At 64.0% G+C, this 56,888-nt stretch carries 48 protein-coding genes, 1 other RNA gene, 2 pseudogenes and 1 riboswitch (1 of these 52 running past the window's edge); of the genes and pseudogenes, 28 read left to right on the plus strand and 23 right to left on the minus strand.

Going from position 1 to position 56,888, the window contains the following annotated elements; genetic code table 11:
* The 3 genes and pseudogenes from XBLMG947_RS00135 to rfbD form a co-directional block, all read left to right on the plus strand.
* Positions 1 to 234: pseudogene (locus XBLMG947_RS00135) on the plus strand (glucose-1-phosphate thymidylyltransferase); the annotation flags it as partial.
* Positions 231 to 788 (plus strand): dTDP-4-dehydrorhamnose 3,5-epimerase, encoded by a 558-nt coding sequence (gene rfbC, locus XBLMG947_RS00140; protein ID WP_065465849.1) that lies wholly within the window; start codon positions 231 to 233, stop codon positions 786 to 788. The pseudogene XBLMG947_RS00135 and the gene rfbC, both read left to right, overlap by 4 nt.
* The gene (gene rfbD / locus XBLMG947_RS00145) at positions 785 to 1,693 is read left to right on the plus strand and encodes a dTDP-4-dehydrorhamnose reductase (protein WP_065465850.1); all 909 of its coding nucleotides are present in this window, start codon (positions 785 to 787) and stop codon (positions 1,691 to 1,693) included. Before rfbC ends, rfbD begins: the two co-directional genes overlap by 4 nt.
* A 116-nt stretch (positions 1,694 to 1,809) precedes the next feature.
* On the opposite strand, the gene XBLMG947_RS00150 is transcribed toward rfbD, so the two are convergent.
* Complete coding sequence (locus tag XBLMG947_RS00150; RefSeq protein ID WP_065465851.1) at positions 1,810 to 3,219, minus strand: mannose-1-phosphate guanylyltransferase/mannose-6-phosphate isomerase; 1,410 nt, start codon at positions 3,217 to 3,219, stop codon at positions 1,810 to 1,812.
* A gap of 46 nt (positions 3,220 to 3,265) precedes the next feature.
* Complete coding sequence (locus tag XBLMG947_RS00155) at positions 3,266 to 4,612, minus strand: phosphohexomutase domain-containing protein (protein ID WP_065465852.1); 1,347 nt, start codon at positions 4,610 to 4,612, stop codon at positions 3,266 to 3,268.
* 133 nt (positions 4,613 to 4,745) lie between these two features.
* Here XBLMG947_RS00155 and XBLMG947_RS00160 point away from each other — a divergent pair, with 133 nt between their 5' ends.
* Positions 4,746 to 5,477 carry a CoA transferase subunit A gene (locus XBLMG947_RS00160; RefSeq protein WP_065465853.1) on the plus strand — a complete coding sequence of 244 codons (732 nt, stop codon included), beginning with the start codon at positions 4,746 to 4,748 and terminating at the stop codon, positions 5,475 to 5,477.
* The gene (locus XBLMG947_RS00165) at positions 5,477 to 6,106 is read left to right on the plus strand and encodes a CoA transferase subunit B (RefSeq protein ID WP_065465854.1); all 630 of its coding nucleotides are present in this window, start codon (positions 5,477 to 5,479) and stop codon (positions 6,104 to 6,106) included. The genes XBLMG947_RS00160 and XBLMG947_RS00165 overlap by 1 nt, the downstream gene beginning before the upstream one ends.
* A gap of 58 nt (positions 6,107 to 6,164) precedes the next feature.
* Here the strand turns inward: XBLMG947_RS00165 and XBLMG947_RS00170 are convergent, their stop codons facing one another.
* Together XBLMG947_RS00170 and XBLMG947_RS00175 are read right to left on the minus strand one after the other, a co-directional pair.
* The gene (locus XBLMG947_RS00170) at positions 6,165 to 8,246 is read right to left on the minus strand and encodes a glycoside hydrolase family 99-like domain-containing protein (protein WP_065465855.1); all 2,082 of its coding nucleotides are present in this window, start codon (positions 8,244 to 8,246) and stop codon (positions 6,165 to 6,167) included.
* Positions 8,247 to 8,248: 2 nt separating this feature from the next.
* Positions 8,249 to 9,898, minus strand: coding sequence for an electron transfer flavoprotein-ubiquinone oxidoreductase (locus XBLMG947_RS00175; protein ID WP_065465856.1), 1,650 nt, complete (start codon positions 9,896 to 9,898; stop codon positions 8,249 to 8,251).
* 125 nt (positions 9,899 to 10,023) lie between these two features.
* Here XBLMG947_RS00175 and XBLMG947_RS00180 point away from each other — a divergent pair, with 125 nt between their 5' ends.
* Positions 10,024 to 10,623 (plus strand): alpha-ketoglutarate-dependent dioxygenase AlkB family protein, encoded by a 600-nt coding sequence (locus XBLMG947_RS00180; protein WP_065465857.1) that lies wholly within the window; start codon positions 10,024 to 10,026, stop codon positions 10,621 to 10,623.
* A gap of 958 nt (positions 10,624 to 11,581) precedes the next feature.
* On the opposite strand, the gene XBLMG947_RS00185 is transcribed toward XBLMG947_RS00180, so the two are convergent.
* The 4 genes from XBLMG947_RS00185 to XBLMG947_RS00200 all read right to left on the minus strand — a co-directional run bounded on the left by XBLMG947_RS00185 (position 11,582) and on the right by XBLMG947_RS00200 (position 15,192).
* The gene (locus XBLMG947_RS00185) at positions 11,582 to 12,226 is read right to left on the minus strand and encodes an ABC-type transport auxiliary lipoprotein family protein (RefSeq protein ID WP_065465858.1); all 645 of its coding nucleotides are present in this window, start codon (positions 12,224 to 12,226) and stop codon (positions 11,582 to 11,584) included.
* Positions 12,223 to 13,149 (minus strand): MlaD family protein, encoded by a 927-nt coding sequence (locus XBLMG947_RS00190; protein WP_005991785.1) that lies wholly within the window; start codon positions 13,147 to 13,149, stop codon positions 12,223 to 12,225. The genes XBLMG947_RS00185 and XBLMG947_RS00190 overlap by 4 nt, the downstream gene beginning before the upstream one ends.
* Positions 13,150 to 13,151: 2 nt before the next feature.
* Positions 13,152 to 13,994, minus strand: a complete 843-nt coding sequence (locus XBLMG947_RS00195) for an ABC transporter ATP-binding protein (RefSeq protein WP_065465859.1) — start codon at positions 13,992 to 13,994, stop codon at positions 13,152 to 13,154.
* 85 nt (positions 13,995 to 14,079) lie between these two features.
* A complete protein-coding gene (locus XBLMG947_RS00200; protein ID WP_065465860.1) occupies positions 14,080 to 15,192 on the minus strand; it encodes an MlaE family ABC transporter permease in 1,113 nt (370 codons plus the stop codon).
* 167 nt (positions 15,193 to 15,359) lie between these two features.
* Here XBLMG947_RS00200 and XBLMG947_RS00205 point away from each other — a divergent pair, with 167 nt between their 5' ends.
* Positions 15,360 to 16,619 (plus strand): threonine/serine exporter family protein, encoded by a 1,260-nt coding sequence (locus XBLMG947_RS00205; RefSeq protein ID WP_065465861.1) that lies wholly within the window; start codon positions 15,360 to 15,362, stop codon positions 16,617 to 16,619.
* A gap of 58 nt (positions 16,620 to 16,677) precedes the next feature.
* Here the strand turns inward: XBLMG947_RS00205 and XBLMG947_RS00210 are convergent, their stop codons facing one another.
* From XBLMG947_RS00210 to XBLMG947_RS00220, 3 genes are all read right to left on the minus strand, one after another.
* The gene (locus XBLMG947_RS00210; RefSeq protein ID WP_065465862.1) at positions 16,678 to 17,139 is read right to left on the minus strand and encodes an H-NS histone family protein; all 462 of its coding nucleotides are present in this window, start codon (positions 17,137 to 17,139) and stop codon (positions 16,678 to 16,680) included.
* 145 nt (positions 17,140 to 17,284) lie between these two features.
* Entirely contained in the window at positions 17,285 to 18,979 is a 1,695-nt protein-coding gene (locus XBLMG947_RS00215; RefSeq protein WP_065465863.1) for a proline--tRNA ligase, read from the minus strand.
* Positions 18,980 to 19,250: 271 nt separating this feature from the next.
* Positions 19,251 to 19,652 (minus strand): DUF4124 domain-containing protein, encoded by a 402-nt coding sequence (locus XBLMG947_RS00220; protein ID WP_065465864.1) that lies wholly within the window; start codon positions 19,650 to 19,652, stop codon positions 19,251 to 19,253.
* A gap of 132 nt (positions 19,653 to 19,784) precedes the next feature.
* Here XBLMG947_RS00220 and pssA point away from each other — a divergent pair, with 132 nt between their 5' ends.
* The 5 genes from pssA to XBLMG947_RS00245 all read left to right on the plus strand — a co-directional run bounded on the left by pssA (position 19,785) and on the right by XBLMG947_RS00245 (position 23,951).
* Positions 19,785 to 20,558, plus strand: coding sequence for a CDP-diacylglycerol--serine O-phosphatidyltransferase (gene pssA, locus XBLMG947_RS00225; protein WP_065465865.1), 774 nt, complete (start codon positions 19,785 to 19,787; stop codon positions 20,556 to 20,558).
* Between the two features lie 34 nt (positions 20,559 to 20,592).
* On the plus strand, positions 20,593 to 21,036 hold the full coding sequence (locus tag XBLMG947_RS00230; protein ID WP_181093088.1) for an alanine acetyltransferase: 444 nt from the start codon (positions 20,593 to 20,595) through the stop codon (positions 21,034 to 21,036).
* Positions 21,033 to 21,515, plus strand: coding sequence for a ribosomal protein S18-alanine N-acetyltransferase (gene rimI / locus XBLMG947_RS00235; protein WP_065465894.1), 483 nt, complete (start codon positions 21,033 to 21,035; stop codon positions 21,513 to 21,515). Before XBLMG947_RS00230 ends, rimI begins: the two co-directional genes overlap by 4 nt.
* A 162-nt stretch (positions 21,516 to 21,677) precedes the next feature.
* Positions 21,678 to 21,753: non-coding RNA, sX9 sRNA (locus XBLMG947_RS00240), on the plus strand.
* Positions 21,754 to 22,817: 1,064 nt separating this feature from the next.
* Positions 22,818 to 23,951 carry a pectate lyase family protein gene (locus XBLMG947_RS00245; protein ID WP_065465867.1) on the plus strand — a complete coding sequence of 378 codons (1,134 nt, stop codon included), beginning with the start codon at positions 22,818 to 22,820 and terminating at the stop codon, positions 23,949 to 23,951.
* 215 nt (positions 23,952 to 24,166) lie between these two features.
* Here the strand turns inward: XBLMG947_RS00245 and betA are convergent.
* From betA to XBLMG947_RS00280, 7 genes and pseudogenes are all read right to left on the minus strand, one after another.
* Positions 24,167 to 25,837 (minus strand): annotated as a pseudogene (betA, locus tag XBLMG947_RS00250) (choline dehydrogenase).
* A gap of 147 nt (positions 25,838 to 25,984) precedes the next feature.
* Entirely contained in the window at positions 25,985 to 27,457 is a 1,473-nt protein-coding gene (betB, locus tag XBLMG947_RS00255) for a betaine-aldehyde dehydrogenase (RefSeq protein WP_065465868.1), read from the minus strand.
* Positions 27,458 to 27,496: 39 nt separating this feature from the next.
* Positions 27,497 to 29,476 (minus strand): choline BCCT transporter BetT, encoded by a 1,980-nt coding sequence (gene betT / locus XBLMG947_RS00260; protein WP_065465869.1) that lies wholly within the window; start codon positions 29,474 to 29,476, stop codon positions 27,497 to 27,499.
* Positions 29,477 to 29,612: 136 nt separating this feature from the next.
* A complete protein-coding gene (locus XBLMG947_RS00265) occupies positions 29,613 to 30,350 on the minus strand; it encodes an endonuclease/exonuclease/phosphatase family protein (protein ID WP_083992765.1) in 738 nt (245 codons plus the stop codon).
* 49 nt (positions 30,351 to 30,399) lie between these two features.
* Entirely contained in the window at positions 30,400 to 31,215 is an 816-nt protein-coding gene (locus XBLMG947_RS00270) for a thiol:disulfide interchange protein DsbA/DsbL (protein WP_065465871.1), read from the minus strand.
* A 91-nt stretch (positions 31,216 to 31,306) separates the two neighbouring features.
* Positions 31,307 to 31,957, minus strand: coding sequence for a thiol:disulfide interchange protein DsbA/DsbL (locus XBLMG947_RS00275; protein ID WP_065465872.1), 651 nt, complete (start codon positions 31,955 to 31,957; stop codon positions 31,307 to 31,309).
* Between the two features lie 94 nt (positions 31,958 to 32,051).
* Positions 32,052 to 32,840 (minus strand): c-type cytochrome, encoded by a 789-nt coding sequence (locus XBLMG947_RS00280; protein WP_065465873.1) that lies wholly within the window; start codon positions 32,838 to 32,840, stop codon positions 32,052 to 32,054.
* Between the two features lie 144 nt (positions 32,841 to 32,984).
* Between XBLMG947_RS00280 and yihA the strand changes: the two genes are divergently transcribed.
* Positions 32,985 to 33,608, plus strand: coding sequence for a ribosome biogenesis GTP-binding protein YihA/YsxC (gene yihA, locus XBLMG947_RS00285; RefSeq protein WP_065465874.1), 624 nt, complete (start codon positions 32,985 to 32,987; stop codon positions 33,606 to 33,608).
* A gap of 436 nt (positions 33,609 to 34,044) precedes the next feature.
* Positions 34,045 to 35,409 (plus strand): glutamate--cysteine ligase, encoded by a 1,365-nt coding sequence (locus XBLMG947_RS00290; RefSeq protein WP_083992766.1) that lies wholly within the window; start codon positions 34,045 to 34,047, stop codon positions 35,407 to 35,409.
* 282 nt (positions 35,410 to 35,691) lie between these two features.
* Here XBLMG947_RS00290 and XBLMG947_RS00295 read toward each other — a convergent pair whose 3' ends face one another.
* Entirely contained in the window at positions 35,692 to 37,188 is a 1,497-nt protein-coding gene (locus XBLMG947_RS00295) for an ATP-binding protein (protein ID WP_065465876.1), read from the minus strand.
* The gene (locus XBLMG947_RS00300; RefSeq protein ID WP_083992767.1) at positions 37,185 to 37,904 is read right to left on the minus strand and encodes a response regulator; all 720 of its coding nucleotides are present in this window, start codon (positions 37,902 to 37,904) and stop codon (positions 37,185 to 37,187) included. The genes XBLMG947_RS00295 and XBLMG947_RS00300 overlap by 4 nt, the downstream gene beginning before the upstream one ends.
* 138 nt (positions 37,905 to 38,042) lie before the next feature.
* Between XBLMG947_RS00300 and XBLMG947_RS00305 the strand changes: the two genes are divergently transcribed.
* The 5 genes from XBLMG947_RS00305 to fghA all read left to right on the plus strand — a co-directional run bounded on the left by XBLMG947_RS00305 (position 38,043) and on the right by fghA (position 42,509).
* Positions 38,043 to 39,143, plus strand: a complete 1,101-nt coding sequence (locus XBLMG947_RS00305) for a glycosyltransferase (RefSeq protein WP_065465878.1) — start codon at positions 38,043 to 38,045, stop codon at positions 39,141 to 39,143.
* 383 nt (positions 39,144 to 39,526) lie between these two features.
* Entirely contained in the window at positions 39,527 to 39,802 is a 276-nt protein-coding gene (locus XBLMG947_RS00310) for a metal/formaldehyde-sensitive transcriptional repressor (protein WP_005911021.1), read from the plus strand.
* A gap of 64 nt (positions 39,803 to 39,866) precedes the next feature.
* Positions 39,867 to 40,976: an S-(hydroxymethyl)glutathione dehydrogenase/class III alcohol dehydrogenase gene (locus XBLMG947_RS00315; RefSeq protein ID WP_065465879.1), complete on the plus strand. Its 1,110-nt coding sequence runs from the start codon at positions 39,867 to 39,869 to the stop codon at positions 40,974 to 40,976.
* Between the two features lie 68 nt (positions 40,977 to 41,044).
* Positions 41,045 to 41,620: an S-(hydroxymethyl)glutathione synthase gene (gene gfa / locus XBLMG947_RS00320; RefSeq protein WP_065465880.1), complete on the plus strand. Its 576-nt coding sequence runs from the start codon at positions 41,045 to 41,047 to the stop codon at positions 41,618 to 41,620.
* Positions 41,621 to 41,678: 58 nt separating this feature from the next.
* Complete coding sequence (gene fghA / locus XBLMG947_RS00325; protein WP_065465881.1) at positions 41,679 to 42,509, plus strand: S-formylglutathione hydrolase; 831 nt, start codon at positions 41,679 to 41,681, stop codon at positions 42,507 to 42,509.
* 501 nt (positions 42,510 to 43,010) lie between these two features.
* Here fghA and XBLMG947_RS00330 read toward each other — a convergent pair.
* A complete protein-coding gene (locus tag XBLMG947_RS00330) occupies positions 43,011 to 43,349 on the minus strand; it encodes a hypothetical protein (protein WP_065465882.1) in 339 nt (112 codons plus the stop codon).
* A gap of 263 nt (positions 43,350 to 43,612) precedes the next feature.
* A complete protein-coding gene (ettA, locus tag XBLMG947_RS00335) occupies positions 43,613 to 45,274 on the minus strand; it encodes an energy-dependent translational throttle protein EttA (RefSeq protein ID WP_005997279.1) in 1,662 nt (553 codons plus the stop codon).
* Between the two features lie 226 nt (positions 45,275 to 45,500).
* Between ettA and XBLMG947_RS00340 the strand changes: the two genes are divergently transcribed.
* The 6 genes from XBLMG947_RS00340 (at position 45,501) to ribD (ending at position 53,185) form a co-directional block, all read left to right on the plus strand.
* On the plus strand, positions 45,501 to 46,007 hold the full coding sequence (locus XBLMG947_RS00340) for an RcnB family protein (protein WP_065465895.1): 507 nt from the start codon (positions 45,501 to 45,503) through the stop codon (positions 46,005 to 46,007).
* A 1,234-nt stretch (positions 46,008 to 47,241) separates the two neighbouring features.
* Positions 47,242 to 49,557 carry a TonB-dependent receptor gene (locus tag XBLMG947_RS00345; RefSeq protein WP_065465883.1) on the plus strand — a complete coding sequence of 772 codons (2,316 nt, stop codon included), beginning with the start codon at positions 47,242 to 47,244 and terminating at the stop codon, positions 49,555 to 49,557.
* Positions 49,558 to 49,732: 175 nt separating this feature from the next.
* Positions 49,733 to 50,986: a serine hydroxymethyltransferase gene (glyA, locus tag XBLMG947_RS00350; protein ID WP_065465884.1), complete on the plus strand. Its 1,254-nt coding sequence runs from the start codon at positions 49,733 to 49,735 to the stop codon at positions 50,984 to 50,986.
* A 102-nt stretch (positions 50,987 to 51,088) separates the two neighbouring features.
* The gene (gene nrdR, locus XBLMG947_RS00355) at positions 51,089 to 51,613 is read left to right on the plus strand and encodes a transcriptional regulator NrdR (protein WP_065465885.1); all 525 of its coding nucleotides are present in this window, start codon (positions 51,089 to 51,091) and stop codon (positions 51,611 to 51,613) included.
* 4 nt (positions 51,614 to 51,617) lie between these two features.
* On the plus strand, positions 51,618 to 52,094 hold the full coding sequence (locus XBLMG947_RS00360; RefSeq protein WP_065465886.1) for a GNAT family N-acetyltransferase: 477 nt from the start codon (positions 51,618 to 51,620) through the stop codon (positions 52,092 to 52,094).
* Positions 52,091 to 53,185 carry a bifunctional diaminohydroxyphosphoribosylaminopyrimidine deaminase/5-amino-6-(5-phosphoribosylamino)uracil reductase RibD gene (gene ribD, locus XBLMG947_RS00365; RefSeq protein WP_065465887.1) on the plus strand — a complete coding sequence of 365 codons (1,095 nt, stop codon included), beginning with the start codon at positions 52,091 to 52,093 and terminating at the stop codon, positions 53,183 to 53,185. The genes XBLMG947_RS00360 and ribD overlap by 4 nt, the downstream gene beginning before the upstream one ends.
* A 54-nt stretch (positions 53,186 to 53,239) precedes the next feature.
* Here ribD and XBLMG947_RS00370 read toward each other — a convergent pair whose 3' ends face one another.
* A complete protein-coding gene (locus XBLMG947_RS00370; protein ID WP_065465888.1) occupies positions 53,240 to 53,863 on the minus strand; it encodes an outer membrane beta-barrel protein in 624 nt (207 codons plus the stop codon).
* A 219-nt stretch (positions 53,864 to 54,082) separates the two neighbouring features.
* Positions 54,083 to 54,258: riboswitch (FMN riboswitch) on the plus strand.
* Positions 54,259 to 54,425: 167 nt separating this feature from the next.
* Here XBLMG947_RS00370 and XBLMG947_RS00375 point away from each other — a divergent pair.
* From XBLMG947_RS00375 to ribH, 3 genes are all read left to right on the plus strand, one after another.
* On the plus strand, positions 54,426 to 55,028 hold the full coding sequence (locus tag XBLMG947_RS00375) for a riboflavin synthase (RefSeq protein WP_065465889.1): 603 nt from the start codon (positions 54,426 to 54,428) through the stop codon (positions 55,026 to 55,028).
* Complete coding sequence (ribB, locus tag XBLMG947_RS00380) at positions 55,025 to 56,164, plus strand: 3,4-dihydroxy-2-butanone-4-phosphate synthase (protein WP_065465890.1); 1,140 nt, start codon at positions 55,025 to 55,027, stop codon at positions 56,162 to 56,164. Before XBLMG947_RS00375 ends, ribB begins: the two co-directional genes overlap by 4 nt.
* Before the next feature lie 299 nt (positions 56,165 to 56,463).
* Positions 56,464 to 56,888: the 5' portion of a 6,7-dimethyl-8-ribityllumazine synthase gene (gene ribH, locus XBLMG947_RS00385; RefSeq protein WP_065465891.1), read on the plus strand. It continues 40 nt past the right edge of the window; 425 of the gene's 465 nt are visible here — the first part of the coding sequence; it begins with the start codon at positions 56,464 to 56,466; its stop codon lies beyond the right edge, outside the window.

Raw genomic sequence — 56,888 nt, forward strand, 5'->3', positions numbered from 1 at the left:
GGGCGTGGCTATGCGTGGCTGGATACCGGGACGCATCAGTCGTTGCACGAAGCAGCCAATTTCATCGAGACCATCCAGATGCGGCAAGGTCTGCAGGTGTGTTGCCCGGAAGAAATCGCGTTTGGTCATGGCTGGATCGATGCCGAGCAACTGGAACGTCTGGCAGCACCGTTGCGAAAGAACGACTACGGCAAGTACCTGCACGAATTGGCGTTACGAGGAGTTGTTCCATGAAAGTGATTGAAACCAAGCTGTCTGGTTGCGTGGTGATCGAGCCGGCAGTGTTTGGCGATGAGCGTGGCTATTTCTTTGAAACATGGAATGCCGAGCGCTTTGGTCAGCACAACCTGCCGACCCGGTTCGTGCAGAGCAACGTTTCGACCTCTGTCAAGGGCGTGTTGCGAGGTCTGCATTACCAATGGCCGCGTCCGCAGGGCAAGCTGGTCAGCGTGCTCGAAGGCGAGGTCTACGACGTGGCCGTTGACGTACGTCATGGCTCGCCCACCTTCGGCCAGTGGGAGGCAGTGGTATTGAGCGCAGAAAACAAAAAGCAATTCTGGATTCCGGAAGGCTTTGCGCATGGCTTTGCGGTGCTGTCAGAGCGTGCGGTTTTCAGCTATCTGTGCACTGACGTCTACGTCAAGGAAGCCGATGCAGGCGTGCGTTGGGACGACGCGGCGATCGGGATCGACTGGCCGATCAGTGGCCCGGTGCTTTCCGCCAAGGATGCGGCTGCGCCGTTCCTGGCCGATGTGCCGGTCGAGCGCTTGCCGGTGTTTTCGCCGTGACCATCTTGGTGTTTGGCGCAAACGGGCAGGTCGGTACCGAATTGTTGCGCGCGCTTGCGGCAGATGGCGCGGTGACCGCGACCACGCGCAGTGGTCAATTGCCCGATGGCAGCGCTTGCGAAATTGCGGATTTCGACGCGCCGGACACGTTGCCCGGGTTGCTGGACCGCATCCATCCGACGGCTGTGGTCAATGCGGCTGCCTACACCGCGGTGGATCGTGCCGAGCAGGATCGCGACAGCGCACTGCGTGCAAATGGGCAATCTCCAGGTGTCATCGCGCAATGGTGTGCCGCGCACGCTGTGCCGTTGGTGCACTACTCCACCGATTACGTCTTCGACGGGCAGGGCACGGCGCCGTACCGCGAGGATGCACAGACCTCTCCACTCGGTGTATACGGCGAAACCAAGCTCGCTGGCGAGCAGGCGATTCGGGCGTCAGGCGCACAGCATCTGATCCTGCGCACTGCCTGGGTCTATGCCTCGCATGGCGCCAACTTCCTGCGCACGATGTTGCGGGTGGGTGCAGAGCGCGACGAGTTGCGGGTGGTAGCCGATCAGGTCGGAACACCGACGCCGGCGGCCTTGATCGCCGACGTCACTGCGCAGCTGCTGCGTCAGCGCACGCCCGATACGTCGGGTACCTGGCATCTCACCGCGGCTGGCCAGACCAGTTGGCATGGATTTGCCGAGGCCATCTTCGAAGAAGCGGTCAGTGCCGGTCTGCTGGAGCGTGCGCCGCGCGTGGTGCCGATCACGACGGCCGACTATCCGACACCGGCGAAGCGTCCGGCGTATTCGAGGTTGTCCATCGACAAACTGCAGAGCGATTTCGGTATCGAATTGCCCGAATGGCGCGTTGGTCTGCAGCGCGTGATTGCCGAGCTATCTGCGGTCAACAAGTAGCGCAACAACGACTCGATGATGACCGCATTGACTGCTGGCGCCTGACGCCAGGAATGCAAACAGCCGGGAATTCCCGGCTGTTTGGTCATGCAGTGCACTCTGTTACGAACGACCGATTACGCCCGGCCGTAGGTATCTTCGAAACGCACGATATCGTCTTCGCCCAGGTAGCTGCCGGACTGTACTTCGATCAGCTCCAGCGGCAACTTGCCCGGATTGCGCAGGCGATGCGTGACGCCCAACGGGATATAGGTACTCTGGTTTTCGGTCAGCAGCAGCACTTCTTCGCCACGCGTCACTTCGGCAGTGCCACTCACGACGATCCAGTGTTCGGCGCGGTGGTGGTGCATCTGCAGGCTCAGCACCGCACCGGGTTTGACGGTGATGCGCTTGACCTGGTGACGCTGGCCCATGTCGATGGAGTCGTATGCGCCCCACGGGCGATAGACCTTGCGGTGCCAGGTGGCCTCGGAGCGGCCAGCCGTCTTGATCTGGCTGACCACTTCCTTGACCTCCTGGATGCGGTCGCGGTGACCGACCAGCACGGCGTCCGGCGTCTCGACGACCACGACATCTTCCAGTCCGACCATGGCGATCAGGCGTGAGCCGTACGCATAGGTGTTCTGGCAATCGAGCTGGATGACATCGCCATGGTGTGCATTGCCTTGCGCATCCTGCTTGGAGACATCCAGCAGCGAGGACCACGAACCGACGTCGTTCCAACCTGCGTCCAACGGCACCACGACCGCGTCGGCAGTCTTTTCCATCACTGCGTAGTCGATCGAATCCGACGGGCTGGCTGCGAAGGCATCTTTGTCCAGACGGGTGAAATCGGCATCGCGCTTGCCGTTTTCCCACGCCTTCTGGCATGCATCGGCAATGGCGGGATGGAACTTGCGCAGTTCTTCCAGGTAACGCGACGCACGGAACAGGAACATGCCGCTGTTCCAGTAGTACTCGCCGCTTGCCAGATAGCCTTGCGCAGTCGCGAGGTCGGGCTTCTCGACGAAGCGCTCAACCGCGCTCGCACCAGTGCCAGCACCAGCGCTGGCCTTGATATAGCCATAGCCGGTTTCGGGTGCGGTCGGCTTGATGCCAAAGGTGACCAGTTTGCCCTGTGCTGCCGCTTCTGCGGCAACTTTTACTCCTGCCTGGAACGCGGCTTCGTTACCGATGACGTGGTCGGATGGCAGGACCAGCAACAGAGGGTCTGCGCCGTTGCGGGTCGCTTCGAGTGCTGCAACGGCAATTGCCGGCGCCGTGTTGCGTCCCTTTGGCTCCAGCAGGATCGCCGACGGCTTCACGCCCAACTGCTGCAACTGCTCGGCAGCCATGAAGCGGTGTTCTTCGTTGGCGACCACGATGGGGGAGTGGCCTGCGACCGGAGCCGCGCGCAGCCAGGTGGACTGCAACATGCTCTTGTCGCCAACCAGTGGCAGGAACTGCTTGGGGTAGGATTCGCGCGACAGCGGCCACAGGCGCGTGCCGGAGCCGCCGGACAAGATAATGGGTAGGACGTCGCTCATGGGCGGGGGAAACTCCAGTGCGTCAAAGTTGGGGGAGAATGGTAGATCAGCCGCGCAGCAAGGCGGAAATTTCCTGCGTACGCGTTTCCAGCAGTGCGGCGTCGCCGCGCGTTTCCACGTTCAGACGCAGCAGTGGCTCGGTATTGGAGCTGCGCAGGTTGAAACGCCATTCGCCAAAATCGGCGCTGATGCCGTCGGTGTCATCCAGCTCCGGCGACAGCGACGCATAGTGCTCCATCACCCGGGCAACTGACGCCTTCGCATCGGCCACCTTGAAGTTGATCTCGCCGCTGCAGGGAAATTTCTGCATGCGCGCTTCGACCAGGTCTGCCAGCGAGCGGCCGGATTGCGACACCAGCTCTGCGATCAGCAGCCACGGAATCATGCCGGAGTCGGCATAGGCGAACTTGCGGAAGTAGTGATGCGCGCTCATTTCGCCGCCATAGACGGCATTTTCGCTGCGCATCTTTTCCTTGATGAAGGCATGCCCGCTTTTGCACAGCACCGGAATGCCGCCGGCCTCTTCGACCTGCTCCACCGTGTTCCAGGTCAGACGCGGGTCGTGCACGACCTTGCCGCCCGGCTGCTTGGCCAAGATGGCCTGGGCGAGCAGGCCGACCAGGTAGTAGCCTTCGATGAAGCGACCGGTGTGATCGAAGAAGAAGCAACGATCGAAGTCGCCATCCCACGCAATGCCGAAATCGGCGCCGTGGTCCCTGACCGCCTTGGCGGTGGCGTCGCGGTTTTCCGGCAGCAGCGGGTTGGGAATGCCGTTGGGGAAGTTGCCATCGGGTTCATGGAACACGCGCACGAACTCGAACGGCAGATGCGGAGCGAGCAGATCGACGATCAGGCCGGCGCCGCCGTTGCCGGCATTGACTACGAGCTTGAGCGGCTTGAGCGTGCTGCGGTCCACGTAGCTGAGCAGGTGATCCAGGTACGCGGTCTTGTCGGTGCGGCTCTGCTCCGAGGCGGTGGGCTCGCCCGGCGCGGCGGTATCGGCGGCGACCGTGTCGCGGATGGCGAACAGGCCGGTGTCCGAGCTGATCGGCCGCGCTTGTTCGCGCACCAGCTTCATCCCGTTGTAGTCCATCGGGTTGTGACTGGCGGTGACCATCACGCCGCCGGCTGCCTTGAGGTAATCGGTCTGGAAATAGACCTCTTCGGTGCCGCACAGGCCGATATCGATCACTTCACGGCCGCTGGCGCGCAGGCCGGCTGAAAGCGCTTCCTGCAACGCCGGGCTGGCCAAGCGTACGTCGTGGCCCAGGACCACCGGCCCCTGATCCAGCTGCGCCGCCAGCGCCACGCCGATGCGGCGGGCCAAGTCCTCGTTGAGTTCATCCGGCACGCGGCCGCGAATGTCGTAGGCCTTGAAGGCGGGTAGCGTCATGGGCAAATCCTGAGATGGGGGACACCCGAGTTTAGCGGCTGCGCCGTGTCTTGGGTGTGGCGGAATTGCGACCGGGGACAGGGAACAGTCAGCGGATAGAATGGGCGCTTCACATCAGCGGGTGAGGGCGGTGATGCGCAGTGAAGGACGTGGTACGGCAGGCGGCAAACGCTACGCCGATACCAAGGCAGCGCTGAATGGGGTACTGGCGGACGGCCAGATCCTGGCGGTGGGGGGCTTTGGGTTGTGTGGCATTCCGGAGGCATTGATTGCAGCCGTGCGTGACAGTGGGGTTGGCGGGTTGACCGTGATCTCGAATAACGCGGGCGTCGATGGTTTCGGGCTTGGTCAATTATTGGCCACCCGGCAGATCCGCAAGATGATTTCGTCCTACGTGGGCGAAAACAAGGAATTCGAACGCCAATACCTGGCGGGCGAACTCGAGCTGGAGTTCAATCCGCAAGGCACCCTGGCCGAGCGTTTGCGCGCGGGCGGGGCGGGAATTCCCGCGTTCTACACCGCCACCGGCTACGGCACGATCGTGGCCGAGGGCAAGGAAACGCGCGAATTCGACGGCAAGCATTACGTGCTGGAAACCGCACTGCACGCCGATGTGGCGCTGATCAAGGCATGGCGCGCCGATACCGCGGGCAATCTGGTGTTCCGCAAGACGGCACGCAATTTCAATCCCGCCTGCGCCATGGCCGGGCGCGTGTGCATCGCCGAGGTCGAGGAAATCGTGGAGCTGGGCGTTATCGACCCGGATCAGGTGCATCTGCCTGGCATTTACGTAGACCGCTTGGTGCTCAACGCCACGCCGGAAAAACGCATCGAACAGCGCACCGTGCGCGAAGGACAGCCCTGATGGCCTGGACCAGAGACCAGATGGCCGCACGTGCGGCACGCGAACTGACCGATGGCGCCTACGTCAATCTGGGCATCGGCTTGCCGACGTTGGTCGCCAACCATATCCCCGAGGGCGTGGATGTCTGGCTGCAATCGGAGAACGGCCTGCTCGGCATTGGCCCGTTTCCTACCGGAGACGACGTGGATGCAGACCTGATCAACGCAGGAAAGCAGACCGTGACCGCGCGCGCCGGTGCCAGCTATTTCGGGAGCCACGATTCGTTCGCGATGATCCGTGGCGGCCACATCGACTTGGCGATTTTGGGCGCAATGCAGGTCACCGAGCGCGGCGACCTGGCCAACTGGATGGTGCCCGGCAAGATGGTCAAGGGCATGGGCGGCGCGATGGATCTGGTCGCCGGCGTCAAGCGCGTGGTGGTGCTGATGGAGCACGTCGCCAAGGACGGCAGCCATAAGATCCTGCGCGAATGCGACCTGCCGCTGACCGGGGTCGGCGTGGTGGACCGCATCATCACCGATCTCGCCGTGTTCGATGTCACAACAGAAGGGTTGGTGCTGGTGGAGGCCGCAGAGGGCGTGGAGTTGGAAGAGTTGCGCCGGAAGACCGGTGTTGAATTCGCTACCTAACCGAAAGACTATCTACGCAGCGACTAGCTCATGAGTAGCTAGCGACACGCACGGCGCCTCAGCGCGCCTTGCGTGCATAGCGGTAAGGCTCGGTTGCACCAGGTTGAGCGATTCCCTGCAGTTGTTCGATGGTTGCGACACGATTCCCGGAGTGGGTGACTGCAACCGCCAGGAAGCGTTCGATGGCATGGGCCAGCGTGCCATCGATCTGTCCCTGTTCGTTTTCGAATTCACTGGGATGCAAATGCGCATCCAATACCGGCCGCAGCGCTTCCAGCTTGACCCAGAACATGCTTCCCGATGCGAACACGCTGTGTTCGTTTATTGCGTCCGTGCCTGTGCGCACAGCGAGGTAATCGAGTGCATCGGCATTGCCGCCGATAAAGTCGCTGACAGGTAACAAGTGTTGCGCAGGCGCCGCAAGGCCGAGTAACGGATCGCCAGCGAATCCGCGCACGATTGCATCGACGTGCTGTGGTGCGAGCAATGCAGAGAGCATTTCACGCCGCCACCTATCTCCGTCCTCGCGATGGGTCGATTTTTTCGTATGCACTTTCAAGACCACTTGCTCGCCTTCGTCGAGCAATCGGTTGGCAACCTGCAAGAAAGGAAGAATATCGCGGCCACGATTTTCGAAGCCTTCCACCTGCGCCTGGAAACCGCGCTGCTGCAGGCGATGGCGAACCTGCGCCACCATGGTGATATCGGTAGTGACGACAAGCCGCAGCGATCGTCCGCACTGAGCAAGTGCGTCCAGGGCTTCGTCCAGCACATCGAGGTACCAGGCGTGCAAGACCACGCAGGCATCGTGTGGATCAGATCGGGTGACAACGTCTGCCGTGTGCAACAGCGCTTGCCGCGTCGCTTCCAGCCATGCGTACCCAAGGCGGGTATCGGGCTCGAGTACCGCACCTTCGGCCCACTCGTTCCACGCGTTGACGAACACCAGGCGGTGCGCAGGCGGCGCATTGTTCAGACGATGCCGCAGGGTACGCATGAGCCAGTCGCGATAGCGGCGTGGGGACGCATGCAGATAGATACGCCCCTTTCCCGAGCGCCGCGGTTCATTGTCCCAGCCGGGATTTACGCCCGGGTACAAGGTGTACTCGCGCAGCGGGCGCTGTTCCAGGTCGCGGGCGAGCTCTCGCCAGTCGAGTACATCGCCATTGAATGCTGGGTTTAGCAGACGCTGTCGCGCAGCCACCGAAGGTGGCGTGCTCATGTTCGGCGGGAATTCGACGGCAGCATCAAACCCGATGTCGCGCGGATCGGGACGTTCGAACCCCTGCACATAAGCAAGGTGGATCTCGCCGATTCCGTGATTGCGACACCAACCACGCCAGCGCTCGGTCGTCTGTGCGGGCTCGGGCAGCAAGTTTGGCCGGTACACCAACAGCACCGGGCGCCCTTCGATGCGCAGGTACTTCGGATTGCGCATGTAAGTTGCAACATGTGCGATAAAAGCCAGGTCGTCGTCCGCATCATGTGCTTGATCGATCAGGATATCGTCGCCGCGGCCATCCCAGCGGCGTGCCCACTTTTCATTGGCCCAGCAAAGACAGAACGGCAGAGTGATCGTGGCATCTTCGTGCCACTGGGTGATCGGCATTTCCAGCAGGGTCTTGCCAGCGAACCAATAGAAATAAAAACAAAAGGCGCCGAGACCATACTCTTGCGCAAGGCGCGCTTGCTCGCGCATGACATGGGGAGTGCGAAGGTCGTAGAAGCCCAGGTCTGCCGGTAATCTGGGCTGTTGATGGCCTTCGAACTGGGGGAGCGCCCGGCTGACGTTGCGCCATTCGGTGAAGCCTTTGCCCCACCACGCATCGTTTTCGGGGATTGGATGGAATTGCGGCAGATAAAACGCGATCAGCTTCGCAGGAAGCGTTTCAGGCAGGGCGGTGGTGCTATAGGGGACGTAGCCAATCGCCGCTTCGTCGCTGCGCACTGCTGGCCGTCGCGAGTTGCCATGGCGTAGACGGCCGCGCGCAGGCTCCGGTACCCAGTCTGCATGGCGATCCAGAAACCAGCCGCGCCAGCGGTCGCGCGTCGCGTCACTCAACGGGATCGCACGGAATCCTGCACGCAGCAGTCCGAAGACATAAGTGCGCAGCCGCGACTGCATTGAGCGACCAGACACACTCACAGATTCTGGTAGTTCGGACCCGAACCACCCTCCGGTGTGACCCAGGTGATGATTTCGTAGGGGTCCTTGATGTCGCAGGTCTTGCAGTGCACGCAGTTGGCGGCATTGACCTGCAGGCGCTTGCCGGAGGGGCTGGCGGTGTCTGCGACCATTTCGTAGACATTGGCCGGGCAGAAGCGGGTGCAGGGGTTGTCGTATTCTTCCACGCAACGGGTGGCGCACACATCGGTATCCAACACCTTCAGGTGGACGGGTTGGTCTTCATCGTGCTCGGTGGCGGCGAAATAGACGCCTTGCAAGCGATCGCGCGGTGCGAGTTCGCGGGTGACGTAGTCACGCTTGGGTTGCTCGTACTCGCCAAGCTTGTGCAACGCCGACCAGTCGGGTTTGTTCTTCAGCGTCCACGGTGAAGCACCCTTCAGCGCGGTTTCCCAGGCGGCGTTGAGCAGGCCGAACCACAGGCCCTTCTTGAAACCGGGCTTGATGTTGCGGACTTGCTTCAGCTCGGTCATGACGTCGGAGGCGCGCAGTTTGGCGTCGAAGCCTTGCGGGACCAGTTGCGACTGCACCAGGTGTTCGGCAGCCAGCATGCCGCTGCGGATCGCCTGATGGGTACCCTTGATCTTGGGCACGTTGAGCAGGCCGGCGGTATCTCCGATCAGCAGGGCGCCGGGCATTTCCACTTTCGGCAGCGATTGCCAGCCGCCGCTGACGAGTGCGCGAGCGCCTGCAGAAAGGATGCTGCCGCCTTCCAGCAACGGCTTGATCATCGGGTGATTCTTCCATTGCTGGAAGGCTTCCCACGGCTGGTAGGCAGGGTCGCTGTAGTCCAGACCGCTCACGTAACCCAGTGCGATCTGGTTGTTGTTCAAGTGATACACAAAGCTGCCGCCATAGGTGCGGTTGTCGGCCGGCCAGCCGATGGTGTGCACGATCTTGCCCGGCGTAACGCGGCCTTCGGGCACCTGCCATAGCTCCTTGATGCCGATCGAATAGCCCTGCGGGTCGCTGTCGGCGGTGAGGTCGAAGCGCTTCAGCAACCGCTTGGTCAGGTGTCCGCGTGCACCTTCTGCAAGCACGGTGACCTTGGCGCGGATGTCGATGCCGGCCGTATAGCCGGGCTTGTGCGAGCCGTCTTTGGCCACGCCCATGTCGCCGATACGCACGCCCACTACCTGGCCGCTATCGTCGTGCAGGGTGTCGGCGGCGGCAAAGCCGGGGTAAATTTCCACGCCCAGCGCTTCGGCCTGCGGAGCGAGCCAGGCGCACATCGCGCCCAGGCTGACGATGAAATTGCCATGGTTGCGCATACCCGGCGGCACCACCGGGAACTTGCGCGCGCTGTCCTTGCCGAGGAACCAGAATTCGTCGTCGGCGGCGGCCACGCAGATCGGCGGCGGGTTGTCGCGCCAGCCCGGCAGCAGCGCATCCAGCGGACCGGGTTCGATCACCGCGCCGGAGAGGATGTGCGCGCCGATGGTGCTGGATTTTTCGATCACGCACACGCTCAACTCGGGGTTGAGCTGCTTGAGCCGGATCGCAAACGACAGCCCGGCCGGACCGGCACCGACGGTGACGACGTCGTATTCCATCACATCACGTTCGACCGTCTCTGACGCTTGCGCGCCGATTCCCGCTTCCGACATTGCTCCACTCCCGTTGGCTCGATGGCTGGTGCGTATTTTCCGGGATTGCATGTGATGGCGGCAAATCGGCGCGATTCATCCGCTGCCGACGGCGCGGTCTGGGCACGCGTGCTAGCGTTTGGCCCATGAAGATCGAGGTGGCATTGCCGGGAGCGCAGATCAGCTGGCAGCGCGGATGGCTGGACGCGGCGCACGCCGATGCGTTGCTGCAGGCCCTGCTGGACCAGGTGCAGTGGGAGGTCCATCGCATCCGCATGTTCGGGCGGGTGGTGGATTCGCCGCGCCTGAGCAGCTGGATCGGTGATGCCGATGCCAGCTATCGCTACTCGGGCACGCAGTTTGCGCCGCAGCCGTGGCTTGAGGTGTTGCGGCCAGTGCGCGCCCGTCTGCAGGATGAAACCGGTTGCCCGTTCAACAGCGTGCTGGTGAACCGCTACCGTAGCGGCGCCGATGCGATGGGCTGGCATAGCGACGACGAGCCGGAGCTGGGCGCGCAACCGGTGATCGCATCGCTCAGCCTGGGCGCTGCGCGGCGCTTTGCGTTCAAGCATCGCGACGATGCGGCGCTGAAGCAGACGCTGGAACTGGGCCACGGCGATCTGCTGGTGATGGGCGGAGAGACCCAGCGCCATTACAAACACGCCTTGCCGCGCACCGTAAAGCCGGTCGGCGAGCGCATCAATTTGACCTTTCGTCAGATTGCGATGCGCGCGTCCCCGCGATAGGAGCGGCTAACAAAACGTCGCGAGCGGTCGCCTGCCGACGCGCGCAGGTCTTTTGTCAGCCTTATCGTGGTGGATGCAGTCAGAAGTCCGGGTCAAACGCTGAGTCTGTCGAGCGCGCGGTGCCCTCACCGCTCGCGGGACACGCCGTGAACCCGTCCATGGAGGCTCGGTGGCGGCATCCATGCCGCCACACGGTCCCGCAAGCGGCGAGGACACCGCACCAGACCGTTTGCCGGTGGTTTTATTGAAGAACAAAACCACCGCGTCGCGCGATTTCGGGGGGTGCTGCTTGCTGTGCCGGAACCCTGGGCACCGATCAACGCGACTGGTCCTTGCCCGCTCACCGTCGCGGGACCCTTGGCGGCATGGATGCCGCCAAGGAGCGTACAAGGACGTACTTGCAGCGTGTCCCGCGAGGGTGGGCGGGCAAGGGCCCTGCAGCAAGCTACAGACCAACCGCCCGACAGCTGCACCACCCGCGTTAGCCAATCATTTCAGGATGCCGAGATTTTGCGCGTTGCGTGCGCTGGCTATCTTCAAGCCTGGTGGGTCGAGCGCGCGGTGCCCTCACCGCTCGCGGGACACGCCGTGAATCCGTCCATGGAGGCTCGGTGGCGGCATCCATGCCGCCAACGGTCCCGCAAGCGGCGAGGACACCGCACCAGACCGTTGGCTGGTGGTTTTGCTAAAGAGCGAAATCACCGCGTCGCGCGGTTAGGAGTGGCTGGTTGCTCTGCCGAAACCCTGGGCACCGATCAACGCGACTGGTCTTTGCCCGCTCACCGTCTCGGGACCCTTGGCGGCATGGATGCCGCCAAGGAGCTTACAAGGACGTACTTGCAGCGTGTCCCGCGAGGGTGGGCGGGTAACGATCCGGCAGCCAGGTCGCAGATCAGCCACCCTGCAATAGATCGGTGTGAAGTAGTTTCGTTAGACGCTTTAAGTTTGTCGCTTGGGCTTACAACGAATGCGGCAAGTTCTGGCTGTCCTGCTGCCCGGTGATCAAGGTCCAGCCCACCAGTTCGGTGGTGACCTGCGTCATCGCCTGCTCGAAGGCTGCGGCGACCGCGGCGGTGTCGGTGCTGGTGGACGGGCGTGCGACCAGGAAGGTGCGCGAGGCGGCCACGCGTTGATCGGACGAATGCAGCAGCTTGGCGTTGAGTTCGATGGTGGCCGAGGGCACCGATTGGCCGGCGTAATCGGCTTCGAAGCGGCGCACGTCGATCGCCAGCTTGTAGTCCGAGCGGATCCCGGCGCCGATGCGCGCCACCGCGGCGATCTTGCCGGAGTCTTCGAACGCGCGCACCACGCTATCTTCCAGCATATCGGTAGCCGGTTGTGCCCAACCGGCGCCGTGATAGACCTGCAGCTCGCCCGGGGTGGGGCGCACGTTGATGCGCGGGCTGTCGATGAGGCGGGCTGCGCTCGGCTTGGCGACCGACAGCTGCCAGGTCACCTGCGGCCAGGTGGGATTGGGCGTGACGCGCACGGTGGGGGCATAGATCGTGGCCGGCTTCTTGTCGCTACCGGTCAGGACCGAGCAGCCGCCCAGCGCCAGTAACGAGAGGCACAGCAGGGGACGCAACAGGCGCATGGCAGTCATTTCGGTTCGAACTCCTTGGGTGCGTCGCGGCCGAGCAGGTAGCGCGCAGGGTTGTTGTCCAGTTTGTCGCTGACCCGGCGCAGGTCGCGGATCAGGCCGCGCAATTCGGTCAGTGTCGGTCCGAGCTGGCCCAGGCCGTCGTTGGCGAAGCTGTTGATGGCCGCGCGGTTCTCGCCAAGGATGTTGTCGGCGTTGCCGGCAGCCGAATCCAGCTTGACCAGCGTTGCATCCAGCTTGTTCAAGATGCCCGGCAGTTGCTGCACCAGATTCTGATCCAGCCGCTTGATGGTGCCGTTGGTGGTGGTCAGGGTGGTGTCGAGATTGCGCGCGGCATCGCGCGCGCTGACGATCAGCGCCTGCATGCCTTCGTCGCGATCGGCGATCCCGCCGCTGATTTTTTCCAGGTTCTGCAGCGTGGCCGAAATGCTGGCCACGTTCTTGTCCGAGAGCATCTCGTCCATGCGCTCGACGATGCGGTTGGCGGTGTCGGTGATGTTCTGCAGCGCCGAGGGCGTGGTCTGGATGATCGGCGCATCGCTCTTGTCGATGGTGGTCAGCGACGGCGCCTCGGGCGTGCCGCCGGAGAGCTGGATGATCGACGGGCCGGTCAGGCTGGTGATGGCGAGCTTGGCGCGGGTATCGCTCTTGATCGGCGTGGTGGAGTTGACCCGCACGTGTGCGACCACCTGGCGCGGATCGTTCGGCGCCAGGGTCAGCTCGGTGATCGAGCCGACCGCGATGCCGTTGTATTGCACCGGGCTGCCGACCGACAGGCCGGTGACGGCCTCGCGGAACACCACCCGGTATTGCTGCCAGGTGCGGTCGGACGAATATTTCGCGGCCCATAGCCCGAACAGCAGCAAGGCCAGGCCTGCCACGATGGTGAAGGCGCCGATCAGGACGTAATTGGCTTTGGTTTCCATGCTCAGGCGGTCTCGGTGGAGTCGGTCTTGGCCGCGCGCGCGGCGCGGGCGCGCGGACCGTGGAAATATTCCTGGATCCAGGGGTGGTCGATCTGCTCGACCTCGGCCAGCGGCGCGTTGGCGATCACCTTGCGATCGGCCAGCACCGCGATGCGGTCGCAGATGGCGTACAGCGTATCCAGGTCGTGGGTGATCAGGAACACGGTCAGGCCCAATGCCTGCTGCAGGGTGCGGATCAAACGGTCGAAGGCGGCCGCGCCGATCGGGTCCAGCCCGGCGGTGGGTTCGTCCAGGAACAGCAGCGGTGGGTCCAGTGCCAGCGCCCGCGCCAGACCGGCGCGCTTGCGCATGCCGCCGGACAATTGCGAGGGCAGTTTGTCCAGTGCATCGGCCGGCAGGCCGGCCAGCTTGATCTTCAGCAGCGCCAGCTCGAAATACCAGCGCTCCGGAAACTCGCCGTGGTGTTCTTTCAACGGCACCTGCACGTTTTCGCCGACGGTCATCGACGAAAACAGCGCACCGTCCTGGAACAGCACACCGGTATTGCGGGTGATGTGCTGGCGGTCGACAAAGCGCCCGGAGCGCGCGTCCGCCCCCAGCACCTGGATGCTGCCGGCGTCGGGTTCGCGCAGGCCCAGGATGCTGCGCATCAGAACCGACTTGCCGGTGCCCGAGCCGCCGACCACGCCCAGGATCTCGCCGCGACGCACGTCCAGGTCGAGCTCTTCGTGGACGACCTGACTACCGAACCGGTTGGTCAGCCCGCGCACGGAGATCGCCAACTGGTCGTCGTCGGCATCAGTCTCGGTGCCGGGATGGGGGATTGGGGATTGGGGATTGGTCAAAGCACCTTGCTCCCAGATAGCAGTGCAAGTGCGTTGCTCACGCTCTGCACGAATCCCAAATCCCGAATATCGAATCCCCGCCTCATCACCACCCCATCTTCATGAACCACAACGCCGCAATCGCATCGAGGATGATGACCAAGGAAATCGTCTGCACCACCGAGGAGGTGGTGCGCTCGCCCACCGACTGGGCGGTGCCGCTCACTTTGAGCCCTTCCAGGCAGCCGATCAGGCCGATCACCAGCGCAAACAGCGGCGCCTTGGACAGGCCGACCAGGAAATGCCGTAACTGGATGGTCTCATGCATGCGCGCCAGGTACATCTGCGGCGGGATGTCCAGGTCGAACGCGCCCACGGTGACGCCACCGGCCAGGCCGGCGATCATCGCGATGAAGGTCAGCAGCGGCAGGGTGAAGATCAGCGCGAGCAGGCGCGGGATGACCAGCAGGTCGATCGGGTCCAAGCCCAGGGTACGGATGGCGTCTACTTCCTCGCGCGATTTCATCGCACCGATCTGCGCGGTGAACGCACTGGCGGTGCGCCCGGCCAGCACGATGGCGGTCAGCAGCACCGCGAACTCGCGCAGGAAGGCGATGCTGACCAGCTCCACCACGTAAATTTCCGCGCCGAAGTCGCGCAGGATGGTCGAACCCAGGAAGGCGATCACCGCGCCCACCAGATACGACAGCAGCACTACCAGCGGCACCGCATCCAGGCCCACCTGCTCCATGTGATGCACGGTGGAGGTCAGGCGGAAGCGGCGCGGCTCGTGGATCAGCCGCATGATCTTGACCAGGTTCTCGCCTAGAAAACTGTTGAGCTCCAGAATGCCCTGGCCGACCCCGTGGGTGGTGCGGCCCAGGCGATCCAGCGCGGCGACGAAGCCGTAGTCGCGCTTGGGCTTGGGGCGCTCGTCGTTGAGTTCCTCGATGGTGCACACCAGCGCCTGGTGCTCGTCGCGGAAATCGATCGCGTCTTCCTTCAGGCCGATGCGGCTGGCGAAGCGCAGCAGTTGCAGCACGCCGGCCGAATCCAGTTGCGCGATGCCGCGCGCGTCGATGCGCCGAATGCCATCGGGCACGGTCTGCAGCAGTTCCGCCTGCGGCAAGGCGGTCGCCAGGACCCAACTGCCCGCGAGCCGGAGCTGTGCCTGATCTTGCGAGTCTTGTTCGATGCGTGGGGGTTGCGGTTTGATCATGGGTGGCCTGTCCGTGGCGCCAGCATACAGCGCCGATGTGAGCGACGGATGGGTGCGCGACAGCAGTGGTATGCCTGCAGCCGGCGATGAGGCGCCCGCAACGCGCGCTGCGGCATACACTGACGGTCTCGCCGGACACGGCGTTTCTCCGATCCGACCCGTCACGCATGTCCGCTGCCACCCTTGTCCTCCCCTCCGCCAGCGCCACCTACGCCCAGCGCGTCGCCTTCGTGTCCGAAATCGCCGGGCGCCTGCATTCCTATGGCACCACTGCGCAACGGCTGGAGGCCGCCTTGGTCGGGTTGTCGCAGAAGCTGGGCCTGGACTGCGAGCCCTGGTCCAACCCCACCGGCATCATCCTGAGCTTCAGCGACCCGACCAAGGCCATCGGTTCCAGCGATATCACCCGGGTGATTCGCCTGGCCCCGGGGGAAAACGATCTGTACAAGCTCAGCGTGGCCGACTACGTGGCCGACAGCGTGGCCAACGGCCGCATGAGCATCGCGCAGGGCCACACCGCATTGCGCCGGCTGGACCGCGAGGTGGACCGGCGCGGCAAGACCATGCAGGTACTGGCCTTCGGGCTGGCTGCAGCCGGCGTGGCCGGGCTGTGGAAGCTGCCATGGCTGGATATCGCCACGGCGGGGGCGATCGGCATGTCGATCGGCCTGCTCACCCAATACACCGACAAGCGCGCTGCCACCAAGGAAGCCGGCGAAGCGCTGGCCGGCCTGCTGGCCGGGGTGGTGGCGGCGCTGGTGGCCTCCCTGCTGGGGCCGTTGAATCTCAATACCGTGATCATCGCCTCGCTGGTGGTGCTGCTGCCGGGCATGTCATTGACCAATGCATTCAACGAGTTGGCTAGCCAGCACTGGGTCTCCGGCACGGCGCGCCTGGCCGGTGCGGTCACCACCGTGCTCAAGCTGACCGTGGGTGCGGTCATCGCGGTGACGCTGACTCAGCTGCTTGGCCTGCATCCTCAGGTAGCCGCGTTGCGGCCACAGGCCGGCTGGGTGGAATGGGCGTCGTTAGTGGTGGCCGCTTATGCGTTTGCGGTGTTGTTCAAAGCCAATCGACGTGATTATTTATGGATCATGACGGCGGCCATGTCCGGATATGTCATTGCGCGTTATGCGGGGCATGCCTGGGGCGGGCCGGCCGGGGTATTCGCCTCGGCCATGACATTGACCGCTGCGGGAAATCTTTTCGGGCGAGTGGTCCACAAACCCGGCGCGCTGATCCGGTTGCCCGGCATCATCATGCTGGTTCCGGGTAGCGTCAGTTTGCGTGGCTTTTTGACCCTGGTGCAGCAACAGGATGTCACCGTGGGACAAGCCGCACTCTTGGCAGTGACCAATATCGTGATGGCATTGATGGCCGGATTGCTGTTCGGCAATCTGCTCGTTCCGGCCCGCAAGAATTTATGAGCAGGAAAACATCGCGCAATAAAAACGCCGGCATTGCCGGCGTTTTTATTGGCTTGAATCAAGCGGCCTTGGACTTCTTGGTGGCGCGCTTGGTGACGGTTTTGCGCGGCGAGGCCTTCTTTGCTGGAGCCTTCTTCGCACCGCCGACCTTGCTGATCAGAAAGTCTTCGACTTTCTTGCCGGCGGCGGTCAGCTCGGCCAGCCAGCGCGGCTGCTTGCCACGGCCGGTCCAGGTTTCCTGGATGTTGGCGGGATTGCGATACTTCGGCGGGACCTTACCCAGCTTGCGACCGGCACGCGGGCCCGGCTTGCCGGCAGCAGCCGGACGGCCCGGGCCAGCACTGGCGGAAGCGCCAAAGAGTTCTTCAATGGAATAACCCTGGGCTTTCGCAGCGCGGGTCAGCTGCGTACGAACCTTGGCAATCGGGGCGCGCTTGGCAACCACCGTCTGCTGCTTCTTTGCATTTTTGATCAGGGCGCTCAACTGCTTGGCCGACAGGCCGCTAAGATCGATCGACATCAACTACTCCGGAAAATGTAGAGAGAAAGAATGCCGGTCCATGGCAGCGATGACCATCATAAAGTGAGAAAACCGGCATGACAAATGCGCCGAAATAATTCGGCGCTTTGCGTTCATCCATTTGAAGCCGATGGCGGCTGTTTGATCAATGCCCCAGGCGGGAGAATAACCCGGCTTTATCCAGGTTTTCTGCCGCATCGGCGGTGCGGGCGCGATATTCAAATGTGCCGGCCGCCAAACCGCGTTCCGAGACCACCACCCGATGCGGAATGCCTAGCAGTTCCATATCGGCGAACATCGCGCCCGGGCGCAGTCCGCGGTCGTCCAAGGCGGCATCCAGGCCGGCGGCAATCAATTCGTCCAGCAACGCCTGGGCGGCAGCGAGCACCTGTGGGTCCTGCTTGGGATTGATCACGCAGACCACCACCTGCCACGGCGCCATCGGCGCGGGCCAGATGATGCCGGCGTCGTCATGGTTCTGTTCGATTGCCGCGGCCACGATGCGCGAAATCCCGATGCCGTAACAGCCCATCTTCATCACGGCCACCCTGCCGCCCTCGTCGATGACGGTGGCCTGCAGCGCCTGCGCGTACTGGCTGCCCAGCTGGAACACATGGCCCACTTCGATGCCGCGGGCCAGGCGCAGTTCGCCGCCATCGGCCGCGCGCTCGCCTTCGACCACGTTGCGCACATCGGCCACGGTCTCCGGTTCGGGCAGGTCGCGGCCCCAGTTGACACCGACCAGATGCGCGCCGGACACATTCGCGCCAACCACGAAATCGGCCAGTGCCGCGACATCGCGGTCGGCCACCACGCGCACCGGGCGCGCGGTGTTCACCGGTCCCAGGAAGCCGGGCTCGCAGCCAAGGTGCTCCCGGATCTCGGTCTCGTTGGCCAGGCGGTAGTCGGCCAGGCCGGCCACCTTGGCCAGCTTGATTTCGTTGACCGCGTGGTCGCCACGCACCAGCACCAGCACAAAGCCTGCCTCGGTCATCACTGCCACCGACTTGACCGTGCGCTGCAGCGCGATGCCGAGCAACTGGGCAACGTCCTGGCAAGTCTTTTGGGTGGGCGTTGCCACCTGTTGCATCGCTTCGTTTGCGTCGGCGCGCGGGGCAGGCGGTGCTGCACTGGCGGTTTCCACGTTGGCGGCGTAATCGGAAGCCGTGGAAAACGCCAGCGAGTCTTCGCCGGAGTCGGCGATGACGTGGAATTCCTGCGAGGCATCGCCGCCGATGGCACCGGAATCGGCCTGCACGGCGCGGAAATCCAGTCCCAGGCGGGTAAAGATGCGGGTATATGCGGCGCGCATGTTGTCGTATTCGCGCGCCATGTCTTCGTCGGTGAGATGGAACGAATACGCGTCCTTCATCAGGAACTCGCGCGCACGCATGACGCCGAAGCGCGGGCGGATTTCATCGCGGAATTTGGTCTGGATCTGATAGAAATTCAGCGGCAGCTGCTTGTAGCTGTTGATTTCCTGGCGCGCGAATTCGGCCGCGGCCTCTTCGGCGGTGGGGCTGTAGCAGAACTCCTGCTCCTTGCGGTCCTTGATCTTGAGCAGTTGCCCACCGAACTTTTCCCAACGGCCGGTGGCGTCCCACAGCTCGCGCGGCTGGATGGTGGGGAACAGGACTTCCACCGCGCCGGCGCGGTTCATCTCTTCGCGCACGACGGCTTCGACCTTGCGCAGCACGCGCAGACCCAGCGGCGACCAGGTGTACAGCCCGGAGGCCAGCTTGCGGATCATGCCCGCGCGCAGCATCAGACGGTGGCTGACCAGTTCGGCGTCGGCCGGGGTTTCCTTGGTGGTGTGCAGGTGGAACTGGGAAAGACGCATCGGGCTTCGCTTGGGCGGAAAGCGGATAGTTTGCCAGTGTCGCGCCCTGCCGGTCATCGGCCAGTGGCTGGGCGGTGCTGCGTAGCGGCAGGGGGGCGTTCGGCGTGCCTGATCAGGCGGTCGTGATGCCGGGGCGTCGGCCTGCGGTGCGGGCCCGGCCACAGGGCTGAGGAGGTGGCCGCGCCGCCTTCGACACACAGGGCGCCAACGGTGCGGTGCGTCGTCTCACTCTCAAACGGCCTGATAGCCGCATACGCTGCTCGGCCCGAACTCAGATCGCCGGGCCGCCGGTCGCCGCCGGCTTGCAATAGGCCTTGGCGGCGGCTTCGGCCAGATTGCGCTGCGCGGCGCGTGCGTCCGGGTCCAGCGGGGTGCCGGGCTTGCCGTCGGTGCCGGCGCCCATGGTCACCTCGCCCTTGCCACTGAGCAGCTCCAGGTTGCGGCGTGCGGTGAGGCAGTCGGTCGATTCCGGGGTGGCGGTCTCCGACGCGGCGATGGCCGCGGTGCCGCTGCGCGCATCGATCCGGCGCGCTTCGTAGCGCTGGCCGGTCGGTGGCGGGGTTTCGGTGTAGTGGGTCACGCCCTTGGCGTCATTCCACTTATATATATCTGTGGCGCCTGCGGTGGCGCTGAGCAGCAGCAACAGGGCGCAAAGCCCGGACGACGGGTGCATGTGGCTTCCCCTGGATGATTCCCGCCGCGATTGCAGCATCCGCGGCCGGCGCTGGCAAGTGATCGGGTGCCTAAGGCATTGAACCCGCAAGCGCGCTACCGCCGGACGGACCTCAGGCCCTACACTTGCCGGATGGATGAAATGAGACCCCCCCCGCGCTCGCGCACGATTTACCTGCTGCCGAACCTGTTCACCACCGCCGGGCTGTTTTCCGGGTTTTACGCCATCATCGCCGCCGCCAATGGGCAGTTCGTCCAGGCCGCCATCGCGGTGTTCGTGGCGGCGGTGATGGATGGACTGGACGGCCGGGTGGCGCGCCTGACCAATACCAGCAGCGAATTCGGCGTGCAGTACGACTCGTTGGCCGATCTGGTCAGCTTCGGCATGGCCCCGGCACTGGTGATGTACCACTGGTCGCTATCGGCGTTGAAGTACGACAGCAACGTGATGGGCCGGGTCGGCTGGTCGGCCGCCTTTCTCTATGCGGCCTGCGCGGCGCTGCGGTTGGCGCGCTTCAATACCCAGGTTGGCGTGGTCGACAAACGCTGGTTCATTGGCCTGGCCAGCCCGGCGGCGGCCGGACTGATGATGTCGTTCGTTTGGGCCTTTGCCGACGACAGCCTTGGGTTCGATGGCGAGCAGCTGCGCTATGTCGCGCTTGCGATCACCGTGGTGTCGGCGCTGTTGATGGTCAGCCGGATCCGCTTCTGGAGTTTCAAGGGCGGTGCGCGCGGCCCGCGCGCCGACCGCGTGCCGTTCCTGGCGCTGGCGATCGCCACAGTGGTGATTGCGCTGCTGGTGATCGATCTGGCGCGTTCGTTCTTGGTCATCGGCGTGCTGTATGCCTTGTCCGGCCCGCTGATGTGGGTGTGGCGACGTTGGCGGCGCGTGCCCGAGCTGCCATGAGCGCGTTCTCGTGAGCCAGGCGCCGTCCGAGCCGATGTGGTCCGATCTGCAGGTCTCGTATCTGCAGGCCCTGGGACACACGGTGTATCTGGACCGCGATGCGGTCGATGCATTGCCCGCACATGTCGAGGTTGCCGAGCGCGTACCGATGGCCGCACCAGCGCACGTGGAGCGTGCGCCGCAGTCTGCAACGGCCCATGCGCCTGTCGCACGGCGCAGTGCACCGGCTGCACCGCCCGACGCGCCGCGCGCGCCCAGCGCTGCGCCAGCGTCGGCGCTGCAACGGCGTAACCGCGTCGGCATGCCGGATCGCCTGCAGATGGCCTTGCTGCGCGCGTCCGGCTGCAATCCGGGCGACCCCGCGACCCAGGCATTGATGGCGTCCTGGCCGCTGGCGGAACTGCGCGGCAATCCGGTTGCCAAGCGCGCGCTGTGGCCGCAGCTGCGCGCGCTGCGGCGGCGTCGGGATCCGGCGTGAGCGCATTGCACGCGCCGCAGTCCACCTCGCTGCGCGCCATGCGCGAGAGCGACCTGGATGGAGTGATGGAGATCGAACTCCGCGCCTATCCGTTTCCGTGGACGCGCAACATCTTTCGCGACTGCCTGCAGGCCGGCTATCCCGGCTGGGTGATGGAGCAGGGCGGTCGGGTCATCGGCTATGGCGTGATCAGCATCGCCGCCGACGAGGCGCACGTGCTCAACGTCTGCATCGCACCGGAGGCCCAATCGCAAGGGCACGGTCGCGCGTTACTGCGCGCGCTGATCAAGGGCGCCTGCGATCGTGGAGCGCGGCGTGCGTTTCTGGAAGTGCGCCCCTCCAATCCATCCGCGATCGCGCTGTACCACTCCGAAGGCTTCAACGAAATCGGCCGGCGCCCGCGCTACTACCCTTCCAACACCGGGCGCGAAGATGCACTGGTGATGGCGATCGAGTTGTTCTTCGAAGGATTCTCCTGAGCGCACGCAGCGGTCGCTGAGAATGCGGCTGGAGAATAGTGGTGCGGTGCGCGGCCAGCTTGCCGGCTGCCGACGATGATGGCTTTTGTGGCTGACATTTAGAGCAGCTAACAAAACTACTGCGCGGCCGCCAGGCGGGCGCGGCCGGTGCTCGGAATCCTCATGTACCACTCGTACACTTCGGTTCCTCCGCGCCGTCCGCACCCACCTGACCACCGCTCGCTACGTTCTGTTAGCCGCTCTTAGTGCCAGCGCCAGTGCTGGCCTGCGTTTGTGCGATCGGCTTATTTAACTCGCGCACTTAATCGCGGTGGCATGCGCCGTCGGCCCCATGGTCGCGCTCACGTGGCATTGCGACGATCAGCCTTGCATGCTCTCCGACGATCCAGCGTGGTCCGCAACAGCTTGCCACGCGGCTGCGGTTGGGACGTGGATGAGTAGTCGGGATGCTTAACTGCGCGTTCCTCACGATGGGTAGGCGACCCAGCAGACGCCATTGTCCATGCGCTGGCACAGAAGGGCATGGGCAATGGCGTCTGTTTGGCGACTTCAGTCGAAAGATTCGATGCTTACGCTGACTGATCGTGTTGCACGCCTGCGCGCGGAGCGTTCGGGGAGTCACGCTTGCCCGGCGAGCCTGTTTTCCACTTTGAGGGCCAGCTTGATGAGGTCTGCAGCGGACAGTGGTTAGGGTCGATCGGATGGCGATGTCGAAGCATGGGTATGGGAACGCGTGGTGTCAAAATGCCACGCCTCTGCAATCGATCCCAATTCAGTTGCCTGGAGTGTGGGAAGAACTGCAATGAAAGCATTTGCATTTTGCGCAAAAACTGACGCGATGCATTCCTGTGCAACGCGGGAAATGTCTCGCCTCTTTCGCCATGACCAAGGCGCAATTCTCAGTTCGTCAGGTCCTTCCATATAGCGGCTTGCGATGGATGCCGCAGCGCGGCAATACATCGCAACGATTCATGCGTCGGAAAATGCATGAATTTAAGCGGTGTCCCGCTTTTCTAATTTTTATTCAACGCGTTGCGACAAGAATCGTGCTGCATTGCAGTGTCCTTGTGATGTCTCCGCGTGTCTTGATTGCAGCATTTTGTCTCTTCTTTTTTGTCCCGCAAGCGTTTGCGTGATTACGCCAGCACATCCGCAAACAGGCTAGATGCAAGCGTTTTCGACGCTCCTAGTATCGGTTTCGCGGAATCGAACATTCCATAGCTGAATAGTAAATTCCGCGTCCGCTAGACCAGGGGTGCACCGCCGCGCGGCGCATCGAATTCATTCCGGGGAGAGATCAAGATGAAGCCGAAATTTTCGACGGCGGCCGCCGCGTCGCTGTTCGTTGGGTCGTTGCTGCTTACCGGGGTTGCCTATGCCGATGCGTCGCTGGGTATTGCAACCACGGGCTGGGCGACCCAGAACGGCGGCACCAGGGGCGGCTCCAACGCTGCTGCCGCCAACATCTACACCGTCAAGAATGCTGCCGAGTTGAAAGCTGCATTGAGCGCAAGCGCCGGTAGTAACGGACGCATTATTAAGATCAGCGGCATCATCGATATCAGCGAAGGATATCCTTACACCAAGACCTCGGACATGAAGACGCGTGCGCGTCTGGACGTGCCCACCAAAACCACGCTGATTGGTATCACCAGCAACGCAGAAATTCGCGAAGGCTATTTTTACGTCAAGGCCAACGACGTCATCATTCGCAATATCACCATCGAAAATCCGTGGGATCCGGAACCGGTCTGGGACCCTAACGACGGCGATGCCGGCAACTGGAATGCGGAGTACGACGGCCTGACTGTGGAAGGCGCCAGTAATGTGTGGGTGGACCACGTCACCTTCACCGACGGCCGCCGTACCGACGATCAGAACGGCACCGCAAATGGCCGCCCAAAACAGCACCACGACGGCGCGATGGACATCAAGAAGGGCGCCAATTTCGTCACCGTCTCGTACTCGGTCTTCAAGTCGCACGAGAAAAACAACCTGATCGGCTCCAGCGACAGCGCGTCCAGCCTCGACAGCGGCAAGCTCAAGGTCACCATCCACAATACCTTGTTCGAAAAAATTTCCGCGCGCGCACCGCGTGTGCGCTTCGGCCAGGCGCATCTGTACAACAACTACCACGTGGGTAGCACCAGCAATAAGGTTTATCCGTTTTCGTATGCGCATGGCGTTGGCAAGGAATCGAAGATCTTCTCCGAGCGCAACGTGTTCGAGATCAGCGCTGTGAGCAGCTGCGACAAGATTGCCGCCAGCTATGGTGGCAGCGTTTATCGCGATCAGGGCTCGCTGCTCAATGGCAAGGCGCTGTCGTGTTCATGGAACACCAACATCGGCTGGACCCCGCCGTACACCTACAACTTGCTGTCGGTCGATAAGGTCGCCGCAGACGTCAAGGCCAACGCAGGTGCCGGCAAGCTGTAACTGTCGGGACTTGCAGCGCTGCAATAGCAGTGCCGCACGGAGTTGCCCAACGCCCGCAGCGATGCGGGCGTTGTACCAGCCAATGTGTGCTCGTGGCGATGGTGGCTGTGCGTCGTGCCGTTGGGCAGTTGCTTGCAGGGACCTTGCTCGCCCGCTATTGATGGACACGCTGCCCGTCAGTACTGATGGACATCGTGGCCAGTCCACTGAAGACATCAGCCGCGTACAGGTGCATCGCCAGCGATGTAGTAATCGGAAGTGCTGCGCGGCAGCGGGGTGCGGCCACGCATGCGGTCGGCGATTTTCTCGGCAATCATGATGGTGGTGGCGTTGAGGTTGCCGGTGATGATGCGCGGCATGATCGAAGCATCGATCACGCGCAGACCTTCCATGCCGTGCACGCGGCCTTGCCCGTCCACCACGGCCATGTCGTCGGCGCCCATCGCACAGGAACACGACGGGTGGTACGCGGTTTCCGCGCGTGAGCGGACGAACGCGTCCAGCTCCGCATCGGTCTTGCAGTCCGCGCTGGGGCTGATTTCGCGGCCGCGATACGCATCGAGAGCGGGCTGCGCGATGATGTCGCGGGTGATGCGGATCGCGTCGCGGAATTCCTGCCAGTCCTGGTCGGTGGATTGGTAGTTGAACAGGATCGACGGATGCTGGCGCGGATCGCGCGATTTGGCGTGGACACGACCGCGGCTGGGCGTGCGCATCGAGCCCACGTGCGCCTGGAAGCCATGCTCCTTCACTGCATCGCTGCCGTTGTAATTGATGGCGACGGGGAGAAAGTGGTACTGGATGTTGGGCCAGTCGAATTCCTCGCGCGTGCGGATGAAACCTCCGGCTTCGAACTGATTGCTGGCACCGGTGCCGGTGCCGGCGAACAACCATTCCGCCCCGATGGCTGGCTGGTTCCACCACTGCAATGCCGGATACAACGACACCGGCTTGGTGCACGCGTATTGAATGTAGACCTCTAGATGATCCTGTAGGTTCTGGCCGACGCCGGGCAGGTCGTGCACCAGTTGCACATCGAGCGCGCGCAACAGATCGGGCGCGCCCACGCCCGAGCGTTGCAGCAGCTGCGGCGAGGCGATCGCACCCGCGCACACCAAGACTTCGCGGCGCGCGTGCGCATCGATGCCCTCGCTGCTGTTGCCCGCCAGATAATGCACGCCGATGGCGCGCTTGCCGGCAAACAGGATGCGGTCGGTGGTGGCATGGGTGACGATATGCAGGCCATCGCGTGGCTTGGCCATGTCCAGGTAGCCGCGCGCGGTGCTGGCGCGGCGCCCGTGCGGTGTCACCGTACGGTCCATCGGTCCAAAGCCTTCCTGCTGGTAGCCATTGAGATCGTCGGTGCGCGGATAACCGGCCTGCACGCCTGCCTCGACCATGGCATGGAACAACACGTTGTTGTCGTTCTTCGGCGTGGCCACGCTCACCGGGCCATCGCCGCCGTGGTAATCGTTGGCGCCGATGTCGCGCGTCTCTGCCTTGCGGAAGTACGGCAGGACGTCGCGGTAGCTCCAGTCCTCCAGACCAGGACGTTTGGCCCACTAATCGAAATCCAGTGCGTTTCCGCGGATGTAGCACATGCCGTTGATCAGCGACGAGCCACCCAGGCCCTTGCCGCGCCCGCACTCCATGCGCCGGTTGTCCATATTCGGTTCCGGCTCGGTTTCGTAGGCCCAGTTGTAGCGACGCCCCTGCAATGGAAAGGCCAGTGCCGCCGGCATCTGCGTGCGGAAATCCAGCCGATAATCCGGCCCGCCGGCTTCGAGCCGTAGCACGGTCACGCCGGGGTCTTCGGTGAGCCGCGCGGCCAGCACGTTCCCTGCCGAGCCGGCGCCGATGATGATGTAGTCGTATTCGCGTTGCATGGTGTTCTCCTGATGCGGTGACGGTGCGACGGCGATCAAGCCGCACGGCAAATGCGGAGGGATGTGCCCGGCGAGTGACAGCGGGGTGCATCTGCTCGCCACTGTCGCCGTGCTCGTCCGGCGCTTGCCTGCGTCGACTGGCCGCCGTCAGAACACCGACGCGTAACGTTCCAGTTCGACCTGGATCGATTTTGTGCGTGTATAGGCTTGCAAGGTCGCCAAGCCGTTTTCGCGGCCCACGCCGGATTGTTTGTAGCCACCCACCGGCATCGGCGCGGGCGATTCGCCCCAGGTGTTGATCCAGCAGATGCCAGCCTCCAGTCGATGGATCAGCCGATGCGCGCGCGCCAGATCCGGCGTGACCACGCCCGCGGCCAGACCGTATGTGGTGGCATTGGCACGCGTGATCGCTTCGTCTTCCTCGTCGTAGGTGAGCAGGCTCAAGACAGGCCCGAAGATTTCTTCGCGCACGATGGCCATCACATCGGTGCAATCGCTGAAGACGGTCGGTGCTACGTAATAGCCCTGCGCGAGTGCACCATCGCGCAGGCGCTCGCCGCCGCACAGCAGACGCGCGCCTTCGGCCTTGCCCTGTTCGATATGGTCCAGCACGCGTTGCATATGCGCAGCGCTGACCAACGGGCCGAAGGTGGTGCGCGCATCGAGTGGGTCGCCGATATGGATCCGTTGCACGCGCGTTAACAAGCGTGCTTCAAATGCGTTGCGCAATGCGCGCGGGATGAACACGCGCGTGCCGTTGGTGCACACCTGCCCGGAGCTGTAGAAGTTGGCCATCATCGCGATGTCCGCGGCCAGGTCCAGATCCGCATCGGCGCACACGATCAACGGCGACTTGCCGCCCAATTCCATGGTGACGTCCTTCAACGACGAACTCGACGCGCTGGCCATCACCTTGCGGCCGGTGGCGGTGCCGCCGGTGAAGCTGATCTTTTCGATCTGCGGATGCTCGGTGAGCGCAGTGCCCACGCTGGCGCCATCGCCGGGCAATACGTTGAACACGCCATCGGGCAGGCCTGCTTCAGTAAAGATTTCGGCCAGTTTCAGGGCAGTGAGCGGAGTGACCTCGCTGGGTTTGAAGATCATCGCGTTACCGGCGGCCAGGGCAGGTGCGGCTTTCCACAATGCAATCTGGATCGGGTAATTCCACGCGCCGATCGCACCCACAACACCGAGAGGTTCGTGGCGCGTGTAGAAGAAACTACCTTCGCGCAACGGTACCTGCGCGCCCTGCAGTGCCTGCGCGACGCCGGCGTAATACTCCAGTACGTCGGCACCGGTGACCATATCGACACTGCGCGTTTCGCTCAGCGGCTTGCCGGTGTTGAGCGTTTCCAGCTCGGCCAGGGCATCGTTGCGTTCGCGCAGCAAGGCCACTGCACGCAGCAGGATGCGCGAACGCTCTACCGTGGTCAGTGCTGCCCATCGTTGCTGGCCAGCCTTTGCGCTGTCTACTGCGGCATCCAGGTCGTCGGCGCCGGCGTTGTGCACGTTGGCCAGTATTTCCCCGGTGGCGGGATTGACTACTTCGAAGGTGTGGCCACCGCGGGCGGGAACATAACGGCCGCCGATGTACAGCAGCTGGTCGGGAAAACGTGGCATGACAAACCTCCTGTGGGACGGTCGCCGCAGCGACGCACCTCAGCGGGTGAGGTGCAGAAACTGCAGGTGACGCTCGTATTGATCGATGATGTCGTTGATGATCTGTTCGCGGCTGTAGCCGACCAGGTCGTAGTCCTGGCTGCCTTCGTACAGGTACACCTCGGCGCGGTAATACCGCTGGTTGCGGAAGCGCTGCGCGGCAAACGATGGGGTGAGATAGCCGCGCATCACGATCTGGTAGCGGAACCCCTGCCGTTCGCCGTGATCGACGCTGATTTCCATGTCGCCGTCGTCGATGCGGCTGCTGACCTTCCAGCCTTCCTCTTGCAATTGCGTGGTGACCGCTTCGATGGCCGTGCGCACGTGGTCGTGCATGAAGCGATACACCTCATCGCGCGCCGGGAAATGCATTGCCTGGCCCAAGCGCTGACGCCAGCCGCCGTGATGGCGCGATTGCCCGATCAGCGGGCTGGGGCTGTAGAGCTGCGCGCGTTTGCGCTGCGTTTCTTCGTTCAACGCGCGCGACAATCCCCAGGCCATCAGCAGCAGCACCGCGGAGAACGGCAGCGAGGCCAGCACCACCGCCGATTTCAGTGCGTCCATGTTGCCGGCCAGCAGTAACCCCGCAGTGACCACCGCAGTGAGCACGCCCCAGAACACGCGTAGCCAGCGCGGACCATCGTCGTGCGGCTCGCCGCCATGCGAAGACAACGTGGACAGCACCACCGTGCCGGAGTCGGCCGAGGTCACGAAGAACACGAAGCTGATCGCCACGGTGATCGTGATCACCGTGCGGCTCCACGGGTAATGTTGCAGCAACGAATACAGCACCGTCTGCGGCGCATCAATGGCCTGCTGCGCCCATGCTGCCTGGCCGTGATGCAGGATTTGGTCCAGCGCGCTGTTGCCGAAGATCGACAGCCACGCCAGCGTGAAGCCGAGCGGGATCAGCAACACGCCCAACACGAATTCGCGGATGGTGCGGCCGCGCGAGATGCGCGCGATGAACAGCCCCACGAAGGGCGCCCAGCCAATCCACCAGGCCCAATAGAATACCGTCCAGTTGCCCAGCCAATCGGCACGGCCGCCATAGGCGTAGACGTCGAAACTCTTGTTGACGACGCTGTCCAGGTAGTCGCCCAGGTTCTGCATCAGCGCATTGAGCAGGTCCTGCGTAGGGCCGGCGAACAGCATGAACACCAACAGCGCGATGGCCAGCAGCATGTTGACGTCCGACATCCAGCGCACGCCTTTTTCAACGCCCGACACCGCCACCACGATCGCCGCGCCCATCATCGCCGCGATCAGCGCGACCTGCACCCAGTGCGTATGCGGCACATCGAACAAGGTGCTCAGCCCCGCGTTGAGGTGCAGCACGCCAAAGCCCATGTCCGCACCGATGCCGAACACCGTCGCCACGATGCCTAGCGCATCCACGGTGTAGCCGATCGGCCCGTTGATGCGTTTACCGATCAATGGATACAACGCCGAGCGCAACGCCAACGGCAGGTTGTGGCGGAAAGCGAAATACGCCAACGCCATGGCGGCCAGCGCAAACATGCCCCAACCATGCAGGCCCCAATGCAGAAACAGCACCTGCATCGCCTGACGCGCGGAGGCCTCGCCATTACCGGTACCGCCCTGCGGCGGTTGCAGATAATGCGTGGGCGGCTCGGAGACGCAGAAGAAGAACAGCGTGATGCTGATGCCGGCGGCGAACAGCATGCCGGCCCAGGAGAGGTAACTGAATTCCGGTTCGTCGTGATCGGCGCCGAGCTTGATGTTGCCGCAGCTGGACAAGGCCGTAGCGAGCACGAACACCAGATACAGCGTCATCGCCAGCAGGTAGTACCAACCGACATTGCGCGATGCCCAGGTCTGCGCCTCCAGCAGCACATGTCCTGATTCAAGCGGAAACACCGACACCAGCAAGGCAAACGTGCACACGACCGTAGCGGCCAGCACGAACACCGGGCGCAGGGTGCGCACCGGCAAGGTGTGTGGCGCTGTCGCACTCATGGTGACGCACTCATACGCTGCGTATCACGTGCTCTGCTCCCAACCAAAAACCGCCTGCGTTATCGCACAGGCGGTGTCGAGGGGGTGTCAGCGGTGGAGTTCGCCAGTGCCAGTCGGTCGGCACTTTCCCGATTATCTAACGCAGCAATTGCCGCGGCACGCGGATATCCATCCCCACTGCCAGATGATCGGAAAACGCGGCTGGAATCGCTTCGGTGTGTTCGATCACCAGACGATCGCTGACCAGAATGTGGTCGATCGCCCGGTCAGGACGCCAGCTCGGAAAGGTGTGTACTTGGCAACTCGGCGGTTGCAGACGGGTGTGGCGATACAGCGATTGCATTTCCGGTCGATCGGCCATGCAATTGAAATCGCCCATCAACATCGCGTTGGGATGGTCGGACAACAGTTCGGCGATGAAAGCCAGCTGCGCCATGCGCGAGTTGGCGCCCAGCGATAGATGCGCCACCGCCACGGCCAGGCCATCGCGGCCCTCACCGAATTTCGCCAGCAGGATGCCGCGCCCGCCGATGCGGCCGGGCAGGGCATGATCCTGTACTTCCACCGGTTCAAGCTTGCTCAGCAGACCGTTCGCGCTGGACGCCACCCCGCCCATGCGGCGGTTGGGTTGATGGCTCCAATAATCGAAACCGGCGCGCTCGGCCAGATAGTGGGTCTGGTTGGTAAAGCCCGAGCGCAGGCTGCCGGGATCGGCCTCCTGCAGGCCGACGATGTCGCGTTCGCCGACCAGCTTGGCGATGCTGTCCAGGCTGGTGCGCTTGCTGCCCAGCGGCAATGCGTGCGACCAGCTCCGCGTCACATAGTCGCTGTAACGGCGGGTGCTGGAGCCGGCCTGGATATTGGCGGTCAGCACCCGCAGGGTGCGCGAGTCCGAAGCGTTCACGTGGGTGCGTTCGCCCGACTCACTTGGTCAGCGTGGCGCGTTCGCGCGCGATCAGGTGATCGGCGATGCGCAGCATGTCCGGGAAGCTCTGGCCCTTGACCAGGTACTTGCCATTGATGACCAGCGACGGGGTGCCGGTGAGCTTGCTGCGGGTGGCGAACTGCTTGGCGCGGTTGGTCTTGGCCGACACGCCGAAGCTGCTCATGGTGTCGATGAAGGTTTTCTGGTCCACGCCATACTTGGCGTAGAACGCAGCGATGTCCTGCACCGAATCCTTGCCGCGCTCGCCCTTGAGGGTCTGGTCGACGTGGATGGCCTTGTACAGCGCTTCGTGGGTCTTTTCCTGCACGCCCAGCGTTTCAGCGGCGTAGAACGCACGGGCATAGTCGTCCCACGGACCACCGAACATGGCCGGCACATAGACGAAATGCACGTCCGATGGCAGGCCGGCCTTCCACGGTCCGATCAGCGGCTGGAACGCGTTGCAGGCCGGGCAGACATAGCCGAACACTTCGGCCACTTCGATCTTGCCGGCGGCCTGCTGATAGGGCTGGCCACCGTCGATGTCCAGGTAATCGGTGCCGGCGACCGGCTCGGGGCCATTCGGTGCGCGCGGGGCTGCGCTGGGCGCGGCAGGCGGCGGAGTGGTGGCGCTTTCGCCGACGGCAGGCGGTGCGGCGGGGGCTGCGGCCGGGGCAGCGGCGGCAGGCGCGGGCGCCGTTTCGGCAGCTGGGGTGGTGGCGGCAGGTGCGGTGTCGGACGAGCCGTCCTGCGCCTTGCAGGCGACCAGGATCGGCAACAGCGCCATCAGCGTCAGGGCGAAGCGGGTCTTCATCGGATTGGATCTCCAGCGTGGGGCGAGAAAAAGGCCGGACGGCCGCGGGGCGCATGATGCCACGCGCGGCCGTCGCTGGCGGTTATGCGGTTCAGCGCTTGGCTGGCGCCGTGTGCTCGCGCGCGATCAGGTAGTCGGCCACGCGCAGCATGTCCGGGTAATTGCGCGCGCCGATCAGGTAGCGGCCGTTGACGATGATGGCCGGGGTGCCGGGAATCTTGCTGCGCAGCGCGAACTCGCGTGCGGCCTTGAGCCTGGCATCCACCGCCTCACTCTTGTAGGTCTCGATGAAGCGCTGCTGCGGGATTCCGTAATTGGCGTAGAACGCGGCCAGTTCTTCCGGCGCCACGTTCTGGGTGGGCACGGTCTGCTTCTCATGGATGGCGTCGAACATGGCGCGGTGGCTGCGCTTGGCCACACCCAGGATGTCGGCAGCGAAGTAGGCGCGCGCAAAGGCGTCCCAGAAGCCGCCGAAGACGGCCGGCACCGGGGTGAAGCGCACATACGACGGCTGCTTGGCCGCCCAGGCTTCCAACACCGGCTCGAAATGCGCGCAGTGCGGACAGGTGTAGCCGAACACTTCGGTCACTTCGACCTTGCCGGCCAGCGGCGCGTACGGCTGGCCGCCGTCGATCAGGGTGTAGTCCTCGCCTTCGACCGGCGCGGCTTTCTTGTCGGCGGCACAGGCCGCCAGCGGCAACAGGAACAACACCAGCAGGGGCAGACGGGAAAGCAATTTCATGCGGGCTCCGTGGGGGGCAAGGGGAGAGCGGGAAACGACGACGCCGGTCGCGGGACCGGCGTCGTGAAGCGGTGTGGCAACGGCAGGTACCAGTTTACGAACGCGCCGGCGCTCCTGCAGGCGGCTGCGCGGCCGCAGCGTCGTCAGCACGATCATGCAGGCCTTGCAGATAGCTGGCCAGCGCCTGGATCTCCTGCTCGGTCAGCGGATGCGCTACCTGCGCCATGATATTGAACAGCGCCGGATTGCGCTCCTGGGTGGTGCCAGCCTGATATTCCTTCAGGCGACGTGCCACGTAGTCGGCGTGCTGCCCGCCCAGGCGTGGATAGGCCGGCCCCGGATTACCGCTGCCGGATGGCCCATGGCAGGCCATGCAGGCCGGCACGCCGCGCGCAATGTCGCCGCCGCGGTAGAGCTTCTCGCCGACCTCGTAGAACTTCATGCCCTGGTAGGGGCCCTCGGTGATCGCTGCGTCGTCGGCGACACCGGCGGAGGCCTTTTGGGTCGCGAAGTAAGCCCCCAGGTCGCGCATGTCCTGTGCGGTGAGGTCCTTGACGAACGGCACCATCACTGCCGACATACCGGTATTGCGCTCGCCGCTGGCGATCAGTGCCACCTGATGCGCCACGTAGCGCTCGGTTTGCCCGGCGATGCGCGGGTACATCGCCACCGCCGGATTGCCGTCCGGTCCATGGCAGGCCGCACAGGCAGCGGCCTTGGTCTGGCCGGCCTTGGCATCGCCCCAGGTGGTCTTGGCCAGGTCCACCTCCAGCGGCGCAATGCGCACCGGCGGCGGATCGGGGATCGGCGTAACCGCCGATTGCGCAAACGCCACCGCCGCAACGACCGGCACGGCGAGGACTAGCACACGAGCATGGCGCATCAGCTAAAGCTCCGTATGGACCCGGCCCGCGCGCATTGGGTACTGGCAGTGGCAGGCGTGCTTCGATTATCGACACGCCTTTGCGCCAGGGTCAACGAACAGTGCAGCAAAACCGGCAGAGCCCGAACGTGCGATCCTAGCGGGATGTCGCTCCTTATCGAACAAGCCCGCTACCACCTGTCCGCCCACAACGCCCGGCAATTGCCCGACGATGGCGGCTACGAGGTGGCCTTCGCCGGCCGCTCCAATGCCGGAAAATCCAGCGCGCTCAATGCGCTGACCCGCCAAAACTCGCTGGCGCGCGTGTCCAAGACGCCCGGCCGCACCCAACAGCTGGTGTTCTTCCAGATCCAGCCCGAGCGCTATCTGGTGGATCTGCCCGGTTATGGCTATGCCAAGGTGCCGCAGGACCTGCAGGCGCACTGGCAGGCCTTCATCGACCGCTATTTCCGCACCCGCGAGGCCTTGCGCGGGCTGGTGGTGGTGATGGACATCCGCCACCCGCTCAAGGACTACGACCTGCAGATGCTCGGTTATGCGGCCGAACGCGGCCTGCCCGCGCACGGTTTGCTGACCAAGGCCGACAAGCTCGGCCGTGGCCAGCAGATGCAGACCCTGCAGAAGGTCAAGAAGGAAGTGACCTCGCGCTTCGGCGACAGCGTGACCGTGCAGACCTACTCGGGCGAATCGCGCCAGGGCGTGGACGAACTGCGCGGCATCGTCGGTGACTGGCTGGGCCTAGACGTGGAAACCACCACGCCGCAATGATGCCCTGCAACACGATTGTCAGGCCTGGGCCGATGTCCATGGTGTCAGAGCAACGGCGGACTTCGGTCCGCCGTTTGCGTTTCAAGCGGCATGCTGGGCGGATGGAACCGAGCACGGATGCGCGCGCTGGAGCCTACACTGATCGGCGGGTCGCATGCGGTGTACTGCTCGTCCTGCTCATCATGTCTGGCGAGCAGGACCGGTGCTCAGTGATTGTCGGGCTTTGCCGGAGGGCGCTGCCTCCTCTGGCCGCGCAGCCTGGCAGGTTGACGCGGATCACGCCGCCGCTGCCAGCGATGGCGGGCGCGCATCGATGGAAATCTCATGCCCTGCCGGTGTCGCCAATCTTTTCGCGCCGGGCGGTTATAGTGCGGGCCTTGCGGTGGCAGGGGAGTATCCCCGCATCGTTTCCCCTCTTTCGTTTGCGAGCGTGCCCTTGTCGAGTCCCAGCCACGTTGCCGAAACGCCGATCACCGAACGCGCGGAGCTGGTCCAGGTGCTGGCCTCCGGCGAGAAGCCGAGTGCGGACTGGCGGATCGGCACCGAGCACGAGAAGTTCGGCTTCCAGCTCGACGACCTGCGCGCGCCCACCTTCGAAGGCGCGCGCGGCATCGAGGCCTTGCTGACCGGGCTGATCCGTTTCGGCTGGGAGCCGGTGCAGGAAAACGGCCACACCATCGCGCTGTTGCGCGACGGCGCCTCGGTCACGCTGGAGCCGGCCGGGCAGCTGGAACTGTCCGGCGCCGCGGTGGAAACCCTGCACCACACCTGCGTGGAAACCGGCACCCATCTGGACGAGGTGGCGCAGGTCGCCGGCGAGTTGCAGTTGGGGTTTCTGGGCATGGGCTTCCAGCCCAAGTGGCGCCGCGACCAGATGCCGTGGATGCCCAAGGGCCGCTACCAGATCATGAAGAACTACATGCCCAAGGTCGGCGCGCTCGGCCTGGACATGATGACGCGCACCTGCACGGTGCAGGTCAACCTGGATTACGCCACCGAAGCGGACATGGTGAAGAAGTTCCGCGTATCCCTGGCGCTGCAGCCGATCGCCACCGCTTTGTTCGCCGACTCGCCGTTCACCGAAGGCAAGCCCAACGGTTACCTGAGCTACCGCTCGCATATCTGGACCGACACCGACGCCGACCGCACCGGCATGCTGGATTTCGTGTTCGAAGACGGCTTCAGCTACGAGCGTTACGTGGATTATCTGCTCGATGTGCCGATGTATTTTTCCTACCGCGACGGCGTCTATCACGACGCCAGCGGGCAGAGCTTCCGCGACTTCATGCAGGGCAGGCTGCCGGCGCTGCCGGGCGCCTTGCCGACGCTGCGCGACTGGTCGGACCACATGACCACCGCGTTTCCGGAAGTGCGTTTGAAGAAGTATCTGGAGATGCGCGGCGCTGATGCCGGTCCCTGGGATCGCCTGTGCGCGTTGTCGGCGTTCTGGGTGGGCCTGCTGTACGACCAGACTGCACTGGATGCAGCCTGGGACCTGGTCAAGGATTTCAGCCCGACCGAGCGGCATGCGCTGCGCGACGGCGTGCCCAGGTACGCATTGGGCCTGCCGTTCCGCAACGGCACTGCGCGCGATCTGGCGGTGGAAGCGGTCAATATTGCGCGCGAAGGCCTACGCCGCCGCGCACGCCTGAATCGCGACGGGCAGGACGAAACCGGCTTTCTGGATGTGATCGCCGAGATCGCCGAAACCGGCGTCACCGCCGCCGAACGCAAGCTGGCGCTGTATCACGGCGCGTGGAAGGGCGATATCGATCGCGTGTTTGGCGAGTTTGCGTACTGAGTGAGGGATGTTGAGCCGAACGCGCGCCGTGATGCGGCGCGTTTTGCTGTCTGCGGATGCGTAAGCGGTGATCGTGATCGGTCACTGATACAGCCTTTGTTGCCCGCGGTTTTCGTACTGGCGCCTTGAGGCGCACGGTCGGTAGCCGTCCGCGCTTGTGCGTTGCCGGCACTGGATCAGCGCGATGGCGCGCTGGCGGGTGCGGTGCGCCGCAAGGCGTGCGGCGATGCCGTTATCGGGTGTGTGCCTTGCCCCTTCGTTTGCGCCGGCTGCGGTCTGCGCTCAGCGCCGCTCCGGCATGCACGGCAGGCGCACCGTCACGCGCAGCCCACCGTGGGCGTGATTGTCCAGGCGCAGATCGCCGCCATGCGCCAGCACGATGCTGTGTGCGACCGACAAACCCAGCCCGATGCCGCCGGTATCGCGATTGCGCGAGGACTCGCCACGCACGAACGGCAGCAACAATTGTTCGCGCTGGGTCGGGTCGATGCCGGGGCCGTCGTCGTCGATCCACAGCACGCCATCCTCGCCCTCGCGTTGCAACTGCAGGCGCGCGCGCCTGCCGTATTTCAAGGCGTTTTCGAGCAGATTCATCACTGCGCGGCGCAACGCCAGCGGGTCGCCGTCCAGGGTGATTTCCGGCCCGGGCAGCAGCTCGGCGTCGGCGCCGATATCCGTGGCGTTGTCGACCACGCTTTCCACCAGCAAGCGTAGATCCAGCGGCGCGCGTTCGCCGCGATGACGATCGTTCTGGATGAAGTCCAGCGCTGCGGAAATCATCGCCTTCATTTCGTCGATGTCTGCCAGCGCCTTGTCGCGCAGCGGTGGCTGCAGGCCATCCAGACGAAACGATAGCCGCGCCAGCGGCGTGCGCAGGTCGTGCGCGATCGCCGCGACCATGTGCGTGCGTTCGTTGATAAGCCGGTTCAGGCGCGCCTGCATCGCGTTGAACGAATCGGCTGCGCGCACGATTTCCGGCGGCCCACTGCGTTGCAGCGCGGCGGCATCGGGATTGCGGCCAAGGCGGTCGGCCGCTTCGGCAAAGCGCTTGATCGGTGCCGACAGCGCCCGCGAAAACCACCATGCCAGCGGCACGTTGGCCAGCAGGCCGGCCAGGAACAGCACCACCACATGGGTCTTGAATTCGGCCGACAGCTGCCGAGGTGGCGATTCGACCATGCGCCAGCGGCCATCGGGCTGCTGCAGCGCGGCGGTGAAGCCGTCCAATAGCGGTACGCCGGGGGTTAGACGCTCGCTTTCCCAGGCGCCGGGCATCTCATCCGGACGTCGCCCATCGCCGGGCAGTGCACCGGGCTGGCCGTCATGCGGCCAGTCGTCCGGAAACGGCGGCAGGCGTTGCGCTTCGGGGTGTTCGTCAACCCCGCCATCGGCTGCGCGGTCCTGGTTGGACCACCGCTGCGGCGGGAGCATGCCCGGCTGCGGTGCTTCGCGATCGTTGGCGTTGCGATAGAACCGCACCTGCCGTTCCGGCACATCCAGCCAGTGGGCAAGCAGCATTTCGGCGAACGGATCGCGCATCTGGCCTGTCGGGGGCGCTGGGGCCTGCGCCGATTCATGAACTTTCAGGGTCTGGGTGCCGGCCGGCATGCGGGTGGAAAGCAGCGCCACCACTTCCGGTGGGTGCACCGGCGGCTCGTAAACGGGGGTACGCATCACCAGCAGGGCGATGCCCACCGCCTGGGCGGTGAGCAGGGCCGCCGCCAGCAACACAAAGGTCCGCGCAAAGATCGACAGCCCGCGACGTGCCGGTTTGCTCACAAGCGCGAGACGCCCGGCAGCAGCATGTAGCCCTCGTTGCGTACGGTGCGAATCAACTCGGTATGGACGCGCTCGTTGATCTTGCGGCGCAGGCGGCTGATCTGGCTGTCGATGGCGCGGTCGTAGACGTCGGTATCGCGGCCGCGGGCATAGTCCAGCAACTGGTCGCGACTGAGCACGCGCTGCGGGTGTTCGACGAAGGTACGCAGCAGGGCGAACTCGCCGTCGGACAGATTGATGAAGATGCCGGTCGGGTCGCGCAGGTCGCGGCGCACCACGTCCAGCCGCCAGCCGGCGAATTCGTAGACATTGCCACGCTGATCGGCCTGCTCGTTGCTGGCCTGGCTGCGCCGCAGCAGGGCGCGCACACGGGCCAGCAATTCGCGCGGATTGCAGGGCTTGGCGAGGTAATCGTCGGCGCCGACTTCCAGGCCGATGATGCGATCTGTATCGTTGCCGAGCGCGCTGAGCATGATGACCGCAGGTGAACCGCGCTCGCTGGCCAGGGCGCGCGCTGCACTCAGCCCATCTTCTCCCGGCATCATCACGTCGAGTACGATGAGGTCCGGGCGGCGCTGCGCCATGGCGCAGCGCATCTCCGCCACGTTTTCGGCCATATCCACCTGGTAGCCATGGGCGCTTAGAAATTCGCCGATCAGCTTGCGCAGGTCCGGGTCGTCGTCAACCACGAGAACGCAGGGTTGTTGCAGGTCCATGGAGGTCATCGTCTGTGGAGCGGAGGTTGGCCCGCGCAAAATGGTGGCTGCCGGATACATGGTGCTCGCAATTGCAAGGCTGGGAGCACGCATCATAATGATCGAATTTGTCACCTATTGGCACACGTATAACGCACCATGACAGAACGGGACATCGCGCAGGAATCCACGGCATCGACGCGATGCCGCTGTACTGACGTGCGCGCGCACGACAAGGCGTTTCCGATGATGCGGGTGGTCAGTCGCGACAATGGCGTGGGCCTGACCCGCGACATGGTGCTGATGGCCGAAACGCTGCGCGCCGGCGGCGTGCCGGCGCAGGAAGTCGGATTCACCAGTCAGCGCCTGCACGACACCGGCCGCGAGGCGCGCCTGTGGGCCAGCCGTCTGCTGTTCGGGAGGGTGCCGCTACAGATTTTTTCCGAGCGCGTGTACAAGCGCTGCTTGCCGCTGGGCCAGATCAACCTGCTGGTGCCCAATCCGGAATGGTTGCTGCCCAAGTGGTTGCCGCTGCTGCCACGCTTCGACGCGGTGCTGTGCAAAACCCACCATGCCGAGCGGATCTTCCGCAGCTTGGGGTGCGCCACCCGCTTCATCGGCTTCACCAGCCCGGATCGGTACGACGCGCGTGTGCTCCGGCAGCGCGCCTTCTTCCACCTGGCCGGGCGCAGTACCGCCAAGGGCACGCGCGTGCTGCTGGAGACCTGGCAGCGGCATCCGGAATGGCCGTTGCTGACTGTGGTACAGAATCCGCGTACCGCCGGCAAGCCGGTGCTGGCACCGAACATCGACCACCGCGTGGGATATCTGGACGATGCCGAACTGCGCCGCATGCAGAACGCCCATCTGTTCCATCTGTGCCCCTCCGAGGCCGAAGGGTTCGGCCATTACCTGATGGAAGCGCTGAGCGTGGGCGCGGTGACGCTGGCCACCGACGGCGAGCCGATGAACGAACTGATCCGGCCCGAACACGGTGTGCTGATTCCGGTGGCCGAGGTGCGTCAGCGCCGTCTGGCATCGTATTACTACGTGGACGCGGCGGGCATCGCGCAAGCGGTGGAAACCGCCCTGGCATTGCCGCAGGCGCAGCTGGATCGCTTGTCGGCCGACGCGCGCGCGTTCTACCAGACCAACGATGCGGCATTTGCCGGGCGTTTTCGCAACGCGGTACTGGCTTCACTGCCCGAGCATGCAGTGGATCCTGTGGCGATCGTGGCGCCGCCTGCTGTCGAGACCTGAGGGCGTCAGCGCTCGCGTCGTCATCACTATCGGACCTGTTGCAGAGTCCATCGCGCAAACCGACTAACGTGCTGCGCGCAGATTGCATGCGCTGCGGACGCCGGCAAGCGTCACTACACGGCGGCACGCGACGCGGGGCGGTAAATGCGCAGTGCAGGCAACTGCCACTCTCCTGCCGACGCTGTTGCGCAATGTGCGTGCTGCACTGCGGCTAACAGGTGGCCTGTGGCCTCCTGTTCCGTCCGCGCGCAATCACGGCATTGCCCCATCTACCAACGCATGGCCGTGATCGCGCTCGACAGGACGACGTGCGGCAATCGGCGAGCCATAGCTTTTTTTGAAGCAATCCATATACTGCCCCCCAGTATTTTGTTGGAGTCCTCATGCCGCATTCGCCGCACGAGAAAAAGCGAGCGCTGGCACGCGTACGCCGTTTGCGCGGGCAATGCGATGCGCTTGAACGGGCGCTACAGGCGGGCGCAGACTGCGCTCCTGTCTTGCAGCAGATCGCCGCAATCCGGGGGGCCGTGAATGGGCTGATGTCGCAAGTGCTTGAAGCGCATATTCGCGAAGATTTCGGGCATGCCGCCGCTTCGGATGCGCAACGCGCCGAGCGGGTACAGGACCTGCTCGGCCTGGTCCGGTCCTACCTCAAATAAAACTCCCACCGGGTCGGTGCTTGCCGTGCCCGTCCTCGAACATCCTCGTCAGGAGCGCTATCCCATGAAATGCCGTGCAGCAGTCGCATTCGGACCCGGCAAGCCGCTGGAAATCGTCGAAATCGACGTCGCACCGCCGAAGGCCGGCGAAGTGCTGGTCCGCATCACGCACACCGGTGTGTGCCACACCGATGCGTTCACGCTGTCCGGCGACGACCCGGAAGGCATCTTCCCGTCTGTGCTCGGGCATGAAGGTGGCGGCATCGTCGAACAGATCGGCGAAGGTGTCACCAGCGTCAAGGTCGGCGACCACGTCATCCCGCTGTACACGGCCGAATGCCGCAAGTGCAAATTCTGCCTGTCCGGCAAGACCAACCTGTGCCAGGCGGTGCGTGCCACCCAGGGCAAGGGCCTGATGCCGGACGGCACCACGCGCTTTTCCTACAACGGCGAGCCGATCTACCACTACATGGGCTGCAGCACCTTCAGCGAATACACCGTGGTGCCGGAGATCTCGCTGGCCGTGGTCAACCCGGAGGCGCCGCTGGAGAAGGTGTGCCTGCTGGGATGCGGCGTCACCACCGGCATCGGTGCGGTGCACAACACCGCCAAGGTCAAGCCGGGCGAAAGCGTGGCGGTGTTCGGCCTGGGCGGCATCGGTCTGGCGGTGATCCAGGGTGCGGTGCAAGCCAAGGCCGGGCGCATCCTGGCCATCGACACCAACCCGGGCAAGTTCGAGCTGGCGCGCAGCATGGGCGCCACCGACTGCATCAATCCCAAGGACTACGACAAGCCGATCCAGGAGGTCATCGTCGAGTTGACCGATGGCGGCGTGGATTTCAGCTTCGAGTGCATCGGCAACGTCAACGTGATGCGGTCGGCGCTGGAGTGTTGCCACAAGGGCTGGGGCGAGAGCGTCATCATCGGCGTGGCCGGTGCCGGCCAGGAAATCAGCACCCGCCCGTTCCAACTGGTGACCGGGCGCGTGTGGCGCGGCTCGGCATTCGGCGGCGTCAAGGGCCGCACCCAATTGCCGGGCATGGTGGAACAATCGATGAAGGGCGAGATCGACCTGGATCCGTTCATCACCCACACCATGCCGCTGGAGGAGATCAATGAAGCCTTCCACCTGATGCACGAAGGCAAGTCGATCCGCACCGTGATCCATTTCTGACCAGACGGCCAGGAGCGGCGCGCGGCCACTTCCGCGCATGCGGTAACCGAAACTCCGGGAGGGGCGTAATGACGAATGTGTCGATTCATCCTTCGGTCGATGGTGGTGTTGCGCGAGGCGGTGCAGAAAACTTTCAAGGGGGAACCCTCGAATGTCACTGCACCAGCGACAAGGTGGTAGTGGAGGTGGGTGCGCAGACCGCACACAACCACGCATGCGGCTGCAGCAAATGCTGGAACCCCGAGGGCGCAACGTTCTCCGTGATCGCGGTGGCGCCGCGGGACAAGGTCAAGGTGACCGCGCACGAAGAAAAGCTGAAGATCGTCGATGAAAGCGCGGCGATCCAGCGCCATGCCTGCACCGGCTGCGGTGTACACCTGTTCGGCCGCATCGAGAACAAGGAGCATGCGTTCTACGGTCTGGACTTCGTGCATACCGAGTTGTCGAAGCAACAGGGCTGGTCGGCACCGGGCTTTGCCGCGTTCGTGTCTTCCATCATCGAAACCGGCGCCCCGCCGGAGCAGATGGATGGGGTACGTGCGCGCCTGACCGACCTGGGCTTGCCGCCGTACGACTGTCTGTCGCCGGCGTTGATGGATGCGCTCTCTGCCCATGTGGCACGCAAGAAGGGTCTGTTGCATTGATGGTCCAACCCTGCAGCCGGCGATCCGGCTGCAGGGTTTCTCTTCGTAAGGAATCTCCATGGAACGTATCGAACACCGCGCCTGCTTCGGCGGCTGGCAGGATGTGTATCGGCATCAGTCGCAGACCTTGAGCTGCAGCATGCAGCTGGGCGTGTACCTGCCGCCGCAAGCCGCTGACGGCCCGTTGCCGGTGCTGTACTGGCTGAGCGGTCTGACCTGCACCGAGCAGAACTTCATCAGCAAGGCAGGGGCGCAGCGCTATGCGGCCGAGCATGGCGTGATCGTGGTGGCGCCCGACACCAGCCCGCGTGGCGATGATGTGGCCGACGCGGAAGGCTACGACATCGGTAAGGGCGCTGGTTTCTATGTCGATGCCACCGAGCAGCCGTGGGCGGCGCATTACCGCATGTACGACTACGTCGTGAACGAATTGCCGGCGTTGATCGAAGCAACCTTCGCCACCACCGGCGCGCGTGCCATCAGTGGCCACTCGATGGGCGGGCATGGCGCCCTGACCATCGCCTTGAAGAACCCGGGCCGCTATCGCAGCGTGTCGGCGTTTTCGCCGATCGTGGCGCCCAGTCAAGTGCCGTGGGGCGCGAAAGCGTTTGGCCGGTATCTGGGCGACGATCGTACGAACTGGAAAGCTTACGACGCCACAGCGTTGATCGCTGAAGCTCAAGAACGTTTGCCGCTGTTGATCGACCAAGGCGATGCCGACGAATTTCTTCAGAATCAGCTGAAAACAGTGTTGTTTGAAGACGCGGCAAAGGCCGCCGGCTACCCGGTGACAGTGCGGCTGCAGCCCGGGTACGACCATAGCTATTACTTCATCTCAAGCTTTATCGGCGAGCACATCGCGCATCATGCTGCGGCGTTGCGTGGGTGAACGCAGGCGCGTGTGTGTGACATGCGATAGGCAATTCGGCGGCTAAGGGTCAGCGCTGATGCATTGAGTGGCTTTATGCGTGGCGTCGTGCCGTACGCTCACCCCAACCCAACCTCGCGGTGGGAGAGGGTGCCCGCAGTGGCGGATGAGGGTGCTGGCGCAGCGCTGATGTAATCAATCAGCGCTGCGCGGCTTCACTCGGCGTCTCAGTCAATCCGTGCCATGGCCTACGTCTGCGGCGCTAGCGGAGCGTCGGCAATGTGCACGCAATGCCCTCTCGCGACCCGCCGCGCGGCGGGCGTATTGATGCTGGTGGCGGGCGTCGCTAGCTAGTCGCCGTATGCGCCGAATTGCCGGTGCCGGACGTAGCGACGATGTTCGCTCCTGGTTTCCTGCGATCGGTCTTGGTGGGTGAAACGACGCTGTGCTTGTGGCTGCTGGTCCAGCGCGTCGATCGCCCACGCTGGGATGGCAGGGTGGCCGAAACATCGCGTTTGCAATTCAACGGACGTCGCGCATTTCCCAGTGCGAACCGGCCAGCGCCTGCATGCGCTGTTTGAAGAGGTCGCCGGGAATGCTCGTGGTTGCGACCAGATCGATGCGCAGATCGTGCTGCGTGCCGGTGACCGTGGCCGCCGAGTCGGTGATGCCGAGACTTGGATCCACCTCGTCCGGGTCGACCTGCAGCTGGCGCCAACGGTCGAACCAGGCCGGATCGCACAGCGCCGCCTGCAATTGCTCGGCGAAGGCCTCGGCACCATTGGCGGTGAAGCTCACCGAGGGCGCGCTACCGCGGGCGATCTTGGGATCGGGCAGGCTGATCGAGTAGCTGACAGGCATATGCAAACCTCAGATGGATGACGCCGGCACGTTAGTGCAGCGCAGGTGAGCATTCCGTCGACGGGCGGGCATGGATGCCGCGTAAGGTCCCGCGACGTTGGATGTGCAAGGACCAGTTGAGATGGTCGGGCGCGTAGCTTTTAAAAAGCCAGCCCCCGATGCCCGACGTGGTGTCCTCGTCTTCCAAAAAAGCAATCATCCAGCTTCTAACTCCATACATAAAAAAAGCGCCGAAAGGCGCCTTTTTTATGAATTAAGACAACTTACTTCAGCGCCTTGAAGCGCAGGCGCTTCGGGCCGGCGTCGTCGCCCATGCGGCGACGCTTGTCTTCTTCGTACTCGCGGTAGTTGCCCTGGAAGAACTCCACATGCGACTCGCCTTCGAACGACAGGATGTGCGTGGCGATACGGTCGAGGAACCAGCGATCATGCGAAATCACGAAGGTGTTGCCCGGGAACTCCAGCAACGCATCTTCCAGCGCACGCAGCGTCTCGATGTCCAGATCGTTGGACGGTTCGTCGAGCAGCAGCACGTTGCCGCCCTGCAGCAGGGTCTTGGCCATGTGCAGACGACCGCGCTCACCACCGGAGAGCGAGCCGACCATCTTCTGCTGGTCCTGGCCCTTGAAGTTGAAGCGGCCGATGTAGGCGCGCGACTGGATTTCCACACCGTTGATGTTGAGGATATCCAGGCCGCCTGCGATTTCCTGGAACACGTTGTGGTTGCCTTCCAGTGCGTCGCGGCTCTGGTCCACGTAGGACAGCTGCACGGTCGGGCCGACCACGATTTCGCCGGAATCGGGCTTTTCCTGGCCGGTGATCATCTTGAACAGGGTCGACTTACCGGCACCGTTGGGGCCGATGATGCCGACGATGGCGCCGGGCGGCACGATCATCGACAGGTTGTCGATCAGCAGGCGGTCGCCGAACTTCTTGGACACGTTCTTGAATTCCATCACCGAGTTGCCCAGGCGCTCGCCCGGCGGGATGAAGATTTCATTGGTCTCGTTGCGGCGCTGGTAATCCACCGACTGCAGCTCTTCCAGGCGGGCCAGACGCGCCTTGCCCTTGGTGCGGCCGCCCTTGGCGTTCTGCCGCGACCATTCCAGTTCCTTCTGGATCGCCTTCTGGCGTGATTTTTCCTGGTTGTCTTCCTGCTTGAGGCGCTCGTCCTTCTGGGTCAGCCAGTCGGTGTAGTTGCCCTTCCACGGAATACCGCGGCCGCGGTCCAGTTCCAGGATCCACTCGGCGGCGTTGTCCAGGAAGTAGCGGTCATGCGTCACCGCCACCACGGTGCCGGTGTAGCGTGCGAGGAACTGTTCCAGCCACTCCACCGACTCGGCGTCCAAGTGGTTGGTGGGTTCGTCGAGCAGCAGCATGTCCGGCTTCTGCAGCAGCAGGCGGCACAGCGCCACGCGGCGCTTTTCGCCACCGGACAGCTTGCCGACGATCGCGTCCCACGGCGGCAGGCGCAGCGCATCGGCGGCTACGTCCAGCTGGTTTTCCAGCGTGTGCGCATCGCCTGCGGCCAGGATCGCCTCCAGGCGCTCCTGTTCCTTGGCCAATGCGTCGAAATCGGCGCCTTCTTCGGCATAGGCCAGGTACACCGCATCCAGCGCGGCCTGTGCCTGCAGCACGTCGCCCACGCCTTCCTCGACTGCCTCGCGCACGGTGTGTTCGGGGTTGAGCTGCGGTTCCTGCGCCAGATAGCCGACCTTGATGCCGGCCTGCGGACGGGCTTCGCCCTCGAAGTCGGTGTCCACGCCGGCCATGATCTTCAGCACGGTGGACTTGCCCGCGCCATTCAGACCCAGCAGGCCGATCTTGGCGCCCGGAAAGAAGCTCAGCGAGATGTCCTTGATGATCTGCCGCTTGGGCGGGACCACCTTGCTGACGCGGTTCATGGTGTAGATATATTGCGACATGGGTGCTCCGTGGACGCAGGCAGCCCGCCGGCCGAGGCCGGAGGCAGCGGAAAGGGGATTGCGCCGATTATACGGGCAAGTGCCCGGGGGCGCGCCGAGTCAGGCGGTAGCTAAACGGCAGCCGACCTATTACCTGAATAGGCATTTTCGTAACCGATTCCAGCAAGAATGCGTTAAGGCGGGCAGCGCCTTAATGAAATTGCGACATCGCAAACAGGAGCTGGTCATGAACCGCAAACGCATCGTTACCGTTGTGCTTTCCTCGATCCTCGCGCTGGGTTCCGTGGCACCGGCTGCTTTCGCCGGGGACTGGGGCCGCGACCACGATCGCCGCGGCCATGACCGCGACCACCGCGGCGACTGGCGCAACGACCGCCGTGACTGGCGCGATGATCGCCGGGCTGACCGTCGCGACTGGCGCGACGACCGCCGCTACTACAGCAGCGGTTACCGCGAGGGCTATCGTGATGCCCGCTATCAGGACCGTCGCTACGACCGCAAACGGGTCTATGTCTACGATCGTCCAGCCTATTACCGCGCTGGCCCACCGCCGCGTCCGTACTGGGCCCGCGGCCAGCGTTACCACGGCCCGGTCTATGTGATCAACGACTACGACCGCTATGACCTGCGTCGCCCGCCGTACGGCTACCGCTGGCAGAGCGACGACCGTGGCAATCTGCTGTTGGTGGCTATCGCCACCGGCGTCATTGCCGACCTGGTGCTCAACAATTGAGCGTGTCCATCAATCCCGGCGGCCAGGCGCAGCCAGCGGATCGGTAACGGCGACAGGGCGCACTTCGGTGCGCCCTGTCGCGTTGTGGCAGCCCCGCTTTACGCTCCTCGACAAACCAATGCAATGCGCGCTGGTGCGACGTGTCGCTCGATCGAAAGGACGTACTGCAGCACATGATGGTGTTGCGTGCGGCGATGGCAACACCTGTGCGAGCCGGCGTAGGAGCCATTGCCGACGCGCTAGCGTGGGGCATCGCCCGAGTTCACCAGCTCCAGCGGCAGCGCAGCGACGCGCACACCGTTGAGCATCAACTCAAGCGCTTCCGTCATCTGGAGGCGTGGAAGCTGCGCTTGCGTTACTGCATTGGATGGCCGGTGCCAAGCCAACGACAAGCTTCTACTGGCCTATTTCCTTGCCGACAGTCGGCCCAGCGGCGCTGCTGCGCCCGAACCCGCAGACTTGGCGGAGGCGCCGCTGTCGGCTTGCCCCTTCCGGCACCAGCTTGCGCACCGCTGACGACCGACGCATCTGTTCTTCCAGGTCATTGCGCCTCTAACCCGAGGGTGGGCAAAGCGTCGGTAGATTGGCCACTCCGTTGCCAGCTCAGCGCAGCAGGGTGGTGATTCGATCTAACGGCCCTCGGTGCCAGAGTGGACTGGGCCAGAGCGATCCATCGACCCAAGGACTCCGCACCGACGGACATGTGTTGTCTGGCGCTACAAATGTGCAGCAGCGCCGCTTAATTCGCCGATCTCGGATCGGCGCCCGACTTGCTGTTCGGCCGTTCCAGGATCGTGCAGATGGGCTAAGGGAAAGACCTTGCCTACGGAAGCGGACACGAAAATGATATCGCTTGCGCTGAAACGTCATCCGGATAGCAAAAGCGTGACATCCGACGACCTCGACGTCTGTCAGTCCCACGGGGAAAAATTTATGCTGTCGCGCCGCATCGCGCCGCCGGCCACTTGGTGTGCCGGAGGCGAGACTTAGGTGCCGTGATCGGTGTCGTCAAGACCCGGCCACCAGCGTTGGACCTCCCTGATTCGCCGACTCTCGCCATCTGACCGTCCTTGCTTTTTGCGCAGTCCGCCATTGAGGTGGCGACGCCCACGTCACTGGACAGGAATTGCAAGCGGTCGTGCCAGGGACGCGGCCCGGACGTTGGTCGGCGACGACGCGCGCCGACGCGGCGATGGCGTGACCAGATGTCTCCCCCCACACTGGCAATCTCCTCATGAATAAAGCGCTTCTTTCCGTTGCAGTGATGGCCGTGTTGTACGCGGCCACCGGTGACGCCTTCGCCCAGGACGCCGCCGGCACCGACGCCGTTCCGCGCGGCAGCATCACCACGACCTCCAACACCACCAACTCCAACGCGACTCAGCGCGCGCTCCAGCTCGACGCGGTCAAGGTGACCGGTAGCTCGGTGTCGCTGGGCAGCGGCAACATGGAGGTGCAGTCCGCGCCCAAGGCCGTGTCCACCATCAGTCGCCAGGCCATCATCAGGGGCGTGCCCGGCGCCAACTTCACCCAGATGCTGTCCAGCATCCCCGGCGCGATCTCGGCCACCAACGACGCGACCGGCCTGAGTGACGGCAACTTCACCGTGCGCGGCTTCCCCGCCGACGAGGTCGGCGTGACGCTCAACGGTGTGCCACTCAACGACTCGGGTGATTACACGATGTACGCCACCGAGTACGGCGACACCGAGAATATGGGCGACATCACCGTCGAACAGGGTTATCCGGGCGTCACCTCACCGGTGATAGGCGCAGCCGGCGGCAACATCGCCTGGGTGACCGTCGATCCAACCGCCGATGCCGGCTTGGACTTGAGCCAGAGCTTGGGCAGCAACAACTACAAGCGCACGTTCCTGCGCTACAACACCGGTGACCGTGGACCGGTCCGTTCGTGGCTCTCCTATTCGAACAACCAGACCGACCATTGGCGCGGCGATGGACAGTCCACGGTGAACAAGATCGACGCCAAGTCGGTGTGGACGCTGGACGGCGGCGACGCGATCACCGGCGCGCTGCAATACACCCGCCATGTCAGGAACGACTACCGCAACCTCACCAAGGAGCAGATCGCCGCCAATGGCTACGACTTCGGCTATGTCCAGTCTTACAAGTCGGCCGACGCCAGTGACTGGGTCGGCACGCGGACCAACCCGTTCCGCAGCTGGATCGCCAGCCTCGACGGTGAGTTCACACTGAGCGACAGCCTGCGTCTATCTGTGGTGCCGTACTTCGTCTACGGCTACGGCGGGGGCGGCTACGGGTACGCCAGTACATATGTGTTCTACACCTTCGATACCTTCCGTCCAGGCATCCATGTCAAGTTCAAGCAGGACGTTGGCATGAGCGACAGCCTGGAGTACGGCATGCTGGTCGAGCGCCCGCGTGAGCAAGGTTCGAATGTCTTCCTCCCGGCCGACCCACAGGGCCAGCCTGCCGATGTCTGGGGCCATGACAGCCGGTATTACTACAAAAACGCCAACGGTAGTCCGCAGGTCGCCTATCGCTTCTATTCGACCACGCCGACCTATCGCGCCTTCGCCACCAACACCTGGACGCCCAACGACCAGTGGACGCTGACCGTTGGTGGCGCCTATACCTGGGTGCAGCGCAAGGGCTGGTATTCGACCTGGCCCGGTGCGGAACTGGGTATCGATCCGACCACGCCGGGAAACAGCTCGCTGTACGCCTCCGGTGCTAATACGTACAAGAAGTTCACGCCGACGGGGGGCATCAAGGTCCAGCTCGACGAGCAGAATCAGTTATTCCTCGGAGTGGGAAAGGCCTACCGCGCGCCGATCAACACCTCCGCGCTGTACGATTTCTGGAACGCCGCCTACGCCAGTGCGATCGGTTCGCAGACATCGATCAGCGATGCCGAACCCGAGCAGTCGCTGACCGCCGACCTGGGCTGGCGCTACTACGGCGATAGTCTGAGCACGGTGCTGGATCTGTATGCGACCAACTTCGAGCACAAGCAGTTCAGTGGCGCCGATCCGATGACCCGCGCTCCGGTCTACTACCAGCTGGGCAGCGTGCAGATGCGCGGCGTCAATACCGAGTTGAGCTATCAGTTCGACGACCTGTGGTCTGTTTATGCCTCCTATGCGTACAACAAGAGCGAGATGAAGAACGATGTCGCTCTTGGCGCCATGACCTATGCCACCGACGGCAAGACCCTGCTCAACGCACCGAGGAATGCGGGATATGCCTCGGTCAACTACACAGGCCAGGCGCTGTGGGCCAGCCTGAGCGTTAATGCGCAGAGCAGGATCTGGGGCACCTTCCTCCATTCAGGTGGCTCGGACGCTGGTGGATTTGCCACCGTCAACCTCAACAGCGGCTACAACTTCCATGACATCGGCAACCTGAAAAAGCCTTACCTGAAGGTCAACCTGTTCAACGTAGGCAATCGCAAGGCGCTGATGTTCTCGGCGACCACGGCGCTGGACACCACGGCCTCGGCAGCGACCTGGCAACTCCTGCAGGACCGCACGCTGATGATCACATTCGGCGGATCGTTCGCGCTCTAAAGTGCCACCGCGCAGGCACTTGCCTGCGCCTGCGTTTGCTTGCAGGCAGCTGTCTTCGGACCTGCTGGCGTTCAACGGCTTTCTGAGCTGGCCCTCGTGTAGGGCATCTCACCTCAAAGGGCGCAACACGCTTTAAACTACGCGCCTGCCATCTGTCCATTCCTCTGGAGACCTGATGTTCTCGCGCGATGTCCGACTGGAAACCTACGACCCCGAACTGGCCAAGGCCATCGCTGCTGAAGCCGTCCGCCAGGAGGATCACGTCGAGCTGATCGCCAGCGAGAACTACTGCAGCCCGCTGGTGATGGAAGCGCAGGGCAGCCAGCTGACCAACAAGTATGCCGAAGGCTACCCGGGCAAGCGCTACTACGGTGGCTGCGAGTACGTGGACATTGCTGAACAGCTGGCAATCGACCGCATCAAGCAGGTCTTCGGCGCCGACTACGCGAACGTGCAGCCGCACAGCGGTTCCCAGGCCAATCAGGCGGTGTATCTGGCGCTACTGCAGCCCGGCGACACCATCCTGGGCATGAGCCTGGCGCACGGCGGTCACCTGACCCACGGTGCCAAGGTCAACGTGTCCGGCAAGTTGTTCAACGCGGTGCAGTACGGCGTCAACGAGCAGGGCCTGATCGATTACGACGAGGTCCAGCGCCTGGCGACCGAGCACAAGCCGAAGATGGTCATCGCTGGCTTCTCCGCGTATTCGCAGAAGATCGATTGGGCCCGCTTTCGCGCCATCGCCGACAGCGTCGGTGCGTATCTGTTCGTGGACATGGCCCACATCGCAGGCCTTGTGGCCGCCGGCGTCTATCCGAGCCCGATGGAGCATGCGCACGTGGTCACCTCGACCACCCATAAGACCCTGCGCGGCCCGCGCGGCGGCATCATCGTTGCCAAGGGCGCCAGCGAAGAGTTGCAGAAGAAGCTGCAGTCGATCGTGTTCCCGGGCATCCAGGGCGGTCCGCTGATGCACGTCATCGCGGCCAAGGCGGTCGCGTTCAAGGAAGCGCTGGAGCCGGCGTTCAAGACCTACCAGCAACAGGTGGTCAAGAACGCCCAGGCAATGGCCAATACCCTGATCGCGCGCGGCTACAAGATCGTCTCCGGTGGCACCGAAAATCACCTGATGCTGGTCGACATGATCGGCCGTGATGTCTCCGGCAAAGATGCCGAAGCCGCGCTGGGCAAGGCGCACATCACCGTCAACAAGAACGCCGTGCCCAACGACCCGCGCTCGCCGTTCGTGACTTCGGGCTTGCGCCTGGGTACCCCGGCCATCACCACGCGCGGTTACAAGGAACAGGACAGCATCGACCTGGCCAACTGGATCGCCGACGTGCTGGACGCCCCGAGCGACGAAGCGGTGCTGTCGAAGGTCCGCGACGCAGTGACCGCGCAGTGCAAGAAATATCCGGTGTATGGCTGAGATGCCGGGATTGGTGATTCGGGATTTGGGATGCGCCAACGGCGCGCCTTTGCTTGTGCTGTTGCCAATCCCGAATCCCCAATCCCAAATCCCGGACGTCTGATGCACTGCCCTTTCTGCCAGCACAACGACACCCGCGTGATCGATTCGCGGGTGTCCGAAGACGGCACGACGATCCGTCGGCGCCGCGAGTGCGAGGCATGCGGCGAGCGTTTCAGCACCCTGGAAACGATCGAACTGAAACTGCCTGCCGTCGTCAAGAGCGATGGCGGGCGCGAGGCGTTCGACGCGCGCAAGCTGCGCACCAGCTTCGACCGCGCGCTGCAGAAACGCCCGGTCTCCGAAGAGCAGATCGAAGCGGCGGTGCGGGCGGTGGTGCACCAGTTGCGCATGTCCGGCGAGCGCGAAGTGGGCTCGCTGCGGGTGGGCGAATACGTGATGGTGGAGCTGCGCAAGCTCGATCATGTGGGCTATGTGCGCTTCGCTTCGGTGTATCGCAGTTTTCAGGACGTGGCCGATTTCCGCGAGGAAATCGAGAAGCTCGAACGCGAACTGCCGGTTGGCAGCGAACAGCTGCCGCTGCTGGAAGCGGCGCTGGAACGTGCCGGCAAACCCGGCAAGCGCTGAGCGCATGCGCATCGCCTGCGTGGCGGACACGCCAGAGCATCTGCCTGCCATCGCGCAGGCACATCTGCAGGCGTTCGGCAGCCTGTTGCCGGACTGGACTATCGATGAAGCGCTGAGCGAGCTGCGCAGCCATGCCCGCGATGGCGTGATTCCCACCACTTGGGTCGCGCTCGATCGGTCGCACTGGCTCGGTTCGGTCAGCCTGCTGGAGAACGACGATGGCCGCATCCGGCAATGGTCGCCCTGGCTGGCATCGCTGTATGTGCAGCCGCAGGCGCGCGGGCAGGGGATCGGCGAAGCACTGGTGGCGCACTGCGTGCGTGCCGCCGCGCAACTGAAGGTGCCGCTGCTGTATCTGTATTGCCAACCGGGGCTGGTGCCGTTCTATCAGCGACTTGGCTGGCACGCACATGCCGAGCTGTTGCTTGGCCCGATGCAGATCGTGGTGATGGCCATCGCGCCCCAAGGAGCAACGCAATGAGTGTGACGGCCGACGACCACCGCTGGATGGCGCAGGCGCTGCGCCTGGCAGAGCGCGGTGCCTACACCACGCGGCCAAATCCGATGGTGGGTTGCGTGATCGTGCGCGATGGCGTGTGCGTGGGCGAAGGCTTCCATCGACAGGCCGGTGGCCCGCATGCCGAGGTGTTCGCGCTGCGCGCTGCCGGTGAGCTGGCACACGGTGCCACGGCGTACGTCACCCTGGAGCCATGCGCGCACTACGGCCGCACACCTCCTTGCGCATTGGCGTTGATCGAGGCCGGCGTGCGCCGGGTAGTGGCCGCGATGGCCGACCCGTTTCCGCAGGTCAACGGCGGTGGTTTCGCACTGCTGCACGAAGCCGGTATCGAAGTTCTTAGCAGTGTGATGGAAGCGCAGGCGCGCGAACTCAATCAGGGATTTCTATCGCGGGTGGAGCGTGACCGTCCGTGGGTGCGGGTCAAGCTGGGCGCCAGCCTGGATGGGCGTACAGCGCTGGCCAGTGGCGAATCGAAATGGATCACCGGTGCCGTTGCGCGTGCAGACGTGCAGCGCTGGCGTGCGCGTGCCGGCGCGATCCTGACCGGCGCCGGTACGGTGCTGGCCGACGATCCGTCGATGACGGTGCGGTTGGGTGATGACACGCCCTTCGTGCCGCCGCTGCGGGTCGTGCTGGACGCGCGCTTGCGCACGTTGGAGTGCAAGAACATTCGCCAGGGCGACGCGCCGACGCTCTATCTGCATGGCAGCGCGGTGTCGGTTCCATCGCTGCAGAATGCCGAGTTCATCGGGATGCCGCTGCACGAAGGGCGCTTCGATCTAGGGTCGGTGCTGGCGCAATTGGCCGAGCGCGGCATCAACGAAGTGCATGCAGAGGCGGGTGCAACGCTGAGCGGCGCGCTGCTGCAAGCCGGCCTGGTGGACGAACTGCTGGTCTATCTGGCGCCGGTGGTGCTGGGCGATACCGCAAGGCCACTGCTTGCCGGTCTTCGCATCGAAAAAATGGCGCAGCGTTATGAATTGAAACTACGCGATGTGCGTCAGCTCGGGCAGGATCTGCGGTTACGTTACGCGCCACTCGTGGCGGGGTGAGAGACAAAGAAAGGCCCCGCATGCGGGGCCTTTCTTATCCATGCGCGAGGCCGATCAGAAGCTGGCGCGCACGCCGACGCGGTACTGATTTGCGTCGTCGATGAATTGCGCTTCGCCAACCAGGCCCCAGGTCTGGGTGAAGTTCACCTGGCCACCCAGAGTGCCAACGAATTCGCCCTTGTCCACGTCGTTGCCATCGATGTAGCCGGCCTTGACCCATGCCTCGGTACGCGGCGAGGGCTTGCCACGCAGGCCCAGGTTAGCCCAGCCCAGGTTGGTGGAGTCGGAGCTGCTGCCCAGCGAACGGCCACGCTGGCGCAGGTCCGCATCGACCTTGGTACGCAGGACGCTGAGGTCGGCGATGAACTCGACGCGCTCGGTCATTTCCTGGCGGTAGCCGATGCCGGCGTTGGCCTGGATCAGGGTGCTGTCGACCGTGAAGCCGGCGCCGAGGTTGTCGTCCTGCATGGCGCGCTGGTAGCCGGCGAAGACGTAGACCGGTTGGGCGATCTGCCAGGAACCGCGCAGATAGCCGCCGTTGATGCCCTCATTGTCATCATTGACATTGAAGTCGGTGCGGTTCCAGCCGCCTTCAACGTAGCTGTAGCTCAGGCCTTCAGCAGAGGCGGCAAACGGTGCGGCAGCCAGCAGGGCGGCCAGAATCAGTGTGTGACGCATTGGATGGTTGTCTCCGAATTGATGTCCGTGTCTCCACCCAATTGCAAGGTGGAAAAAAACGACGTCTCCCGTCGCGGTGCGCAATTTAACAGATCCTTCACAGGGCTGCCTATGGGAAATTTCCCGACACGACACAGCGTCCTGCCAGTCTTAGCTGACGCTCATCCATCGCACCGAGGCGCGCTGTTAAACTGCGTCGGCCGGTTCACCGGCACTCACGAACGTCTTCAGGGCGGGGTGTGATTCCCCACCGGCGGTAGGCATGCGCACGCATGCGAGCCCGCGAGCGCTTCGTCGCGATGGTCGGCCCTCCATGTGCCGGGCATCGCGCGAAGGTCAGCAGATCCGGTCCGATGCCGGAGCCGACGGTATAGTCCGGATGAAAGAAGACGGCCACCGCGCAGCCTTGCGGCTGTGCGCGCGCCTGTTTGCTTTGCCTTGCGGCGTTTTTCGCTCAACTTCTGCGAGAAACGACTATGTCCATGCACTACCTGCCGCGCTGCGCCGCAGCCTTCCGGCGCTCCATCGCCACCGCCTCACTGCTGCAGGCGGGGGGACGCTGATGTTTACCGGAATCATCGAAGGCGTCGGCCAGCTGGCAGCGCGTCAGCCGCAGGGCGGCGATGTGCGTTTCACCTTCGCCACCGGCAATCTGCCGTTCGAGTCGGTCCAATTGGGCGAGAGCATCGCGGTCAATGGCGTGTGCCTGACCGTGATCGCGTTCGACGCGGCCAGTTTTCAGGCCGATGCCTCGACCGAAACGCTGTCGCTGACCACGCTGGGCGCGCTGCCAGAGGGCGCACTGCTCAACCTTGAACGTGCGATGCGCCCCACCGATCGCCTCGGCGGCCATCTGGTCAGCGGGCATGTCGATGGCCTGGGCCGGGTGCACGCGATACATGACGATGCACGTGCCCAGCGCTGGCGGTTTGCCGCGCCGCAGGCGGTGCTGCGTTACGTCGCCAAGAAGGGTTCGATCTGCGTGGACGGCGTCAGCCTCACCGTCAATGCAGTCGACGAAGACGGCTTCGAGGTCGCGTTGATTCCGCATACGGTGGCCAACACCGCGTTTGCGCAGACCGCGGTCGGTGCGGCGGTGAATCTGGAAATCGACCTGGTGGCGCGTTATGTCGAACGCTTGCTCGGCACGCGAGGTGCGGCATGAAGTTCGCACCGGTTCCCGAGCTGATCGAAGAACTGCGCGCCGGTCGCATGGTGGTGATCGTCGATGACGAAGACCGCGAGAACGAAGGCGATCTGATCATGGCCGCCGAGTTGGTGAAGCCGTCGGACATCAACTTCATGGTCACCCATGCGCGCGGGCTGGTGTGCCTGTCGCTGACCCGCGAGCGCTGCGCGCAGTTGGGGCTGGCGCCGATGGTGCGCAACAACACCGCGCAATTCCAGACCAACTTCACCGTCAGCATCGAGGCGGCGGAAGGCGTGACCACCGGCATTTCTGCTTACGACCGCGCACACACCGTGCGCACTGCCGTACGTCCGGATGCCAAGCCGCAGGATCTGAGTCAGCCGGGCCACATCTTCCCGTTGATTTCGCAGCCGGGCGGCGTGCTGACCCGCGCTGGTCACACCGAAGCGGCCAGCGATCTACCGATGCTGGCCGGGCTGGAGCCAGCTGGCGTGCTGGTGGAAGTACTCAACCCGGACGGCAGCATGGCGCGTCGCCCGCAACTGGAAGTGTTCGCGCGCGAGCACGGGCTGAAGATGGGCTCGATCGCCGATCTGATCGCGTATCGGCTGGCCAACGAGCACACCGTCGAGCGTGTGGACGCGCGCGACATCACCACCGAATTCGGCCCGTTCAAGTTGGTGACCTACCGTGACCGCATCGCGCACGACCTGCATTTTGCACTGGTGCGTGGCAGCGCCGATCCGCACACACCCACACTGGTGCGTGTGCAGGTGGAAAACCCGTTGGCCGATCTGCTGCACTGGCAGCGCGATGACTTCGGCGTGGCGGCCACCGATGCCTTGCGCGCGATCGCCGCCGAAGGGCAGGGCGTGATGGTGGTGCTGTCGGCACCGCGCGACAGCGAATCGCTGCTGGCCCGTCTGCGCCAGCAGCCTGAAGCCGCCGCCAACGCCAAGGACGTGAGTCAGTGGCGGCGTAACGGCGCTGGCGCGCAGATCCTGGCCGAACTCGGCCTGGGCAAGCTGCGCGTGCTGGGCACGCCGCGGCGCCAGGTGGGGTTGGCCGGGTTCGGGCTGGAGGTGGTGGAATATCTGGAATGCCACGCCGGTGAGGGCGTGCGTTCGGTGCCGCCGTCTGCCGTGCCCTGAGATGGCTACGAGCCATTACCGCAGTCAGCTGATGCTTTCCGATGGTCGCGTTTATTGCCGGCGCTGACGCCTGGTTGAAAGCGTGCAGCCGCCGGCCACCGCGGTGTGTGCTGGCCAAATGTGGGCTGCCGCCTCCAGCCGTGGGCTGCGCCAGCTGGCCGCGCACTCGGCGAGTTGCCATTCCAGATGGTCTTGCAGCGCATGGCCGGGTCTGCTTCGGTGGACCCGGCCTGTACGCATCGGCCGGGCCTGGCCCCGGCAGCTGTTAAACTTGCCGCCCCCTCGAGTTGCCGACCCGCATGACCCACTACGAAGGCGATCTTCGCCCCACCACCGCGCGCTTTGCGATCATCGCCAGCCGCTGGAATGCCCGTATCACCGACGTGCTGGTTGCCGGTGCGCGCCAGAGCCTGGCCGGCAACGGCATTGGTGAAGACGCCATCGACGTGATCCGCGTGCCCGGCGCCTGGGAAATTCCGATCGCCGCCAACCGCGTGGCGCAGTCCGGCCAGTATGGCGCGATCGTCGCGCTGGGCTGCGTGATCCGTGGCGATACCCGCCATTACGAGCACGTGGCCGATCTGTGCGCCGAGGGCTTGATGAGCGTTCAGCTGCAGACCGGTGTGCCGGTGCTCAACGGCGTGCTGGCGGTCGAACGCGCGGAAGACGCCGAAGCCCGTGCCGGCGGCAGCCACGGCAACAAGGGCGAGGAATGCGCGCTCGC

Origin of the sequence: Xanthomonas bromi (assembly GCF_900092025.1) — a bacterium.
GTDB lineage: Bacteria > Pseudomonadota > Gammaproteobacteria > Xanthomonadales > Xanthomonadaceae > Xanthomonas > Xanthomonas bromi.

Excerpts from the sequence above, each read along its gene's own strand:
- XBLMG947_RS00175 (WP_065465856.1), bottom strand. The coding sequence starts at position 9,898 with ATGTCGGAAGCGGGAATCGGCGCGCAAGCGTCAGAGACGGTCGAACGT.
- XBLMG947_RS00330 (WP_065465882.1), bottom strand. The coding sequence starts at position 43,349 with ATGCCTGTCAGCTACTCGATCAGCCTGCCCGATCCCAAGATCGCCCGC.
- XBLMG947_RS00245 (WP_065465867.1), top strand. The coding sequence starts at position 22,818 with ATGAAGCCGAAATTTTCGACGGCGGCCGCCGCGTCGCTGTTCGTTGGG.
- XBLMG947_RS00305 (WP_065465878.1), top strand. The coding sequence starts at position 38,043 with ATGACAGAACGGGACATCGCGCAGGAATCCACGGCATCGACGCGATGC.
- yihA (WP_065465874.1), top strand. The coding sequence starts at position 32,985 with ATGTCGCTCCTTATCGAACAAGCCCGCTACCACCTGTCCGCCCACAAC.
- ribD (WP_065465887.1), top strand. The coding sequence starts at position 52,091 with ATGAGTGTGACGGCCGACGACCACCGCTGGATGGCGCAGGCGCTGCGC.
- XBLMG947_RS00345 (WP_065465883.1), top strand. The coding sequence starts at position 47,242 with ATGAATAAAGCGCTTCTTTCCGTTGCAGTGATGGCCGTGTTGTACGCG.
- XBLMG947_RS00205 (WP_065465861.1), top strand. The coding sequence starts at position 15,360 with ATGTCCGCTGCCACCCTTGTCCTCCCCTCCGCCAGCGCCACCTACGCC.
- betB (WP_065465868.1), bottom strand. The coding sequence starts at position 27,457 with ATGCCACGTTTTCCCGACCAGCTGCTGTACATCGGCGGCCGTTATGTT.
- XBLMG947_RS00200 (WP_065465860.1), bottom strand. The coding sequence starts at position 15,192 with ATGATCAAACCGCAACCCCCACGCATCGAACAAGACTCGCAAGATCAG.
- XBLMG947_RS00190 (WP_005991785.1), bottom strand. The coding sequence starts at position 13,149 with ATGGAAACCAAAGCCAATTACGTCCTGATCGGCGCCTTCACCATCGTG.
- XBLMG947_RS00280 (WP_065465873.1), bottom strand. The coding sequence starts at position 32,840 with ATGCGCCATGCTCGTGTGCTAGTCCTCGCCGTGCCGGTCGTTGCGGCG.
- XBLMG947_RS00340 (WP_065465895.1), top strand. The coding sequence starts at position 45,501 with ATGAACCGCAAACGCATCGTTACCGTTGTGCTTTCCTCGATCCTCGCG.
- XBLMG947_RS00150 (WP_065465851.1), bottom strand. The coding sequence starts at position 3,219 with ATGAGCGACGTCCTACCCATTATCTTGTCCGGCGGCTCCGGCACGCGC.
- XBLMG947_RS00315 (WP_065465879.1), top strand. The coding sequence starts at position 39,867 with ATGAAATGCCGTGCAGCAGTCGCATTCGGACCCGGCAAGCCGCTGGAA.
- ettA (WP_005997279.1), bottom strand. The coding sequence starts at position 45,274 with ATGTCGCAATATATCTACACCATGAACCGCGTCAGCAAGGTGGTCCCG.
- glyA (WP_065465884.1), top strand. The coding sequence starts at position 49,733 with ATGTTCTCGCGCGATGTCCGACTGGAAACCTACGACCCCGAACTGGCC.
- XBLMG947_RS00230 (WP_181093088.1), top strand. The coding sequence starts at position 20,593 with ATGTGGTCCGATCTGCAGGTCTCGTATCTGCAGGCCCTGGGACACACG.
- fghA (WP_065465881.1), top strand. The coding sequence starts at position 41,679 with ATGGAACGTATCGAACACCGCGCCTGCTTCGGCGGCTGGCAGGATGTG.
- XBLMG947_RS00270 (WP_065465871.1), bottom strand. The coding sequence starts at position 31,215 with ATGAAGACCCGCTTCGCCCTGACGCTGATGGCGCTGTTGCCGATCCTG.
- XBLMG947_RS00220 (WP_065465864.1), bottom strand. The coding sequence starts at position 19,652 with ATGCACCCGTCGTCCGGGCTTTGCGCCCTGTTGCTGCTGCTCAGCGCC.
- XBLMG947_RS00180 (WP_065465857.1), top strand. The coding sequence starts at position 10,024 with ATGAAGATCGAGGTGGCATTGCCGGGAGCGCAGATCAGCTGGCAGCGC.
- XBLMG947_RS00210 (WP_065465862.1), bottom strand. The coding sequence starts at position 17,139 with ATGTCGATCGATCTTAGCGGCCTGTCGGCCAAGCAGTTGAGCGCCCTG.
- XBLMG947_RS00165 (WP_065465854.1), top strand. The coding sequence starts at position 5,477 with ATGGCCTGGACCAGAGACCAGATGGCCGCACGTGCGGCACGCGAACTG.
- gfa (WP_065465880.1), top strand. The coding sequence starts at position 41,045 with ATGACGAATGTGTCGATTCATCCTTCGGTCGATGGTGGTGTTGCGCGA.
- XBLMG947_RS00160 (WP_065465853.1), top strand. The coding sequence starts at position 4,746 with ATGCGCAGTGAAGGACGTGGTACGGCAGGCGGCAAACGCTACGCCGAT.
- rfbC (WP_065465849.1), top strand. The coding sequence starts at position 231 with ATGAAAGTGATTGAAACCAAGCTGTCTGGTTGCGTGGTGATCGAGCCG.
- XBLMG947_RS00215 (WP_065465863.1), bottom strand. The coding sequence starts at position 18,979 with ATGCGTCTTTCCCAGTTCCACCTGCACACCACCAAGGAAACCCCGGCC.
- betT (WP_065465869.1), bottom strand. The coding sequence starts at position 29,476 with ATGAGTGCGACAGCGCCACACACCTTGCCGGTGCGCACCCTGCGCCCG.
- pssA (WP_065465865.1), top strand. The coding sequence starts at position 19,785 with ATGGATGAAATGAGACCCCCCCCGCGCTCGCGCACGATTTACCTGCTG.
- ribB (WP_065465890.1), top strand. The coding sequence starts at position 55,025 with ATGAAGTTCGCACCGGTTCCCGAGCTGATCGAAGAACTGCGCGCCGGT.
- XBLMG947_RS00300 (WP_083992767.1), bottom strand. The coding sequence starts at position 37,904 with ATGGACCTGCAACAACCCTGCGTTCTCGTGGTTGACGACGACCCGGAC.
- XBLMG947_RS00275 (WP_065465872.1), bottom strand. The coding sequence starts at position 31,957 with ATGAAATTGCTTTCCCGTCTGCCCCTGCTGGTGTTGTTCCTGTTGCCG.
- XBLMG947_RS00375 (WP_065465889.1), top strand. The coding sequence starts at position 54,426 with ATGTTTACCGGAATCATCGAAGGCGTCGGCCAGCTGGCAGCGCGTCAG.
- XBLMG947_RS00310 (WP_005911021.1), top strand. The coding sequence starts at position 39,527 with ATGCCGCATTCGCCGCACGAGAAAAAGCGAGCGCTGGCACGCGTACGC.
- nrdR (WP_065465885.1), top strand. The coding sequence starts at position 51,089 with ATGCACTGCCCTTTCTGCCAGCACAACGACACCCGCGTGATCGATTCG.
- XBLMG947_RS00185 (WP_065465858.1), bottom strand. The coding sequence starts at position 12,226 with ATGACTGCCATGCGCCTGTTGCGTCCCCTGCTGTGCCTCTCGTTACTG.
- XBLMG947_RS00370 (WP_065465888.1), bottom strand. The coding sequence starts at position 53,863 with ATGCGTCACACACTGATTCTGGCCGCCCTGCTGGCTGCCGCACCGTTT.
- XBLMG947_RS00155 (WP_065465852.1), bottom strand. The coding sequence starts at position 4,612 with ATGACGCTACCCGCCTTCAAGGCCTACGACATTCGCGGCCGCGTGCCG.
- XBLMG947_RS00360 (WP_065465886.1), top strand. The coding sequence starts at position 51,618 with ATGCGCATCGCCTGCGTGGCGGACACGCCAGAGCATCTGCCTGCCATC.